Here is a 57,671-nt window from a genome sequence, read left to right as displayed (position 1 = left end):
ACAGCGAGGACGCGGGAGCGATCTTCAAGCGTCCCGGCGTCTACCGTTTCACGGTGACCGCCGCGCACACCGTCGGCGCCTCCGGTTCGATCGTGGTGAAGCCGGCCAAGGAAATCGGCGTCTACTTTTCGTATGATTTCAAGGTCCGCCCAGGACAGGCCGTGACCGGCACGGCGGTCGGGCGCACGCCGGGCTCCCCGGTGCTCGCTAGTCTCTACGGTGAAGAGCGCGGCGGGAAGCTGCGACTCCGGAGGGATCTGGAGCCGGTGACGGCCGACAACAACGGCGAAGGCATCATCCGCTGGGTAGCGACCAAAGATCTCGAATCCGGTACATACGTGTTGTTGGTGGAGCCGATCGCCGCAGGGGAGCATGAGTGCGACCTGCAGTGCGCCGTATTCAAAATCAAGAACTGAAGCTGAGGACAGCGCGCCGGACCGGGGACGTGCGGCCCGTACCGCACGGCGGCTCGGCGGCCCTGGATTGGACCGTGAAGTACGCGGCGCCACTGCTCGGCATAGTCGGAACTCTTCTGTTCGGCGCACTACGCCTCGCGTACGTCTTCTTCTACCTTCAACTCCACGCCACTCCGGAGGAAGTCGGTTACGGCTATCTCGAAATCCTCGGCGGCCAGCTGGCAGGCACCGCCGAGCTGACGATTCTGCTCACCATGGTGACGGTCATGGCCGCGCTTGTCATCGGCGCTCTGCGTCACGCGATTGCCGGCCGCCGGCGGGCCATGGCGTCACTGCCAGGACGCACGGCGTTGCTGCGCCTGACTCGCAGGTGCGCATTGGCGTCGCTTGCCGTGGTCCTGGCCTGTCTGCCGATGCTCGCCTGGGCCTTCGGCACGGAGGCCAAGCATGGCTACGCGGTCCGCAACATCCACCTCAAGATTGCCGGCCGACTGCCGGTCCTCGCGGTTCAAGCCGTGCCGGCCGACGTGACCTGGATAAAGCCGCGACCGCTCGGGGAACCCGGCCTGGCGAGCCGTCGCTGCCTTCTGTACCTCGGGCAGGCCGCGGGCACCACGGTGTTCTACGACGTCGCGTCCGAGGACAGCCTCCGCATCCCCACCGCCGAGATCCTGCTGACCATCCCCAAAGCCGGAAGTGTGCGATCGGAATGCTTCGCCGCGAGCTGACCCGCGCTGCGGGTGCCGTGGGCGGATCAGCCCTTCTGGAACGAGAGTGAGAATCTCCGGGCGGTCACGCGATTCAAGTGATAGAGAAACGCTTGCGGTGTACGACGGTTCCGCCTTCTTCATCCGTCGTTGTCGTGTGGGTCGCCCCTGGGGGCAAAGCTGTCCCTTCCGGAACAGCTTCACCTCGTGCCACAAGGTCTTCCTTGTACCGCCGTGCCTCATCCGTTTCATGGGGGTCTGTGGTGTCAGGCTCTGATGCCCGGCCTGACGTTCTTTGCTGTCCGCTTTGTCCGTCGGAGCTCATCCTCAATCTTTACCCCCGGTGAGCTCACTCGAACAAGCGGCGGACCAGGAGTAGATCCTCTTCACCCTCGACGATCTCGTGCGTGTAACGGCGCCGGGAGCGAGTTGCCGGTGTGGCCACGCGGTCACGACGGAAGAGGTCCTCCACGAATGCGATCCCCGACCACCTCGCCGCATTGCTCGACCTCTCTTCGGCGGCTACGCCGAACCTATTGGCCGTGGCGGGAAGCTCGAACGACAACGGGCGGTCGAGCCCGAACGTCTGGCCGTCTTCCGTATGCATGACGGGCCCGGCGGCTTCCTGTCCCGCTTCCGCACCCGCACCGCTCACGATTCCACGCTCGCCGTCCACTGCTTCGGAGAGAACCCCGACGTCCTGAGGCGAAAGAATGCCGTGCCTCAGGAAGGCCCGGCGAAGGGAATCACCGTACCTTCCGCCGTTCGACTCCCGATCCCGGAGGATCACGTGGGCGGCCACCGACGCGAAGTAGGCGGGAACGATCGGCGCGCTCCGCACGCCGCCGACCAGCAGCCGGCCCGCTTCCTGGGCAGCCTTGAGCAAGGCGTCGGGGCCACTGGAATCCTGGTCCCCGTAGATGCCGCCGAGCGCCCGCAGGTACGCGCCGGTGAAGATTCTCGAGAATGAATGCGGGCTGCGGGAGATCACCGAGGCCGGAGCCGAAGTCGGTAGGAACATGGGGTCCTGATAGAAGAACTTGTTCGAGGCGTTGCGCATGCAATCCGCGTCCACGCTGCCGGGTGACCGCTGGCGAAGGGCCCAGCCCAGTTGCTCTGCCAGCCGAGAGAGCTGGGACGAACGCGACAGGTCACCGCCCGTCTCGACGATCACTGCTTTTCGCAGGGACGGCAACAGCAGGTTCGACAGGACGGAGCTGATGTCTCCGAAGGATTCGTGAAAGGCTGCCACCTCGGCGCTCTGGACGTTCCAGAGTTGAGGGCGAATGGCGTCCAGTACGGCGTGACCGGTTTCGTGGCAGATCACATCCGGGCTTTCTCCGGAGTACACGGTAACGCCGTTGAGGGTGTGGTGGTGGAACCGAAGGCCTTGGCGGTCGTAGTAGGCGTTCAGATCATCGCCGTCGTCCAGGATCGCCCGGAGGCTTCGCCCGACCTGGCGATGCCATGTCGTCGAAGGCGGCATCAGCGGGCCCCAGAAGTCCGCAGCGCGGCGCAGGGACTCCGCCAGGTTCCAGTAACGAAACTCGGGAGTGCCAGGTTGGCCGCTATGGGCCGGCGCTTGCTCGACGATGTCGACCGGCAGTGGCGCGCGCCCCAGTTCCGGCCTCGGGCGCAAGACCGGCGGGCGCCGCAGCGGCGGCGTGCCCGGATCCGTCTCCCACGTCAGAACGTCGTCGGTTCCCCATGTCGGCGCATCGCTGCGTTCCGGACGGACTTGTAGTTGGTGCACGGTCGCTCCCGGCTGGTCGATACCCATTCTCACGGAGAGTATGCAGATGACCGCCATACGGAGTTAGCAGTTCGGGGGTTTCCACGAAAGTGCCACCACTCAGCGGACACCGCCGAGTGAAAACGCCGTCACGCGCCGCCGTTTATCGCGCCGGTCCGCAGGGCGCCTTCCTTGACCTTCCATTCGGCGAGAAGGGCGTCGTAGCCGCCGTCGTCGATGAGGGAGTACAGCGCGGCCTGCACCGCGGACGTCAGCTCCTTGCGGTCCTTGGCGATGCCGATGCCGTACGGGATCGCCTCGATCTGTGGGCCGGAAAGCTCCAGATTCGGCATCTTCTCGACGTCCAGCGCCGCGATCGGGAAGTCGTTGAGGGCCGCGTCCGCCCGGCCCTCGCTCACGTCGGCGGACGGTTTGTTCGATGGCACCACGGTCAGGGCTCTGCGGCCGCAGGCGCGTTTCTGGGCGGTGGCCATCTCGACGAAGACGGTTTCCGGCTGCGCCGCGACGCGACGGCCGCACAGACCGGGCATGCCGCCGATGTCGCCGGCTCCCTTCGGTACGACGATGGACGTGCCGGCGTTGAGATAGTTGACGAAGTCGGCCTTCTTCTGCCGCTCGGCCCGGTCGAACATCGACGAGATGGACATGTCGATGTCGTGCTTCTCGACCTGGCCGAGCAGATCACCGAACGACACGGTCCTCCACTGGATCGTCAGGCCGAGTTTCCCCGCGAGGGCCTCGGCGATGTCGACGTCGAGGCCGTCGTAGTCGTTGCCGTTCTTGAAGGTCATCGGCTCGAAGGTCGGGTCGGTTCCGGCGACGAGCGTGCCCGCTTCGCGAATCTCCGGCGGAAGGGCGGCCCGTGCCTCGGCCAGCCGGTCGATCGGCCGCCCGGACGTGTCGTCGTCGCTACTGCACCCGACTGCCGAACCCATGGTCACCACGGCGGCCATGAGCAGGGAAAGAACTCGCATGACGCCTCCCGTGCGAACCTCGCCAACGCCCCATCGGCGGCCCGATCCGAGTTCTTAGCCGGATTGGTCCCGGGAGGCCACCGGTGGCGGTTAGCGTGCCGAACAGGGAGGCATCCGTGCGGTTCACCATCCGGCGTCAGATCGTGGTCCTGGCGGTTGCCGGTTTCATCCTGGTCATCGTGGCCGGAGCGATCGGCTATCAGGGCGTCTCCGCCATCGCCGACCAGCAGATCGCTGCCCGGAACGCGGCGGCGGCACGGCAGGCGGCGCAGTCGGCCGACGTGGCGCGGGCGCTGTTCCGGGGCAATGTGCTGGCGACGCTGGTCACCAACAACGCGACAGAACGTCAGGCCGCGCTCGATCAGCTCGGGGTCAACGTCGCTCAGGCCCGGATCGGTATCGACGACGTGATCCGGTACATGCCGGAGATGCGCGCGAAGGCCGACGCGGTCCTCGCCGTGCTGAACGACCTGATCGCCTCGGGACAGCGCATGGTGACGCTCGCCAGCCGGGTCGCCTCCGATCCGACCCGGAAGGCGGCTCTGGCCGCGCGGCCGGCGTACGACGCGGTCGATGCGAAGGCCGCGGAGGCCCTGAGCGACCTGAACGCCGCGATCACCGGGCAGGTCCAGCAGTCGTACGATCAGGCGTCGTCGGTGGCCACGCAGGCGAAGCGCCTCACGCTGATCGTCGGCATCCTGGCGGCGCTGGTGCTGGGCGGGGCGGCTCTCGTGCTGGCGCGCCGGATCGCGGCACGGATGGACCGGAGCCTGGCCTCGGCCAGCTCGATCGCGGCGTACGACCTGACCGTGGACGCGTCGCTGTCCGGCAGCGACGAGCTGTCCGAGCTGGGCCGGAGCCTGAACGCGATCGTCGCATCGCTGCGTACCGCGATGAACGACATCACCGGCAACGCCAACGCGGTCGCCGCCGCCTCGGAGGAACTGACCGCGACGAGCCGCCAGTTGTCCGAGGGCGCCGGTACGGCGTCGTCGGAGGCGTCGCGCGCCAGTCAGGACATCGGCCAGGTGACGAGCAGTGTCGGCGACACCACGTCGGCGGCGCGTGGGTTGGAGTCGTCGATCGACGAGATCACCACAGCGGTCGCCGAGGCGGACACGGTCACCAAGGAGGCGGTGGTGCTGGCCGAGACCACCAACGACACGATCGAGCGGCTGCGCACCTCGAGCGAGGAGGTGTCGGCGGTGGTCAGCATCATCACCGGGATCGCCGAGCAGACGAACCTTCTCGCGCTGAACGCGACGATCGAGGCCGCCCGGGCCGGCGAGCAGGGCAAGGGGTTCGCCGTGGTGGCCGGTGAGGTGAAGGATCTGTCCCAGGAGACGGCGTCGGCGACCGGCGACATCACCGAGAAGGTGGCGGCGATGCAGCGTGACACCGCCGGCGCGTTCGAGGCGATCAGCCGGATCAGCGAGGTGATCGGGCGTATCGACGAGTTGCAGCGTTCGATCTCTATGGCGCTGGAACGTCAGACGCAGTCGACCGGCCAGATCGTGGCGAGCGTGGCGACTGCCGTCCGGTCGGCGGAGGGGGTGACGGACTCGATCAACCGGGTGGCCGGGACCACGACGCTGACGCACGAGGCGGCCACCCAGACCGAGGCGGCGGCCACCGAACTGGCGCAGCTGTCACACCGGTTACGGCTGGTCGCGGAGCAGTTCCGGCACTGATGGGCGAACCGGAACCGGGCGTGGTTCGGGGCGGAAACGGCCGCGCTGCCATGCCGCGACGAGGGCGGCCGTCCCCACGGCGGTGCACAGCAGCAGGGCCGGCAGGGAAGCCTCCGGGCCGAAGGGGCCGCCGCTGAGCCACTGCGGCGCGTCGGGCCGCGCGACGCTGCGCGCGATCGTGTCGGTGAAGGCGCCGCCGGAGACGGCCGCGCCGAACACGTACCCCTGGGTGAAGTTCCAGGCCATGTGGAAACCGATCGAGACCCAGATGCGCCCGGTGAGGGCGTAGAACGCGGCGAGCATGATGCCGGCCTCGATCGCGATGCAGAGGGTGGTGGCGATGGTGGCGTCCGGATTGGCGAGATGACCGGCGCCGAAGGCCACGGCCGAGACGACGACGGCCACCCACGGCCCGAACGCCCGCCACACCAGCCGGAACATCACCGCCCGGAGGATCAGCTCCTCGACGACGCCGGCCTGCACGGCGGCGCCGGCGGCCTCCCAGGGCGGCGCGGCGCCGAGGTACGTGATGTCGTACAGGCCGGTGACGGCCAGGACCGCCATGACGATCGCCATCAGCAGGACGCCGATCACGACACCGACGGCGGTTCCGGCCAGGGCCGGGCCGGGTGCGATCTCACCGGCCGGGCGGTTCTCGCCGAGCCGTACCGCCACGGCGTACGCGGCGAGCGCCAGCAGCGCGCCGATCGCCGGGAGCGCGAACCGGCCGGCGCCCTCGGAGGGGAACAGCGAGCCGGCGGCGTCGGTCCACAGGCCGTACGCCAGGGCGACGACGAAGATGAGCCCGACCATCCAGCCCAGGGCGCGCAGCGGGCGCCACCGGCCCGGGTGCAGCACGCGTCGTTCACCGAGGGCCGGCGGGAAGAACAGTCCGGAGACCGTACGGCTGCTGTCGATCTGCTTCGTCACGGGCGGAGCGTACGATCCGCGCCCACCGCACCCCCCAGCGGACCGCTCGGTGTCCACATAGGGGTGACCGGGCTGGTTTCGCATCGCCTGGGGGCGGGCACCGGACGGTGCGGGAAGATCTGAGGAGACCGGGGTGCACGGAGGTCCGCACGGCGTGACCGCCACGGCGTGGCGGCGCGCGCGCCACCGTATCGGCTGGCTGGACCACCTGGTCCGGGCGGCGGTGCTCTACGACAGGGCGGACGGCGGCCGGCTCGCCGCCGCGGTCACCTACTACGCGTTCTTCGCGACGTTCGCGCTGGCCATGCTCGCGTACGCGGTGTTCGGGTTCGTCCTGGACGATCCGGCGGTCGAGCAGGTGGTGCAGCACTACCTGGCGGAGAACCTGCCGACGCTCGACGTGGCGTCGCTGCGTACGTCCCGCAGCACTGTCGGGGTGATCGCCTTCCTCGGCCTGCCGATCACCGGATGGTTCTGGGTGGACGCCATGCGGTCCTCCATCCGCAAGGTGTGGGGGCTCGTCGAGTATCCGGGCGCCTTCCTGACACGCCTGCTGATCGATCTGTCGGTGCTGATCGGGCTGGGCCTGCTGCTGGTGGCGTCGCTCGCCACGGCATTCGTCACCGTCGCCGTGGCCAATCGCCTGGCCGCCGCGACGGACGACGCCGCGGGCCGGTGGATGCTGACGGCTGTCGGCTTCGCCGTGGGCGTCGGGATGAACACCGTGCTGTCGACCGCCGTGCTCACCGGCCTGCCACGGCTGCGCATGCCGCTGCGCCGCGTCGTGGGACCGGCGCTGGTCGTCGCCGCGGGGCTGGAGCTGCTCAAGACCCTCGGCCGGCTGTACGTCCAGGGCGTCGAGACCAACCCTACGTATCAGGTGGTCGCCGGAACGGTCGGGCTGCTCGTCTCGCTCAGCATCGTCAACCAGCTCGTACTGTTCGCCGCCGCGCTCACCGCGACCAGCGCCGTCGGCGAGGTCACCGACCTGGCCGCACGGTCCGGAACACGGGAGCCCGCCGACGATCACGGGGGCGACTGCGCCGCCAACGGGACAGGGTTTCCATAAGGCCGGTATCAGTGGTTCTTTGAATAATTGACACGCATGAATGCCCGGTGGGACGGTGCGTACGCCAGAGACATCGCCGTACCGGGGCCGCCGCCCCGCAGTCAGGGGAGCCTTCGTGCGTTTTCGTCGAGCATTGTCACTCGGGGCCGCCACGCTCGCGGCCGTCGCCGGCGTTCTGACCGGCCCGGCACCGGTGCGGGCGGCCGCCCCGGCGCCGGCCCCGGCCGCAGTCGCCGTGACGCTGGCCAACACCATCGCGCTGAACAACTGCTCGGCCTCGCTCGTCCGGTTCCCCACCTCGGTCAGCACCGACAGCGCGATGATGCTCACCAACGGGCACTGCTACGAGGGCGGCACGATCGCCGCGGGCCGGGTCATCCAGAACGCGGCCAGCAGCCGTACCGGCACCCTGCTCAACAGCTCCGGCGGCTCGGTGGTCCGAGTGCGCGCCAACCGGGTGATCTACGCGACGATGACCGGCACCGACGTCGCCCTCTACCGGCTGAACACCACGTACGCGGCGCTGTCCTCGTCGTACCGGGCGGTTCCGCTGACCATCTCGGCCGCGCATCCGGCGGCCGGGACGTCGATGGGGATCCCGTCCGGTTACTGGAAGCGGGTGTGGAACTGCTCGATCGACGGGTTCGTCACCACGCTGCGCGAGGCTACGTGGACGTGGAAGGACTCGATCCGGTACGACGCCGCCTGCGACACCATCGGCGGAACGTCCGGGTCGCCGATCGTCAGCACCGCCACCGGCGAGCTGATCGGCATCAACAACACCGGGAACGAGGACGGCGGGCGCTGCACGCTCAACAACCCGTGTGAGGTCAGCGCGAGCGGCGTGGTCACGGTGCTGCCGAACCGCAGCTACGGCCAGCAGACGTACTGGTTCACCACCTGCCTGAACGGCAGCCGGACCATCGACCTGACCGTCTCGGGCTGCCTGCTCCCCAAGCCGTAACGCGACAACGGCGACAGCGATCGGACCCGTCCTCGTCCGCGAGGGCGGGCCTTCCGCACCAGCGGTACCAACCTCACCCTGACCGTCCGCGACCCCTCCGGGCGCGACCGGGTCCGGTACGGCTGGGGCCTCTGGCTCGCCGGCTGCATCCGGTCCGTCCGGCACCACGAAACCCTGACTGATGTGAGCACCGGTCAGGGTTTCGGTTCATCGCACGGATCACCTCTCGCCGGGCGGGGGCAGATCGATGCCGGCCGCCCGCATCATGTCGATGATCGAGACCGGCTCCCGCTGCGGCGCATCCTCTTCGCCGCGCTCGCGGATTGCGGGGCCCTCGGCGGATCGATCACGGGCGCCCGTGAGCCGGCCCTCCTCGAACGTCAGCTCGAACACTTCGGCGTAAGTCCAGGCCAGTGGCGTAACGATCGTCTGACCGGAGAGGTCCGGCGGCTGATCGCGGCCCAGCAGCAGGGTGCCGGTGAACGGCACGCCGGCCCGCAGAGCCGGATAGTCGACCCACCCGTGCGGCGAGGGCTGCGGGCGCACCCCGAAGAAGGCCGGCGGCTCCGCAGCCGGGAAGAGCCGCAGCTCGTCCAGCATCAGCGTGGTGCCGGCCACCCGGTATCCACAGAGGAAGCCGTGCCAGCAGTAGCTCACGTCCATCGCCGGCTGGTAACCGTGCTCCCGCGGGTCGAACAGGCCGGTGCCGTGGACCCTGGTCACGTCGAAGGCCCGCCCGAGATAGGTGAGCGTGTGGAGTGCCTGCTTCGTCATGGGCCGATTCTGTACACAGTCGTCCAGTGGGCCTCCGTGAGCCGACGGCAGGGGACGGGCCGCTGCCGGACGGCCCTACAGGGTCGGCGGGACGGTAGGCGCCCGCTGGTCTTCGGTCAGGGTGACGGGCTCGTCCTGGGCCGCCCGGTAGAGGGGAGGCTCCACCACGACCCGCACGGTCGGGGTGGCGGGCCAGTCCCGCTCGAGCGACCCCCGCTCGCTCCCGAACCGCCAGCCCCGTGCGGTCAGGGCGAACAGTCTCCGTCCCCGTCGGCCGGCCGGGGGCGCAGCCGGTCGTCGAGATCGACGGTGAACTGCCGGGGTCCGTAGTCCAGCACCGCCCGCCCGTCCGGGCCGAGCCCGAGGCCGGGCACCGTCCGGTCGGCGATCTCCTCCGGCCGCAGGCCACGGGTGGCGGCGACCGCGGCCAGGTGGGCCCGGGCCTGCCATCGCAGTCGTTCGGTCCGGGCGTGGCGGCTGAGCCGCTCCAGGTGGGTGAGAGCCTGATCGGTGCCGATCGCGGCCAGCACGTCCATCCCGCCGCGCACCCACACGCTGGACCTCCACTCGGTGAACCGGGCGGTCAGCCTGGTCACGGTGGCGTCGTCACCGAACGCGGCGAGCGCGGGCAGGGCGAGATTGGTCTTCGGCGGGTGGCCGGCCGCCTGCCACTGCTCCAGGATCGTCCAGGCGAACGCGGCCAGGTCGCCGGCGTCGCCGAGCCGGCGGACCTCGGCGATCTCCGGACGCGGGACCGCTGTCGTGGAGAGTGCGAGCAGCTCACACAGGCGGCGCACCGCGGCCTGCGGAAGTGCCGTCCCGCCCTCGCGGAGCCGGACCGCCGGCAGCAGGGGGATCACCAGCCACTCGGGCAGCACCGGCGCCCCCGGCGGCGGCCCGGTGAGCACCGGCGGCACCGGAGCCGACGGCCCCGCCGGAGGGGGCGCCGTCGTGGCCCGCCCACCGGCGATCGACTCGGCCAGAGCACGGCCGGCGGGATCGAGGACGGCCAGCGTGCCGGGATGGTTGAGCACGTGGTTGCGCAGCAACCCGACGGCGACGGCGACGCCGGCGGCGGCCTTCGCCGTCAGCACCCGCGTTGTCAGGGCCGGGTCCCGTTGGGCCGTCGCCAGCAGCGCTGCCCGGAAATACCGTCTGTCGAGCCGGTCGACGACGAGGCTCAACGCGTCCGGGGACGGGATCGAAGCGAGCGCTGTCACCGCCCGCTTCTCGTCGTCGGTGCTGTCCAGGACCGGCAGCGGATCGGCCGGGCCCTTGTCGTCCGGGCCGTCGTCGCCCGGGCCGGCCCGGTCCAGGAGGGCCGCCCAGCCGGCACCGAGGCCGGCGCCATCGGTGTCGACCAGCGCCTGGGCGGTGGCCCGGACCGGCGCGGGCAGGTGCGGCAGCAGGGCGGGCCGGGGCAGCACGAGCCCTCCGAAGAGGTCCCGGGACAGGGAACCGTCGCGTTCGGCGAGCAGCCGCAACGCCCGCAGCGGGAAGCGGGTCAGCGCGCCGGACTTGAGCAGCAGCCCCGGCCGGACCCGCGGCCCGTCCAGGGTCTCCCGCAGCAGAGCCCGGAAAGCCGCGTCGTCCGGAACCACCGCCAGCAGGCCGATCCCGTCCGCACGGACCCGGTCCCGGTGGACCGGCTCCGTCTCGCGCAGCCCGAAGAGGTCGCGGTAGAACCGGTCCGCAAGGAACGCCGCGGCTGCCGGGCCGACGCCGTCGAGGACGGTGCCCACCTCGCCGACGGCCTCGTTGCTGAATTGGTGCGGCCGAGCGACCCCCGAGAGCTGCTCCAGGTGCCGGGTGGTGCTCGCCGCGAGCAGCAGCATCCCGGTCATGTGGCGGTGGTCGGCACGGGACCACCGCGGGCCGCCGGACTCGTCGGCCAGCCAGCCCGCGGCGGCGGCGATGTCCTCGTCCACCCAGTCGAGCCGGGCCGGCAGCAGAAAGGACGTCAGGATCCGCTGGGCCGGGGTGGTCCGGACGCGGGCGAGGGCCGCCTCGGCGCGCTGACACTCCTCGCCGGACGCCGCCGCCAGCCAGGGCCGCACCGCACGGGCGAGGGTGACCACGTGAGTGAGGTCGTCACCGCGCCACAGCCGCTCGAAACTGACCGCCGTGGCCGGCGGCGCCGACCAGAACGCGCCCCCGACGTGGAGGCGGCAGGCCTCCAGCACCACCTCGGCGGCGAACGCGGCGCCGCGCCCGGCCGCCCAGAGCTCGGCGAGCAGCGCCCCGGAGCCGGTGTGCGGGTCGGCGGCGATGAGACCGGCGGCCGCCATGCCGGTCGGCTCCCACTCGTCCTCCGGTGTCCGCAGGTGCCGCTGGCCGGCCGCCAGCAGCGCAGGGTCGTGGACCACCTCGCGGCCCAGCCGGCGCTGGATCCGTCGCGCCACCCCCGCCGAAGCCAGATGGCCGATCAGCCGCCCCGCAGGGTCGGAACCGGCCGCCGGGGCCGGCACCGCGAGCCCACCTCGCCTGGGAAGCAGACCCTGCTGCCAGGACGCCGGCAGCACCCAGCTGTCCTCGTCGGGCAGAACGAACCGCCGCATGACACCCCCCGATCGATCAATGCCCGAAGGCTAAGCCAGGGGTACGACATCGCGGGCCACCGCTCCGGAGACGAGGGCCCCGCGTTGGACATCATCGGACACTCGCCGGAACCGTGATCGTCACATCGACGCTGGCCCCCGCGTTGTGCCGGGGTGCGGCGGAGGTGAAGCACCCGCCCGGCCGGGGCCGCCGGACGGTACCTTTCCGGCGGCAGGTCACCCCGCCCGGCAGGCGCGGGAACACGGGCGGCCACCGTACGTACCGGACCTGCCGGCCGTCGCTCGATCTCGTTCGTGGAGGGGGTCCGACCTTGGCGTGGTTCCGCCGTGGTGACCGGCAAGAGCCGCCGGTGTCACCGGTGATTCCGCATGTGTACCTCGATCCGCCGCCGCCGCCCGTGCCGGACCCGGCCGCCCGGGTGCCGGACCTGATGGAGGCGTTCGCGCTGGCTGTCGTCGCGCTCGATCTCGAGGACCGGATCGGCGGCCGGACACCGCCGTCGCTCGGGGAGGCCGACCGGCATGCGGCGGAACTCCAAGGCCTGGTTCCGCAGGATCCGGGAATCCATGGGCCCCAACTGGGTCTGATGCTGGCCGTGCTGGGCGCCCGCCGGCTGGTCGAGGAACGGCCGGCGGAGGCGCGCCAGGCGGCCGAGGCCGGCCTGGCGCTGTTGCTGCGTTTCACCGATCAGCCGCACCGGGTGCAGGCCGCGCTGGTCTTCGCGCTGTGCGTCAAGGCGCAGATCGACCGGCGCGAGGGCGACGAGGAGGCGGCACGCCGTGCCGAGGACCGAGCCGAAATGATCACCGAGGTGGCCGGACTGCCGACCGCCCGGCCCGTGGCGCCCCCCGCACATCTCCGGGAACCGCACACCGGCGGGGATCTGATGGAGCGTGGCACCGAGCTGATCCTCGCCGGCCGGTACGCGGAGGCGGAGGAGATGCTGGAACGCGCGGTCACCGGCCCGGCCGCGGCGCCCGCCGAAGCCGGCCGGGCCCAGCGCCTGCTGCTCCGTGCCCGGTGGCGGCTGTTCCTGGATCTGTATGAGGACGACCTTCCGGCGGCGCTCGTCGTCGGCCGCCGGGCGCTGGACACCGGGCGCACGCTGTTGTCCGGCGCCGCCTCCGGGAACGAGGAGATCGCCGCCGAGGTCGTGGTGACCGCCACCGACCTGGCCGAGGCGTGCTTCGCCGCCGGGCTGACCGACGAGGGCCTGGTCACGCTCGCCGAGGCCGACCGCTGGTCCCGGGACGCCACCGATCCGCGCCTGCTGCGGGCCAGGAGCACGGTGCTGCACAATCGGGCCGCGGCCCGCCTGACGGACCTGTCCGGCCCCGGACCGGGTTCGGCGGTCGGCCGCACGATACTGCAGCACATGCTGGCCGAGACGGGTGAGGCGGTGCGGCTGCGACGTGCCGTGCGGGATCCTGCCGACGGTGTGTCGATCTACGAGCTGGCCAACTCGCTGCGACTGCGGGGGCAGACATACGCCATGTTGCGCGACTATCCGCCGGCCGCGGACGCGGCCGGCGAGGCGTTCGCACAGAGCGAGCTGCTGTCGCCGGGACCCGCAGTGGACCGGCTCCGGGCCGAACTCAACGCACTGGTACACCACCTGAAGCGGGTCGCCCCGGCGGTACTGGCCGAGCAACGGCTGACCGGACGGCTGCCGCTGTGGCTGTGACATAGGCTCGGGGGCCGTTGTGCCGACCGAGGAGCCGGGCTTGCCTTCTGACCCTGACACGCCGGCCGATCTGGGGCAGGTCCTGGGGAGGCTGCGCCGGCGCCAGGCCCGGCGCACCGGCCGCAAACAACTGTCCTACCGCGACATCGCCGAGCGGGCCGGCTGGTCGCACGGGGTGGTCGGCGAGTACTTCACCGGCCGGGTCCTGCCGCCCGCGGACCGCTTCGACACGCTGATCCGGATCCTCGGCGCGACCGGCGCCGAGACCGTGATGCTGACGAAGGTCCGCGACCGGCTGGAGGACCGGCGGCGGCGGCCGGTGCCGGCCCGGCGGCCCGCACCGCTGGAGCTGCCGTCCCCGCAGCGATCGTTCGTGGCCCGCACCCGCGAGTTGTCCCGGCTGGACGAGGTCGCGGCCGGCGGGCGGCCGGTGGTGATCAGCGGGATGGCCGGGGTGGGCAAGACGAGCCTGGCGCTGCACTGGGCGCACCGGGCGGCGGACCGTTTCCCGGACGGCCGGATCCACCTCGATCTGCGTGGCTTCCATCCAGGCCGGGCCGTGACGGCCGATGAGGCGCTGCGGCACCTGCTGCGGGTGCTCGGGGTGCCCGCCGGTGAGGTGCCGTCCGCGCCGGAGACCGCGGCCTGGATGTACCGGCGCACCCTGCACGGGCGGCAGGTGCTGGTCGTGCTGGACAACGTCGCCGACGCCGAGCAGGTTCGCGGACTGCTGCCGCCGCCCGGCTGCCTTGCGGTGCTGACCAGCCGCCGGCAGTTGACCGGTCTGGTGACGGCGGAGGACGCCGTCCCGCTGCCCCTGGACCCGCTCGGCGCGCGGGAATCGCTGGACCTGCTGGCCGGACGGCTCGGCGGCGACCGGATCGCGGCGGAACCCGCCGCGGCGTCCCGGATCGTCACCGCATGCGGCCGGCTGCCGCTGGCTCTGGCTCTGGTGGCCGCGCGGGGCGTCGTACACCCGACGTTCTCGCTTGCCGACATCGCGGCGCAACTCGACCACGGCGCCGGTGGACTGGACGCCGACGTGCGGGCGGCGTTCTCCTGGTCGTACCGGTCGCTGCCGGAGCCGGCCCGGCGGATGTTCCGGTTGCTGGCCGCGCATCCCGGACCGGATGTCACCGGCGCGGACGCTGCGGCACTCGCCGGTACGGCGCCGGCCGACGCCCGCCGGGCCCTGGCCGAACTGGGCGCGGCGCACCTGCTGTCCGAGCACCGGCCGGGACGGTACGCCTGTCACGACCTGGTGCGCGCCTATGCTGTGGAGCTGGCCGCGGACACCGACCTCACGGCGGCGCGGAACCGGCTGATCGCCCGTCATGTACAGGTCGTGCACGCGGCGGCGATCACCCTCAACCCGTTCCGGACGGCGATGGAGCTGCCGTTGCCGGACGATTCCGGTGCTGTCGAGCCGTTGCGCGACGAGGCGGGCGCCCTGGCGTGGTTCGCTAGCGAGCAGGGGGTGCTGCGTGCTGTCTTCGAGCTCGCCGCCCGTACCGCGAAGGACCGTGAAGTGTGGCAGTTGGCCTGGGGAATGGGGGAGTTCCTGGACCGGGGCGGCGACTGGCCCGAGTGGGTGGCGGTGCACTCGGTGGCCCTGGAAGCGGCCCGGCGGCTGGGTCATGCGGCGGCGCAGGCGTTCTCGCACCGGGTGCTCGCCAACGGGTACCTGCAGCTCCAGCGGCCACAGGACGCGCCGGCCCATCTGGAGCGTGCGTACGAGCTGTACCACGGGCTGGGCGACATCGGCCGGGCAGCGAACTGCCGGTACCTGCTGGCGTGGGCGTGCGAACAGCAGAACCGGCCGGCCGACGGCGTCGGGCACGGTGTACGGGCGATCGAGCTGGCCCGGCAGGCCGGCGATCCGGTGGTGCTGGGCTTCTCCCTCAACATGGCCGGTCACCTGTGGACGCGGCTCGGCGAGTACGAGAAGGCGCTGGCGTGTGGCACGGAGGCGGTGGAGATCCAGCGGGGGATCGCCCATGGGCCGGGACTGGCGGCGACGCTCGACACGCTGGGCGTGGCACATCACGGGCTGGGCCGGTACGCGGAGGCGGCGGACTGTTACCGGGAGTCAGTGACGCTGCACACCGAGCTGGGATATCGGTACGAGGAGGCCGACGTCGCGGTTCGGCTCGGAACGACCTGCCAAGCGATGGGGGATGTCGCGACGGCGCGGGCGATGTGGCTGCGTGCCCTCGCCGTCCTCGAGGAGTTGCGGCACCCTGACGCGGACGATCTCCGGGACCTCCTGGCCGCGCTTCCCTGACCCGCACCCCACGGCCGCCTGTACGTCCAGGGTGTCGAGACCAACCCCACGTATCAGGTGGTCGCCGGAACGGTCGGGCTGCTCGTCTCGCTCAGCATCGTCAACCAGCTCATCCGGTTCGCCGCCACGCTCACCGCGACCAGCGCCATCGGCGACGTCACCGACCTGGCCGTACGGGCCGGAACCCGGGAACCGGCCGTCCTGGACGGCGACGACAGGACGGCCGGTGGTGATTCCCGGCGGAGGGGGTGCGGCAGGATGGTGGCATGGGGGACGGCAGCCTGGTGGCGCGGCGGCAGGAGGAACTGCGGCTGCGGGTCGGTGAGCACCTGGACCCGGGGGAGACGTTCCGCGCGGCGCTGTGGGTGGCCCGGGAGTCCGGTCTGCCGACGATCGCCCGGATCAGCCGGTGGCCGGGAGCGCCGGAGGGGCTGCTCGGTCTCGGTGGGGCGAGTGTGGCGGTGAGTCCCGCCCGGGTGCCGGACGGCATGGCGGGTGAGCTGCACCGGCATCTCCCGGAGCCGGAGACGGCGGCGGCTCTGGCACTGACCGGCACCCGCCTGGTGCTGCTCGGTGCGGTCGACGTGCCGCCGGAGGCCCGCCCGGTTGCGCTGCGCGACCGTCTGCGGCTGGCCGGCCGCCGGATCCTGGGCCGGGCCGAGCCCGCGCCGCTGCCGCCGTTGACGCCACTCTGGCAGTGCCCGCGGACCACCCTGGCCGAGGTCGCCGTCAGCGATCCCGAAGGCGCGCTCGCCCTGGGCTTCGTGGACGGATCCCGCCTCTCCGTGGTCGCGCCCGCGATGCAGGCGGTGCCGTTCGCGGACGCCGCCCGTCGATCCTGACCGAGGGTTTGACTAGGCGCCGCGAGGGCATCGAGGAGATCCGTGCAGAGCGATTTCCTGATCGGCGGGCGGTACCGGCTCCGCGAGCGGCTCGGACATGGTGGCATGTCGGTCGTCTGGCGTGCCGACGACGACGTCCTGGGCCGGGAGGTGGCCGTCAAGGTCCTCTCCGAGCGGCTGGCCGCCGATCCGGCCGTGCGGCATCAGATCCTCGCGGAGGCGCGGACCGCGGCCGGCCTACGGCATCCGGCGATCGTCGAGGTGTACGACTACGGCGAGACGACCCTCCAGGGCAGGGTGCTGCCGTACGTGGTGATGGAGCTGGTCGACGGCCGTACGATGACTGACCTGCTCAGCGGCAAGCGCATCCCCTGGCGCCTGGCCGTGCTGGTCTGCGCCCAGGTGGCGGCAGCCCTGACCGCGGCGCACGCCCGCGGCATCGTGCACCGGGACGTCAAGCCGGGCAACGTCATGGTCACCTCCTCGGGGGTACGGCTCGTCGACTTCGGGATTTCCGCGGCGGCCGGTGAGGCGGACGGCGCCGACGGCATGCTCCTGGGCACGCCGGCGTACCTGGCGCCGGAACGCATCGTCGGCGGCCCGGTACGCCCGGCGACCGACGTGTACGCCCTCGGTCTCCTGCTCTACCTGTGCCTCGCCGGGCGCCTGCCGTGGCAGGCCTCCACCGCCACCCAGATGCTCAAGGCGCACTACTACGCCGACCCGGCGCCGCTGCCCACCGTCGCCGGCCTGCCGTCCGAGGTGACCCTCCTGGTCACGCGCTGCCTGGCGAAGAAGCCGGAGGACCGGCCGGCGGCCGCGGAGATCGCCGGGGCGCTCGGGCGGATCGCGGGCCTCCCACCGGCCACCCTGATGGAGACCGCGGCCGCCACCGAAGCGGGGACCTCGTCGGCCGCCGCGACCGAGGCGGTCTCCGTGCCGCGGCGGTGGCGTGACCGTGCCACCGTCTTGGCCGCGGCGGGCACCGCCCGGGTTCCTGGCGGGCGCAGGACCCTGGCCGCTGCCGCAGCCGTCCTGATCGCCGCAGGTGCGGCCGCATCACTGGGTGGCGAGCCCGGCACGCCGGCGCCGGCGGCCGCCGACTCGTCGCAGCGTGTCTGCACGGTCGGGGTGTCGCCCGGTCCGGTCGGGACTGCGGACGGCTGCCGCCCGGAGACGACCACACCGGCTCCCACCGGGGACGCGCCCGTGGTGGTACGGCCGGTCACGTCCCCGGTCGCGCGGCGCATTGTCACCGCGGCGGCGCCCGCGAAGATCCCGCCGGCGGCGACCGGTGCCCGTCCCGCGGCCGAGAACGAGGCGAAGGCCGTGGGCAAGGCGAAAGGCGCGGGCAAGGGGAAGGCCAAGGACAAGGACAAGGCGAAGGGGAAGGCCAAAGGCTGAGCCGCCGCGCTCAGGCGCGACGATGTCGGCTACCGGCGGCGGCTCGCCGACTGGCCGCGCGGATCGGGGACGGTGCCGCGCGAGGCGAGTTCCAGCACCTCTTCCGTGGACAGCGGGCTCCTCGGGTGGTGGCTGAGGCAGAGCGGGGACGTCATCTTGACGAACGTCGCGCCTTCGAGCGTGGCATAGAACTGTCCTGCTCTGAGGCGGGCGATGTCCGAGATGTCGCTGCCCTTCGCTCTCGCCATGTCCTGTGCCGCCGCGATCTGTGCCGGGCTGTTGAGCAGGCCGAAGAACTGGGTGGCGGCGTTTCCGGGGATGCGGTTGTGCAGTGCTTTGGGCGCCTGGGTGGCGAATACCAGGCCGAGTCCGTACTTCCGGGCCTGTGACGCCAGAGCCAGGGTGCTGTGGGTGCATGGCGTCATGGCGCCGGAAGGGGCGAGCGTCTGGGCCTCGTCCATGACGAACAGCCCACCGAGCGGCCGGTCGCCGGCGGGATGACGTTTGATCCACGAGAAGAGGGCGATCTGGAGCTGGTTGACGAAATTCTGCCGCTGCTGGTCATCGGGCAGTCCGACGAAGCTGATCACCGAGACCCGGGCGCGACGTCCGGCCGACGGAGTGAGCAGCTCACCGGGATCGACCGGGGAGCCGCGGCCGCCGAACATGGGGTCGTTGACCATGGCTGCTTTGAGGAGCTGCGCCATGTTGCCCGCCAGTCGGGTGGCGTCGTCGAGCAGGCTGACCCCGTCCGGGAGTTCGTTCAGCAGCTCGATGAGCCCGGCAAGGGCGTTGCCGCCGCTCCGTGCGTAACTCGTCACCGCCTCCCGGAGCACCGCCCGGCCGAGTACCGCCTTGTCCGTCTTGCCATCGACCCGGGCGTGGGGTGCGAGCGCTGCGACGGCGGCATCGACCCCGGCGGTGAAGGCGTCCGAGTCGTCGAGGATTCCCGCGAAGTCAGGAAGTGGCTGGAAGCTGAGAGGGCGGCCGCTGTCGCGGTTCGGCGTCCAGACGACGACCTCCGTGGACCGGAGATATTCCTCTGCCAGGGCGGCGTCACCCGGTTGCCAGGATTCCGGCTGATCCGGCCAGGGCCGGCCGAGACGAGCGAGATCGTTGTTGGGATCGAGCACGATGGCGGAGACCCCGCGCAGTGCGCATTGCTCGATGAGCCGGCGGATCAGCACGGTCTTTCCCGATCCGGATCCGGCGAAGATGGCGATGTGGCGCCGGAGAGCCTCCAACTCGATGGCGAGCGTACGGCCGTCGTCGAGGGCGTCGCCCAACGGTACGGTCAGCTCATCGATGTCCCGGCCATCGGCCTCCCTGCCACCGGCCACCGGTACGGCCGCGGTGATGTCCAGGGCGGCCTGGAACAGGCTGATCGCATCGCTCGGGCGCCTGTCACGGAACCAGGGCAGCAACGGCTCCGAGCCGTATTCGGCGATGAGCCCGGACAACGCGACGAGGCGCTTGACGTCGTCGGTGGTCAGGGACAGGACCTCGCCGCCGGCATCCAGGAAATCCTTGATGACCTCTTGGGTACGGGTGCCCTTCGACCACGGGTTCACCTCGAGGTCGCGCAGCAGGAACAACCGCCGCTTGGCGACTCCCTTGGTGAGGCCCGCCGCCGTCACCGCGTTGCGGATGCGATTGAGGACCGCGATGGGATGTGTGACTCCGATCGCGCGGAAGGCCCAGTGCTCCTCGTTCTCGGCGTCGACGTCGTCGGCGTTCTCGTTGCTCAGACTCTGGCGCAGCCTGGCGTGCAGCGCGGGCTTGCCACCGGCTTGGGGATCGATGCTGAAGGTCTCGCCGACCACGCCCCGTTCCGCGATCCAGGCGGTCAACCCGGCCGCCAGCAGGGCCGGCACCGTATCGTCCTCGGAGCCCTGATCGAGCGCGGGCTGCGGGTCAGCATGGTGCAGCAGGTCGGCGTAGCGCTCGTCGATCCGGCCCAGGTCCGCCGATGCCGGGGATTCCGGCGGCAGCGCACGCGTGCCCGGCCGGTCGGTGACCGCCACCGGCGTCCGCCCGAATCGGGACAACTCCGTCAGCACTCCGTCGGACAGGCAGGACCGTACGTGAGCGTCGATGGTGCGGAGCAGCTCCCGGGGGGTGAACTGGACGGCTTCGGCGAAGGCGGACGGCAGCACGGGCCAGCTCGGGTACGGCGGGGTGAACCCCACTTCGCCGAACAGCGGCGCGAACCGTTTCTCCACGAGTTCCCGGCCGAGTTCGGGGCTGGCGATGCGCCGGAGCGGCTCCGCCTCACGGAACCTGTCCTGGACCGTGTCGGTCGCCTCGGTGGTGATGTCCGTCCAGGTCTTGGGCAGGCAGGTCACCACGGACAGGGATCGGCGAGTGGTCTCGCGCAGTGACATCAGACCGCCGGCCACCTGTTCGAGCAGCAATGCCTGCTGCCAGTCGGTCACCCGGTCGCCCTTGGTGTTCGTCGCTTTCGTGGACTGCGCGATCAGCAGGTCGATCTGGTCCACCGCGATCACGGTCGGTCCGGTCAGGGCGAGGAGCCGGGAGATGTCCCGGATCACCTCCTGAGCCGAGCGCTTGCCGCGCCGCATGCCCCACGCGGCCCGTTCGCCGGGTTCCTCCTCGTCGTTGGAGCAGAGGAACGCGTAGCCGATGTCCTGCAGCTGCAGTGACTCGGAGGCTTGAAGCGCCAGTGCCCGCGCGGTGTCCTGGCATTCGACACCGATCTGCCGGTTGTGCTTGCGGATGAGGTCGGCGAAGGCGTCCAGAGCCGGGCGGGTCAGCTCCGTCTCGCCGATGACAGCGCGCCGGATCGCCCGCTGCGCGCCGATGGTGTCGACCAGTCGCCGCAGAAACGTCGTGAGCTGGTTGCCGCCGCCGGCGACCGGCCGGGCGAAGCCGTCCAGCACCGACAGGGCCGTACTGCGCCAGAAGGCGCTCGTCTCGAGCAGGCTGATCAGGAAGAAATAGCCGCCTTCAGCCTGCACCTTCTCGCGGACCGCACCGAGAAGATGCGTCTTGCCGGTACCGCGCTGCCCCAGGATCGTCACCCCGATCGGGCTGGACTCGACGCTCCGCTGGGCCTCGTGCACACCGTCGAGCACGGTCTGAATGACGGCGTGTTGCAGGCCTTCGACATGGAACGGCGCGGGTTGCCAGACGTCGTCGGGGGTGGGCGCCCAGTTGAAGCGCAGCGCGGCCAGAGCGCGGCGTTCCTCGTCGTTCATCAGGCACGGATCGCGAGGAGGTGCATGTCCTGGTTGCCGATCCGGACCGCCGCGGCTCGCTGGCCGGGCGTCAGCACCTTCTGGTTGGACTCCGGGATCAGGTGGACGTCCGGTGCCTTGTCGAGGCGCAGAAGGGCGGCGTCGACGGTACCGGCGTCGACGGCCACCGCCTCCCGGAGGTCTTCCAGCATCACGTAGGCGCCGGGACCGTCCGCCAGCCCGTCATAGGCCTTGCGGATGCGGGCCTCGACGTCCGCGACCGGCGTCGGCAACGGTGCGGCGGCCGAGGTGAAGAACTCCGCCGCGGACAGCTCGTTGCGGTCGAGGTAGGCGCGAATCACGCCGAGGAGCAGATAGAGAGTGCCGCCGAGAGCGCCGCCCCGAGGGGGAACCTCGGCATCCAATTCCTGGATGGCCCGTGCCCATCCCTTTTCGGTCAGGTCGAGGACCATCGGCTTACCGGTCACCGTGATCATATTGCGCGATACGAGATCATCACGTTTGACCCGGTCGAGGCTGATCTTGATCTGGTCGGTGAGAAAGGTACGTGGCAACGCGCTCGCCTTGATCATCAATGCGAGAAGTGTCGCTCGCTGAGCGGCAGTGAGTTCCTTCTCCGGCATGCTGATGCCTCTCTCCGGCGCTGCTCCGCTCGTCCGGCGGTTGCCCGCGTCGATGGCGGAGGGTTGATCAGGTGCGAGTCCGTGCGGCTGTGGGGCCCGGGCCGATTCTGCCGATGCGGCGGGAGAGGCGCAAGGTCCACCAAAGGCGGCGCAATAATCCGACAGTTACGCATGTTGATCTATAAAGGCGCAGGCCGGATCGGATCGGCGTGATCTCCACGGACATTTTCCGTATTGCTCGGCGGGTGTGCCATTGCCTTTCGTGAGGTGGCAGGGAAGCATGACCCTCCGGCGGGGAACCTGGATGTCGCGGGTCTTCTCGTCCTTTCGTGTGCACTCGCACGACTCGATGGGGGTTGATGGTGATGTCGTCCGAGGTCGTGCGATATCAGGTGGACGACAAGACCGTCGCCCAATTCGAGTTCGAGCCACCGGCCGGTTTCCACCCTGCCGGGGTGGGGGACGTCGCGGGATGGGTACGGGACGCGGCCGCACCCTCGATCGAGGCTGCCCGGGCTGTGCTGGACCAGGTGCGGCAACTGGCGCCGGACACCGTTCAGGTCAAATTCGGTATCAAGGTCACCGGTACCGCCAACTGGATCGTCGCCAAGGCCGCGAGTGAGGCCAACTTCGAGATCACGTTGACGTGGCAGCCAGAGGGCGCCGCTCCTCCGGGCCCGCTCGCCGGCGGATGAGACCACGATGGGTACGAGCGGGATTCCGGCGGAGTCCTGGGCGGTGGCTCTGCACGGCGGGCCCCGGGACGAGTCCCCGCTGGGCGCGGGCGTGGTGGTGGCGGACACTCTCGTCCTCGCCTGCGAACACGTAGCTTTCCACCAGGGCGAACTGAGGGAACTGTGGGTGGCCTTCCCGAGGGCCTTCCACGTGGCGCCGGGAACACGGCGCCGGGTCCGGGCCTGTTCCTACAACGGCCGGGCGGAGGGACTGCTCGACCTCGTTCTGCTGGAACTGGATGAACCGGTGCCGCCGGGTGTCGTGCCGGCTCGCCTCCGGCGGCCGACGGGGCCGGATCTGGTCAACCGGGATTGGCGGGCCTACGGGTTCCCGCGACAGAGCGACGGGGGCCGGTACGCCGCCGGCGTCATCAGTGGCGAAGGCGGGTACGGGCGGATCCATCTGGACGCCGGCGCCGGCGCCGGCGTCACCCAGGGATTCAGCGGAGCCGCGCTCTGGTCCTCCGACTACGACGCGGTCGTGGGTGTCGTCGTCTCCGCGGACGCCACGTCGGGCTCCGGCCTCGCGCTCACCCTCGCCTACGCCGACGAGCACCTGCCGGGGATGAAGCTGTCCGCCCTCGACGCCTGGCGCGTCGGGGACGCCGACGAGCTGACGCACGCGGCCTGGGGCTGGACCTTGGCGACGGACGGGGAGGCCCGTCGTCACTGGCTGCCCCGGGCCCGGGGCGTCGCCTCCGGTACGGAGACCGGCTCCCGGTTCCGCGGCCGGTCAGCCGCCCTCCGCCGGATCCGCGCGTTTCTCGACCAGCCGGAGGCGGCCGGCCGGCCCATGGTGGTCACCGGATCGCCCGGCGTCGGCAAGTCGGCTGTCCTGGGGCGGGTGGTGACCACGTCCGATGCCGAGATCACCGCGGCGCTGCCCGCTGACGACCACTACGACCGCGTCACCGTCGGTTCGGTGGCCTGCGCCGTGCACATGAAGGGCAAGACCGCTCTGGAGGCGGCCCGGGAGATCGCCCGTGGTGTGGGCGTCGGCCTGCCCGAGGCCACGGTCGACCTGCTGCCCGCCCTGAGGCACCGCCTCGCTGTCCGGCCGACCCGCTTCAACCTCGTGGTGGACGCCCTGGACGAGGCGGCCGCGCCGGCCGAGACGCGGGAGTTGGTCGGCAAGGTCCTGGTTCCGCTGGCACGCACCTGCGCCGATCTGGGCGCCCAGATAGTGGTCGGTACCCGGCGGGCGGACGGCTCCGGCGACCTCCTCGGCGCCTTCGGTGTGGACGCGGAGACGATCGACCTGGACTCCCCGGAGTACTTCTCGCCGGAGGACCTGGCTGACTACGCGCAAGCCACCCTGCAGTTCACCGAGGCCGGCCCGGGTGGCTTCACCCCGTACCGTGACCCGGCCGTCGCCGGGCCGGTCGCCGCACGCATCGCCGCCCTCGCCGACCGGAACTTCCTCATCGCGGGGCTGGTCGCACGGACCCGGGCCCTGCGGGATCTGACGCCGGCCGACCCGCGCCATGTCGCCTTCACCCCTACCGTCGGCGACGCGTTGCACGAGTTCGTCAGCGGGTTGCCCGGCGCCGGCGCCGCTCCGGCCCGGCTGATGCTCACCGCGCTCGCCTACGCGGAGACACCCGGGCTGCCGCTGCCCCTGTGGCATGCGGCCGTCACCGCGCTCGGCGGCGCCGTGACCGAGGCCCAGCTCGGAGACTTCGCCCGGACCTCGGCGGCGAACTTCCTGGTGGAGAGCGGAGATCCGGCCAGCCCCGTCTATCGACTGTTCCATCAGGCGCTCAACGACGCGTTACGGAGCGGGCGTCACGAGACCGGCCAGATGGTCTCCGACGAGCGCCGGCTGGCACAGACGTGGATCGCGTGCGGGCGCAAGGACGGATGGGGTTCGGCGGCGGCTTACCTGTTGCGTTCGCTGCCAGGCCACGCCGCACGAGCCGGCATGGTCGACGATCTGCTCAACGACGACGACTACCTGCTGCATGCGCACCTGGACCGGTTGCTGCCGGTCGCCGGGCTCAGCCGGACCGCGCCGGGGCAGGCCCGCCGCAGGCTGCTCCAGCGCACCACGCAGGCGTTCGGCGCCGGCCCGGCCGAGCGTGCCGCGCTGTTCTCGGTGGTCGACCGGCTCGACGAGCTGGGAGCCGGGGTCAGCGTGGTGGCAGCGCCCTACGAGGCGCGCTGGGCGCACACCCCGCCACGGCTGGAGAGAGCGGTCCTGGACGGCCACTCGCTCGCTGTCCACGATGTCTGCGCCATCGCCGTCGACGGCCGGCACCTGCTGGCGTCGGCGGGGGAGGAGGGCACGGTACGGCTGTGGGACCCGCTGACCAACCGGACGGTACGGGTGATCGCCTGCCACGACGACTGCATCCGCAGCGTGTGCGCCGTCACGGCACGTGACCGGACCTGGCTCGCGACCGCCAGTCACGACGGCACGATCGGCATCTGGGACCCCGTTTCCGGAATACGCGTGACGAGTTTCGCCGGGCACGGGGACTGGGTCCGTAACCTGTGCGCGATTCCCATGCCCGGCGGAGATCTGCTGGTGTCCGCCAGTGACGACCGGACCGTACGGATATGGGACGTGGTCGGCGGTGTCCCGGTCCGGACCCTGACCGGTCACCGCGGCTGGGTGACCGCGGTGACCCACGTGCCGGTCGGTCCGTACGGCCTGGTCGCCTCCACCGGCGCCGATGGCACCATCCGGCTGTGGGATCCGCTGACCGGCGCCGGCCGCGGTGTCTTCCGGCCCGAGGCCGGATGGCAGACCACGCTCTACAGCGTGTGGGACGGTGCGCAGGTCCTGGTCGCATCGGGCGGCTACGACGGCGTGGTGAGGTTGTGGAATCCCCTGACCGGGGAGATGGCGGCCGCGATGCCGAGCGACGGCGGTCCGATCACCGACCTGTGCACCGTGCACGGGCGAGCCGGTGACCTGCTCGCGGCGACCAGCGAAGACGGCACGGTCCGGCTGTGGGAGATCGCCACCTGTGCCGAGCGGCCAGGATTCCACGGGCACGCGAGCTGGATCCGCGCGGTCTGTGAGCTGCCGATGCCGGGACAGCACCTGCTCGCCACGGCGGGGGAGGACGGCACCGTACGCCTCTGGGACCCGGCCGAGGAACTGCCGCAGACGGTTGCCGCCAGCGCCACGCCGGGCCCGGCCGCTGACGTCTGCGCCGTCCGGCTCGGCGGCGAGGATCTGGTCGTCTCCGCCTCCAGTGACGGTGTGGTGCGCCTTTACGACCTGCTGACCGGGGAGACGCGCGGCGGGATGTCCACCCACGCGGGCGCGGTGAACGCTGTGGAGATCGTCGAGGACGACGAATTCCTCTATCTGGCGGTCGCCTGCCGTACCGCCACCGTCGAACTCTGGGACCTCACCGACGGTGAGCTGATCCGCGAGTTCCGGCAGCATCCCGACCAGGCCAAGGCGATAGCGGTCCTGCCGGGACCGGATGGGCTGCTGGTCGCCTCCGCCGGTGAGGACGAGACCATCCGCCTGTGGAATCCGCGCGACGCTGTGGTCCACGGCGGGTTCGTCGGACATCGCGATTGGGTCATGTCGCTGGCCGTGGTGAGCCGGCCGGACGGTCCCGCGCTGGTCTCCGGGGACAACAGCGGTGTGGTGCGGTTCTGGCGTGGCGACGGAACCGTGGTGTGGGAACAGCACGGTCACCAGGGCGCTGTGCACGCCCTGTGCGGGGCCGTGATGGACGGGCGGACGGTGCCGGTGTCGGCCGGGGCAGACCGGACCATCCGCCTGTGGGATCCGGTCGATGGACGGCTGATACGCGTGCTCACCGGCCATACCGCAGCCGTGATGGGGCTGGCGGTGCTCAATCTCGAGGGACAACAGGTTCTGGTCTCCGCCAGCCTCGACCGCACCCTCCGGCTCTGGAATCTCACGACCGGCCGCACCCATCGGGTCATACCGGTCCACCATCGAGCCACGGCCTGCCGCCGCGTCAAGGACCATCTGGTCGTGGGCTTGGAGCACGGAGTGCTGGCCCTGGTCCTGAAGACCCTGTGAGCCACCCGGATCGGGGGAGCACCGGGAGGCGTCCGCCGGGCTCCCCGGTCTGCGGGTGCCGGCGGCGGGGCGTGGCAACGCCGGTGGCCGAGCAGCGGTACCGGCGGGAACCGGTACCGCTGCTCGCGTTCGTGACGGTGTGCCGAGGGGTCAGTAGCCGTAGATCATCTTGTAGGCGACCTCGGGCAGGAACTGCCCCGCCGACGAGCCGCCGCCGACGCCGCAGTTGCCGTCGGACTCGCCCGGGGTCTTGAGCCACAGCAGCATCTCCGCGCCGCCGCCCAGCTGGGTCGGGGTGCCGATGCGGCGGCCGGCGGGGTTGCACCACTGGCCGTTCCCGCCGTTGCCGTTGCGGCTGGTGTCGACCACGAACGGCTTGGAGTAGCCGTACCGCCGCAGCTCGCCGGAAAGGCGGTTGCCGAAGTTGATGTTGTCGCCGGTGGTGAAGTAGTTGGACACGTTCAGCGCGAAACCGCGGGCCCCGGCGACGCCTGCCGCGTTGAGGCGCTGCGCCATCGTCGTGGCGTCGACCCAGCCGGGGTTGCCCGCGTCCAGGTAGACCCAGGTGTTCTGGGCCCGGGACCGGAACTGGCCGATGGCCCGCGAGAGCATCCCGAGGCGCTCGTTGATCTGGTTCTGGTTCATGCAGCTGAAGTCGCCCAGCGAGTCCGGCTCCAGGACCACCACGGCGGGGCGGCTGCCGATCGCGCCGGCGAACGAGGCGATCCACGCGTCGTAGGCGCCGACGCTGCCGGCGCCGCCGCCGGAGTGCCCGCCGCAGGCGTCGCGGCCGGGGATGTTGTACGCCACCAGCAGCGGCAGCTTGTCGACGGCGTCGGCGGCGCGGGTGTAGTTGCCGACCGCGCCGGCGATGTCGCCGCTCCAGTTGCCGAACCAGCTGGCCATCGGCTTCTGCGCGATCGCGCTGCGGATCGCGGCGGCCCGCCCGTCGCCGGGGTTGGCGGCGGCCCAGGACGCGGGGCTGGAGTTGGGGTTGACGTAGAAACCGCTGGTCTGGTTGATCGGATCGGCGTGCGCGGCCGGGGCGCCGAGCAGCACCGCGGGGACGGTGAGGGCGAGGGCGGCGAGCGCCCGGGTGAACAGCAGGCGTGGCATCGCGGGTCTCCTGAGCATCGGATGGGGGTCGGCGTCGGGGGTGCCGTCCGGAGCTGAGACTGGAAGCGCTTCCAGATTGGTCGATCAGTGTTTCTCGATTGATGCTCGGCGAGCCTGCGGTACATGTCAAGCCCACTCTGGGACCGCTCCCAGTCATCGACGCTGTCGACCGCTGTCGATACGATGCTGCGGACGAAAGGAACCGGCAGCCAGATGACAGCATCGACGCCCCGGCGGCAGCCCACCCTGGACGAGGTGGCCGAGCGGGCCGGGGTGTCGCGCTCGGCGGCGTCACGGGTGATCAACAAGGCGCCGCACGTCAGCCGCGCCACCCGCGACGCCGTGGAACGGGCCATCGAGGAGATGGGCTACCTGCCCAACCGCACCGCCCGGGCGCTGGCCACCCGGCAGACCGGCATCGTCGCGCTCGCCGTCTCCCACGACGACCCGCAGCTCTTCGCCGATCCGTTCTTCGCCCAGGTCATCGTCGGGGTGTCGGCGGCGCTCGAGGAGACCGACCGGCACCTGCTGCTGTGCCTGGCCAGCTCCGGCCGCGGCCGGTCCCGGCTGGCGAACCTGCTGCAGACCCGCGGCGTCGACGGGCTCATGCTGATGCCGCTGCACGGCGACGATCCGGTGACCCGCCTGGTCGCGCGGACCGGGGTCCCGGTCGTCTACGGTGGCCGGCCGTTGCACGTCCAGCCACAGTGGTACGTCGACTCCGACAACGTGGGCGGCGCGCGGCTGGCCACCGAGCACCTCGCCGGTCTCGGCCGGACCCGGATCGCCGCGATCACCGGGCAGATGTCCACCGACGTCGGGGAGGCCCGCTGGCGCGGGTACCGGGAGGCGATGATCATCGCCGGGCTCACCCCGCACGGCGTCGCCGAGGGGGATTTCACCGAGGCCGGTGGAGCGGCGGCGATGCGGAGCGTGCTGGCGTCCCATCCGGATGTCGACGCCGTGTTCGCCGCCAGCGACAAGATGGCCCTCGGCGCGATGCGGGTGCTGACCGGTGCCGGCCGGTCGGTGCCGGCCGACGTGGCGGTCGTCGGCTTCGACGACGTCGGCATCGCCGAGCAGACCGATCCGCCGTTGACCACGATCCACCAGCCGATCCAGGCCCTCGGCAAGGAGATGGCCCGGATGCTGCTCGCCGTGATCGCCGGCGAGGAGCCGGCCTCGCTGGTCCTGCCGACCCGCCTGGTGCGGCGGGGCTCCGCCTGATCGGTCCGCCAGACACCGAGGGGCCGGTGGCGTGCCACCGGCCCCTCGGTGCTCCTCCCCCTCCAGGGTGGTCAGGAACCCTCCAGATTGGTCAAGGGCCCTCCAGGGTGGTCAGGCGGACCGGCAGGTCAGTGCGGGCCAGGTCCAGTTGCCGCCGTGCTGGACGGTGAAGCCGAACGCGTTGCCGTTGCCGTTCGGGCGTCCCGTCATCACGTTGCTGGACTCCCACGTGGCGGCGACGTTCCAGGTGGCGATGATCCGCTGCGGTGAGGACACCGTGACCGTCACGATCCAGTTGTCACTGCCGGTGACGGTCACCTGGCCGTTGAAGCGGTCGTTCCACTTCTGGCCCTCGCTGTACGTGGCCGTGCAGCTGCCGCCGGGCTGACCGGTGGGGCTGCTCGACGGGCTCCCGGACGGTCCCGGGCCGGGCTGGCCGTTGTTCAGGGCGGCGAGCACGGCGTCGTACGCGGCCTTCTTCTGCCCGCTGCCGTTGAACAGCAGCGGTGTGCCGGAGGCCCGCCACGAGTCGCTGTCGCGCACACCCCACACCGTGATCCCGTTGCACCGGGTGACCGCCAGGCAGGCCTGGACGATCCCGCGGTACTGCTCGGCCTGGCTGGAGCCGGAGCCCTCGATGTCCAGCTCGGTGATCTGCACGTCCACGCCGAGGTCGGCGAAGTTCTGCAGGGTGGTGTGGTAGTTGCCGGGCACCGGGTTGCCGGAGTTGAAGTGCGCCTGGAAACCGACGCAGTCGATCGGCACGCCGCGCGCCTTGAAGTCCTGGACCATCCGGTAGACGGCCTGGGTTTTGGCGTGCGACCAGTTGTCGGTGTTGTAGTCGTTGTAGCAGAGTTTCGCGCCCGGGTCGGCGGTCCGGGCCGCCCGGAACGCCGCCTCGATCCAGTCGTTGCCGGTGCGCTGCAGGTTCGAGTCGCGCCGGGCGCCGGAGGAGCCGTCGGCGAACGCCTCGTTCACCACGTCCCAGGCGTAGATCTTGCCGCGGTAGTTGGTGGCGACCCGGGTGACGTGGTTCAGCATGGCGTTGCGCAGCGTGGAGCCGCTCATGTTCTGCATCCAGCCCGGCTGCTGGGAGTGCCAGGCCAGGGTGTGCCCGCGCACGCGCTTGCCGTTGCTGATCGCCCAGTTCACGATCCGGTCACCGGACGAGAAGCTGAACTGGTTCTGGTTGGGCTCGGTCGCGTCGAGCTTCATCTCGTTCTCGGCGGTGACCATGTCGAACTCGCGGTTCGCGATCGTCGTGTACTGGCTGTCGCTGAGCCGGCCGCCGGCGATCGCGGTACCGAAGTACCGGCCGGTCTGGGCGGCCGACGCGCCGAGCGTCGTCGCCGCGTTCGAGGTGCCCGGCCAGAGGACCACGGTCGAGGCGGCGAGCGCGACGGCCATGCCGGTGACGATGGCCGTCCGCAGGCGGCGCCGTGGAGCGGGGGTCATGGCGCGATCGGTCATCAGTTGGTCCGGCAGGTGATCGTCGGCCAGGTCCAGTTGCCGTTCGCCATGATGGTCACGCCGAAGTTGTTGCCGTTGCCGTTCGGCCGTGCGGTGACCGAGCCACTGTTCCCGCTGACCGCGGCGTTCCAGCTGTTCTGGATGGTCTGGCCGCCGTTGAGGTTGAGGCCGACGGTCCAGTTGCTGGCGCCGCTGACCGCGACGTTGAGGTTGAACCGGTCGCCGAAGCGCTCGCCGGCCGACACGGTGGCGGTGCAGTTGCCGGTGCCCGGGTTGGTGGGGCTGGTCGGGTTCGTCGGGCCGGCGCCCTCGCGGACGGTGATGTCGGAGCTGCCCTGACTCTGGTAACCCTCGGTCGCCATGATCTGGTAGCTGTGATTGGTGCCGAGGTTCAGCCCGGCCCGGGCCCACGCGTCGAAGTGGTTGGCCACCGTGATGGTGCCGGAGCTGCGCTTCTGCTGCCGCACGCTCCAGAACTGGTAGAACGTCTGGTTGCCGTCGATGGACGGGGCGTTGACCCGCTGGCTGCGCAGGATGTCGTACGTCCCGCCGTCGGTGGTGACGGTGCCGAGCCGCTGGGCGCCGCTGCTCGGGTTGTAACTGCCGAAGTTCTCCACGATGTAGTACTCGATGAGCGGGCTGCGGGTCCACCCGTACAGCGCGAGGTAGGTGTTGTTGTTGCCGGGGTTGTAGCTGCCCGAGTACGTGACCGTGCGGCGCGTCCCGGTGGCCCAGCCCTTGCCGCCGACCCAGTTGTTGGTGCTGCGGTCCCAGCTGCTGGTGTACCGGCCGTCGGCGCGCAGCGTCATGCTCGCGTTGCCGCTGTCCTTCCAGAACGAGAAGTAGTAGCCGTTGTGGGTCCCGGTGGTGTTCGACGAGACCGTCCGGTCGGCCTCGGCCCGCGCGACACCGGCCATCATGACGCCGGACACGGCGATCGCGGCGGCGCAGGCGGCGCCGGTCAGCAGCCGGACGCGGCTGCGCCGGCGCCGGGGCGTGGTGAGTTCTGTGGTCATGGTGGTGACTCCTCCTGAGGGAGGGCTGCCGGGGAAACAGCCCAGGGGGGTACGACGGACCGCCACGTCATGACGTCATCGAGGTCCGTCATTGCGAGATGGTTGCGCGCAGGGCTGTCCACTGTCAACAACTTTCGGAAACGTTACGGAAATAGCGACGGTCCCGATGGTTAGTGAATCGCTTCAACCTGGGAAAACGGGAGTCCTGTAACGATTGGGGTTAGCGGTTGCCGCGCGAGGCCCGTATCTGAGTTCCGTAAGTTTCGGAGTCCTGTGCCGGAAATTTACGGCTACTGATTGAGGTACGCCAGGACGGCCCGGACCCGGCGGTTGGCGTCCGCGTCCGGCGGCAGCTCCAGCTTGGTGAAGATGCTGCCGATGTGCTTCTCGACCGAGACCGGGGCCAGGAACAGGGCGGCGCAGATCGCCGAATTGGACAGCCCCTGCGCCATCAGCGCGAGCACCTCCCGCTCGCGGGCGGTCAGCGCGCCGGCGCCCTCCTTGCGGCTGGTCCGGGTCACCAGCTGGCTCACCACCTCGGGATCCATGGCGGTGCCGCCGGCGGCGACCCGTTCCACCGCGTCGAGGAAGTCGTCGAGCGCCGTGACCCGGTCCTTGAGCAGGTAGCCGGTGCCGCCGCGGCCGTCGGCCAGCAGCTCCTGGGCGTACGCGCGCTCCACGTACTGGGAGACGATGAGCACCTTGGCGCCCGGGTCCGCGGCCCGGATCCGCAGCGCCGCGCGCAGCCCCTCGTCACGGAAGTCCGGTGGCATCCGCACGTCCACGATGGACAGGTCCGGCCGGTGCTCGGCCACCGCGGCGATCAGTTCCGGCGCGCTGCCGACCGCGGCGACCACCTGGTGCCCGGTGTCGGTGAGCAGCCGGGACATGCCCTCCCGGAGCAGGAGCAGGTCCTCGGCGATGACGATGCGTCTCACAGGGGGATCTCCGCGTGCAGGGCGGTGGGGCCGCCGGACGGACTGGTCACGGTCAGTTCGCCGTCGAGCGCCTCGATCCGGCGGCGCAGGCCGTCCAGCCCGGAGCCGTGCGGGTCGGCGCCACCGTCCCCGTCGTCGGTGACGGTGACGGTCATCCGGTCCGCGGTCCCGGCGATGGTGACGGCGCACCGGCGGGCGCCGGCGTGCTTGGCCGCGTTCACCAGGCCCTCGGCGATCACGAAATAGGCGGCCGACTCCACCGCGGCGGGAAAGCGCAGGTCAGGGTCGGCGTGCACGTCGACCGGCAGCGGGCTGTCACCGGCCAGGGCCGCCACCGCGGCGTGCAGGCCACGGTCGGTGAGGATCGGCGGATGGATGCCGCGCACCAGCCGGCGCAGCTCGCCCAGCGCGTCGTCGAGCTGCCGCCGGGCCAGGTCGACGTCGGGCGTCACGGCGTGTGCGCGGCCCAGTTTGCGGGCCGCCAGCGCGAGCGTCATCCCGGCCGCGACGATCCTTGCCTGCGCGCCGTCGTGCAGGTCCCGTTCGATCCGGCGCAGCTCGGCGGCCTGCGCGTCGACCACGCGGCGCCGGGACGCGGTCAGCCGGGCGGCCTCGTCGACCAGGTGCCGGTGCCGGCCCGGGGCCAGCAGCCCGCGTGCCGCCCGGGCCTGCAGCCGGGCCAGCGCGCGGGTGATCCAGGCGGCCACCGGCAGCAGCGCCAGTCCCGCGGCGGCCAGCGCGAACCGGCCGGGCACGGTCTGCATGAGCAGGTTCATCGGGAACGGCGCGTGCGGGTTGGGCACCGCCCAGGCCCACAGCGGCGCGACGGCCGAGGCGGCGGTCACCACCGTGCCCACGACGGCCGGTATCCCGGACAGCAGGCCGAGCGGGAACAGCACGGTCAGCCAGACGAGGTCGCGCCAGGTGGCGGGCTGGACGACGACCCCGGCCACCCGGCGCCCGAGACTGTCCGCCCGGACCGGCACGTAGGGCGAGCCGATCGGCTCGCCCAGGACGAGGGCGGCCCGGGACCGTTCGAGGCCGGCCAGGCGGCGGGTCACCAGCACGGAGCCGAGGAACGCCGGCCCGCCGAGCTGGGTCAGCGACAGCAGTCCGGCCACGATCGTCGACGCCAGACTCCAGGCGAAGGCGGCCGGGCCGGCGAACAGGCCGATGACGAGGTACGTCAGGGCGCGGGCGGTGACGCGTGGCATCGCGGCGATCCTAACAGCCGGAGCGCGAATCCTATGGGTAGCCATCATGACGCCGGACGGCCCGCCGGACGAGACTGAGATCCGGTCGACGAGGGGGCTGAGCATGGGAAACACGGCTGCTGTCCGGATGGATGCGGTGACGAAGGTCTATGGCGGGCGCGGTGCGGCGGTCACCGCCCTGGACCGGGTCTCGTTCGCGATACCGGCGGAGACGTTCACCGCGGTGATGGGCCCGTCCGGGTCCGGCAAGAGCACGTTCCTGCACTGCGCCGCCGGGCTGGACCGGCCCACGTCGGGTTCGGTGTTCCTCGGCTCGGCCGGGTCCGACCTGGCCGCGCTGTCCGAGAACGATCTGACCCGGCTGCGGCGGGAGCGGATCGGCTTCGTGTTCCAGTCGTTCAATCTGCTGGCCGCCCTCGACGTACGGCAGAACGTCACCCTGCCGCTGCGGCTGGCCGGCCGCCGGGCGGAGCGCCGTCACGTGGACGACATCCTGCACCGGGTCGGGCTGGAGCGGCGCGACCGGCACCGGCCCGCGCAACTGTCCGGCGGCCAGCAGCAGCGGGTCGCCATCGCCCGGGCCCTGATCACCCGGCCGGAGGTGGTGTTCGCGGACGAGCCGACCGGCGCCCTGGACACCGTCACCGCGCGGGAGATCCTCACCCTGCTCCGGCAGACGGTGGACACCCTGGGCCAGACGGTGGTGATGGTGACCCACGACCCGGTCGCGGCGTCCTACGCCGACAACGTCGTCTTCCTCGCCGACGGCCGGATCTTCGAGAACGCGGGACGGCTCTCCGCCGACGAGGTCGCCGCCCGGATGACGATCCTGGGAGGGCGGTCCTGATGTTCCGGCTCGCACTGGCGACGCTCCGGGCCCGTAGGGGCTCGGCGATCGCCGGCTTCCTCGCCCTGTTCTGCGCCGCGCTGATCATCGCCGCGTGCGGTGTGCTGCTGGAGACCGGTGTCCGCGGGACGATCCCCGCGGAGCGGTACGCCGGTACGCCGGTGGTGGTCGCCGCCGACCAGCAGATCCGCTGGACCGAGACGAAGGTCAAGGACAAGGGCGACGGGGAGGTGAAGACCAAGACCAAGACGAAGGCCAAGGCGCTGAGCGAACGGTCCTGGCTGCCCACGTCCGTCGGCGACCGCCTGGCCCGGATCCCCGGCGCCCGGGTGGTCGAGGACCTGGTGTTCCCGGCCGGCCTGGCCGGTGCCGCCGGTCCGGCCGCCGGGCACGGCTGGTCGTCGGCCGCGCTCACCCCGTACGCCCTGGTGTCCGGCTCGGCGCCGCAAGCCGGGAACGACGTGGTGGTCGACGCCGGGCTGGCCGCCCGGGCCGGTCTGCGGGTCGGTGGCACCGTCGTCGTGCGGTCCACGTCCGCGCCGAAGACCTATCGGGTCGCCGGGATCGCCCGGCCCGAGGCGCCGGTGACGCAGCGGGCGGCGCTGTTCTTCGCGCCGGCCGAGGCCCGCCGCCTGGCCGGCCACGACGGCATGGTGGCGGCGTACGGCGTCTTCGATGTCAGCCCCGATCAGGTCGAGGCGGCGGTCGCCGGAACCGGGGCGGTGGTCTCGGCCGGCGCCGGGCGTGGCGCCGTCGAGTTCGCCGACGCCGCCTCGGCCCGGGTCAAGCTGACCAGCATGGGCGGCGCGCTGGCCGGCACCGCCCTGATCGTGGCGATGCTGGTGGTGGTCGGCACCTTCGCTCTCGCCGTGCAGCAGCGCCATCGGGAGCTGGCGATGCTGCGCGCGATCGGCGCCACACCCCGCCAGATCCGCACGATGATCAGCGGGGAGGCCCTGGTCCTCGGAGTGTTCGCGGCGATCCCCGGCGCGCTGCTGGGCATCCCGCTGGCGGGCGTGATCCGGGAGAGGTTCGTCGCGCTGGGGACGATCCCGGACATCCTGCGACCGGCGTACAGCCCGTTCCCGGTGATGGCCGCGATGGTGGCGACCGTCGGCGCCGCGTTCGTCGCGGCCCGGGTGACGGCCCGGCGCACCGCCCGGATCCGGCCCGCCGAGGCGCTGGCCGAGGCGGCGATCGAGCGGCGGGCGCTGGGGTCCGGCCGGACGCTGGCCGGCGCGGTCGCCGCGGTCCTGGCGACGGGCGTGACAGTGCTGCTGACGACGCTGCACACCGAACCCGCCGCGATGCCGGTCACCTACCTCTGCGTGCTGCTGTGGATGATCACGGTGTCGCTGTTCGGCCCGCGTCTGGCCGCCGGAGCCGTGGCGCTGCTGCGGGCGCCGCTGCGGGTGTTCCCGGTCGGCGGTTTCCTGGCGGCGCTCAACTCCGCCGCCAACACCCGCCGGGTGGCGTCGGTCGTGACGCCGCTGGCCCTGCTGATCGGCATGACCTCGACCATCCTGTTCGTGCCGGTGACGCTGAGCGGCGCCGCGGGCGAGGAGCTGAGCGCCGGTACGCGGGCCGGTCACCTGGTCGCCGCGAGCGACGGCGTGCCCACGCCGGTGGCGCGGGCGCTGCGCGGCACACCCGGCGTCACCGCGGTCACCGAGGTGCTGGAGACCACCGTCTGGGCGGGCCGGGACAAGCGGTCGGCGCGGGGCCTCAGCACGGCAGGCCTCACGCAGGCGATCGATCCGCTGGTGACGTCGGGATCGCTGGCGCGGTTCGGTCCCGGCACGATCGCGATGAGCGACCGGTCGGTGCAGGACCGGAAGGTCGGCGACCTGGTGCCGGTCACCCTGGGCGACGGCGTGCGGGCGGAGTTCCGGCTGGTGGCCGTCTACGGGCGCGGCCTCGGCTTCGGTGACGTGCTGCTCGCCCACGAGGACGTGGTGGGTCACGTCGACGACCCGCGGGCCCGGTCCGTGCTGGTCACGGGCACGGCGTCCGCGGACCGGCTGCGGGACGCCGTCCGCGATCACCCGGAGGTGACCGTGACCGGCCGGTCCGGGATCGAGGCGGCCCGGGCCGGCCGGGCGCAGGCGAACGCCGAGGTGAACCTGGTGTTCATGGGCCTGATCATCGCGTTCACCGCCATCGCGGTGGTGAACACCCTGGCGATGACGGTGACCGAGCGGATCCGGGAGTTCGCCCTGATGCGCCTGGCCGGCGCGACCCGGCGGCAGATCTTCGGCGTGCTGCACGGAGAACTCGGCGTGATCCTGGTGACCGCCGCGGTGCTGGGCACCGGCGCGGCGCTGCTGACCCTCGCCGGGTTCACCGCCGGGATGGTCGGCGCGGGCCTGCCGGCCCTCTCCGTCCCGGTGTACGCGGCGGTCCTTCTCGGCGCCCTCACGCTGGGCCTGGTGGCGACGGTGGTCCCCGGCCGGATGGTGCTGCGCCGGAACCCGGCCGAGGACATCAACGCGCGGGTGTGATCAGACGGTGGCGCCCAGGACGGCGGCGGCGGTCAGGCGTACCGACTCGAGGCGGTCGGAGATCCGGGTGGACTGGTGGGCGACGATCAGCTCGTCGGCCTGGGCCTCCTCGGCGAACGAGGTGAGGTACGCCCGGACCTCGTCCGGGGTGCCGACCGCCGCGTAGGTCAGCATCGACGCGAGCTGGCGGCCGTTCGGGGTGGCCAGGAACTCGTCGATCTCGTCGTCGGAGTATTCGACGGCCGGGCCGGCCGGGCGCGACAGCAGGCCGCGGACCAGGATCCGGCGGGTGATCGCGAACTGCTCCCGGGCCGACGCGGACGAGGCGGCGGCGATCACGTTCACCCCGGCGATCACGTACGGCTCGGCGAGCTGTTCGGACGGGGTGAACTCGTCGCGGTAGGCGGCGACCGCCTGGTGCAGCAGGCCGGGGGAGAAGTGCGAGGCGAAGGCGTAGGGCAGGCCGTACGCCGCGGCGAGCTTGGCGCCGAACATCGACGAGCCCAGGATGTACAGCGGCACGTTCGTCCCGGCGCCCGGGGTCGCCCGGACCCCCGGCACCCGGGACTCGTCGCCCAGGTATCCCTGCAGCTCCAGGACGTCCTGCGGGAAGCTCTCGGCGGACCGCGGGTCACGGCGCATCGCCCGCATGGTGACCTGGTCGCTGCCGGGGGCGCGGCCCAGGCCGAGGTCGATCCGGCCGGGGTACAGCGAGGCGAGGGTGCCGAACTGCTCGGCGATCGTCAGCGGGGCGTGGTTGGGCAGCATGATGCCGCCGGCGCCGAGCCGGATCGATGAGGTCTTGCCGGCGACGTGCCCGATCAGCAGGCTGGTCGCGCTGGAGGCGATCCGGGCCATGTTGTGGTGCTCGGCGTACCAGACCCGCTCGTAGCCGTGTCTCTCCGCGGCCTGTGCCAGGGCGACGGAGTTCTCGAAGGCCTGCGCGACGGTGCCGCCGGGCGTGATCGGCGCGAGGTCCAGGATCGAGAGGCGCGGCCGCGCCGGGAAGGTGCTCGTCATGGGAGTTCACAACATCCACCGGCCCGGGATCGTTCCGCCCGGTGCGGCAGAACACACCGCGACCGGCCGGCGGCTCTGCCGGTAACACCTTTTCCCGGTACGGATCTGACGTGATCTGAAAACGATTCCTTTGAATGTCGCGAAACATGCTGGCAATGTTCCAGTCCCGAGCTGTTAGCGCTCCCATCCCCCTTCCCCGACCTGCTCCATCGCCACCTGAAAAGCGGTGTGAGCGATAACGGAGGCACCCCCATGCCAACAGCAAGAAGACGGTTGCTGACGACCGTTCTCGCCGCCGCGCTGGCCGTCGCCGGCGCCCTCGTCCAGCCCGGCCCGGCGGTCGCCGAATCCAACGGCGGAACCCGCGTCATGCCGCTCGGCGACTCCATCACCGAGGGCACCCAGGTGCCCGGCGGCTACCGGATCGGCCTCTGGCAGCGGATGGCCGCCGGCGGATACCGGGTCGACTTCACCGGTTCCCAGTTCAACGGGCCGGGCCAGCTCGGCGACCACGACCACGAAGGCCATCCCGGCTGGCGGATCGATCAGATCTCCGCCAACGTCAACGGCTGGCTGGGCGCCCAGCGGCCCCGTACCGTGCTGCTGCACCTCGGTACCAACGACGTGCTGCAGAACTACAACGTGTCCGGCGCTCCGGGCCGGCTGTCGGCGCTGATCGACCGGATCACCGCCGCCGCCCCGTCGGCGGACGTCTTCGTGGCCACCCTCATCCCGCTCGCCAACGCCGGGCAGGAGGCCGCGGTCCGGACCTTCAACGCCGCCCTCCCCGGCATCGTGCAGAGCAAGGGCCCGCGGGTGCACCTCGTCGACATGCACGCCGCGCTCACCACCGCCGACCTGATCGACGGCATCCACCCGACCGCCACCGGCTACGACAAGATGGCCGCCACCTGGTACGCGGCGCTGCGCGCGGTGCCCGGCACGATCGGCGACCCGATCTCCGGCAGCGGCAATGCGCTGGTCGGCACGGCTTCCGGGCGCTGCCTGGACGTGCCCGGCTCCAGCACCACGAACGGCACCCAGCCGATCATCTGGGACTGCAGCGGCGCGGCGAACCAGCGCTGGTCCTACGACGGGCAGACGCTCCGGTCGCTGAACAAGTGCCTCGACTCGCCGACCGGCGCGGCGAACGGCGCGAAGGCGCAGCTGTGGGACTGCAGCGGCGCCACCAATCAGCGATGGGCGTACACCTCCGGCGGCACGATCCGCAACGCCCAGTCCGGGCTGTGCCTGGACGTCACCGGCACCGCGAACGGCACCGCGACCACCCTCCGGACCTGCACCGGCGGTCCCAGCCAGCTCTGGACGAGGCGATGATGAAGAGACTCGCGACGATGATCACCGCGATCCTGATCGCGGCCCTGCTTCCGGCCGGTGCGGCGACGCCCGCGCACGCCCTGGACAACGGGGTGGCCCGGACCCCACCGATGGGGTGGAACAGCTGGAACACGTTCGGCTGCAACATCAATGAGTCGCTGATCCGCGGCATGGCCGACGCGATGGTCAGCAGCGGCATGCGCGACCTCGGCTACCGGTACGTCGTCGTCGACGATTGCTGGATGAACCCGAACCGGGACTCCGCGGGCAACCTGCAGGGCGACCCCACCCGGTTCCCGAGCGGCATGAAGGCGCTCGGCGACTACCTGCACGCCCGGGATCTGAAGTTCGGCATCTACCAGGCGCCGCTGGACCGGACCTGCGCCCAGTACTTCGGCAGCTACCCCGGCGCCACCGGCAGCCAGGGTCACGAGGCGCAGGACGCCCGGCAGTTCGCCGCCTGGGGCGTCGACTTCCTCAAGTACGACTGGTGCTCACCGACCGGCTCGATCAACGACCAGGTCACCACGTTCGCCCGGATGCGCGATGCGCTGGCCGCCACCGGCCGCCCGATCGTCTACAGCATCAACTCCAACAGCATCCACGCCAAGACCGGGCCGCAGCGCGACTGGGGCGACGTGGCGAACATGTGGCGCACCACCGAGGACATCACCAACGCCTGGGACACCGGGCAGACCAACGGTTACCCGATGGGCATCAAGAACATCGTCGACGTCACCGTGCCGCTGGCCGGGTACGCCCGGCCCGGCGCCTTCAACGACCCGGACATGATGGAGGTCGGCCGGACCGGCCTGACCGACACCGAGCAGCGCAGCCACTTCGCGCTGTGGGCGATGATGGCCTCGCCGCTGATCGCCGGCAACGACCTGCGCTCGATGAGCACGGCCACCCAGACCATCCTGAAGAACCCGCGGCTCATCGCGATCAACCAGGACACCCTCGGGGTGCAGGCGACGCAGGTCTCGTACGACGGGACGCGCCGCGTGCTGGCCAAGCGGCTGGCCGGCGGTGACGTGGCGGTCGCCCTGTTCAACCAGGGCTCGTCCGCCACGACGATCAGCACCACCGCCGCCGCGATCGGGAAGTCCGGCTCGTCGTTCACCCTGCAGGACGCCTGGACCGGCGGCGCCACCGCGAGCACCGGAACCATCAGCGCGAGCGTGCCGGCGCACGGCACCGTCGTCTACCGGGTCAGCGGCGGCACCACCACGCCGCCGCCGCCCGCGAGCACGCTGGTCAGCGCCGCCTCCGGCCGGTGCCTCGACGTGCCGGACGGCAACACCGCCAACGGCACCCAGCCGATCATCTGGGACTGCAACGGCGGCGTGAACCAGCGCTGGGCCGTCAGCGGGCGGGCCCTGCAGGCGCTCGGCAAGTGCCTGGACGCCCCGATCGGCGCGACCGCCGGGTCGAAGGTCCAGCTCTGGGACTGCAACGGCGGAACCAACCAGCAGTGGACGATCAACACCGACGGAACCGTCCGCGGCGCCGCCTCCAACCTCTGCCTGGACGTCGATCGCAATCTCACCGCCAACGGCACGCCGGTTCTGCTGTGGACCTGCACCGCCGCGGCCAACCAGCGATGGAGCCGGGTCTGATGCTGAAGAGATCACTCGCCTCCGCCCTGACCGTCGTGCTCGGCGCGATGCTCGCCGCCGCCGTGGCCGCGCCGGCGTCCGCCGCGACGATCGACACCAGCGCCTCGTACGTGCTGGTCAACCGCACCAGCGGCAAGGCCCTGGACGTGTACAACCTGTCCACGGCCGACGGCGCGCGGATCACCCAGTGGACCCGTAACGACCAGGCGCAGCAGCAGTGGCAGTTCGTCGACTCCGGCGGCGGCTTCTACCGGCTCAGGTCGAAGCACTCCGGCAAGGTCCTGGACGTGTCCGGCCGGTCGACCGCCGACGGCGGTGCGATCGTGCAGTGGGCCGACACCAACGCCACCAACCAGCAGTTCAGCGTGCAGGACATCGACGGCTACATCCAGCTGATCAACCGCAACAGCGGCAAGGCCGTCGAGGTGCAGGGCGCGTCCACCGCCGACGGCGCGAACATCGTGCAGTACAGCGACTGGAACGGCGCCAACCAGCAGTGGCAGCTCGTGAAGCTGGGCGGGAGCACGCCCGGCGGCGGCACCTTCACCAACCCGGTGGTGTGGCAGGACTTCGCCGACGGCGACATCATCCGGGTCGGCGACGCCTACTACTACTCGGCCTCGACCATGCACTACTCGCCGGGCGCGCCGATCCTGCGCTCCTACGACCTGGTGAACTGGGAGTATGCCGGGCACTCGGTGCCGCGGCTGGACTTCGACTCGGCCGCCTACGACCTGACCGGGGGCCGGGCCTACGTCAAGGGCATCTGGGCGTCGGCGTTCAACTACCGGCCCAGCAACAGCACCTACTACTGGCTGGGCTGCACGGAGTTCAACCGCACCTACGTCTACACGGCGGCCGCCGTCGACGGGACCTGGAGCAAGAAGGCCCGGATCAACAACTGCTACTACGACGCCGGCCTGATGTTCGACAACGACACCCCGTACGTGGCGTACGGCAACGGCACGATCAGCGTCGCGCAGCTGTCGAACGACCTGACCTCGCAGGTCCGGTCGCAGACGGTCTACACCACGCCGTCGAGCATCGGCACCCTCGAAGGGGCGCGGATGTACAAGCGCGGCAACTACTACTACATCTGGCTGACCCGGCCCGCGAACGGCCAGTACGTCCTGCGGTCGACGAGCCCGTGGGGCCCGTACGAGCAACGCCAGGTCCTTCTCGATCTTCCCGGGCCGATCTCCGGAGGCGGGGTGCCGCACCAGGGCGGGCTCGTGCAGACGCAGGGCGGTGACTGGTGGTACATGGCGTTCACCGACGCCTACCCCGGCGGCCGGGTGCCGACGCTCGCGCCGATCACGTGGAGCAACGACTGGCCGGTGCTGACCACGGTGAACGGCCGCTGGGGCGCCACGTACCCGAAGCCGAACATCACCACCACGAAGACCGTCCGGCCGATGACCGGCCCGGACACCTTCACGAGTCCCGCCCTGGACCAGCGCTGGGAGTGGAACCACAACCCGGACACCAGCAGGTTCAGCACCGGCAACGGGCTGCGGCTGTCCACCGCGACCGTGACGAACGACCTGTACAGCGCCCGGAACACGCTCACCCACCGGATCCAGGGGCCGTCCTCGACCGCCACCATCGAACTCGACTACACCGGGATGGCCGACGGTGACCGGTCCGGCCTGGCCATGCTCCGCGACTCGTCGGCGTGGATCGGAATCCGCAAGGACAACGGCGTCACCCGGGTGTCGATGACCAACGGCCTGACCATGAACTCGTCGTGGGCCACCACCGGCACCGGCACGGAGGCAGCCGGCGCGACGGTCAGCGGCGGCCGGATCTGGTTGCGGGCCACCGCGGACATCCGGCCGGGCGCGGGGCGTACCGCCACCTTCTCCTACAGCACGAACGGCAGCACCTTCACCACGCTGGGGCCGGCGTTCACCCTCAACAACGCGTGGCAGTTCTTCATGGGTTACCGCTTCGGCATCTTCAACCACGCGACGCGGGCGCTCGGCGGCTCGGTCACGGTCCGCCGCTTCGACCTGACCACCCCTTGACGGTACGCGGCGCCGGTCACCGCCCGGCGCCGCCACCGGCGAGTTCGAGGATGTACGAGTCACCCCGGCGCTCGAAGCCCAGCCGCCCGTAATAGGGCGACCGCATCCCCGCCGGGGTGACGACCGTACGGCAGCCACGGTCGGCGAAGTAGCTGCTGCGCCGGAACACGAACTCGCCCGGGGTCAGATCCCGGTACCGCTCGGTGACGTAGTCGAGTTCCACCCGCGCCACCCCGTCAGCCGTCGCCTCGAAGATCACCACCCCGGCCACCTCGTCGACGTTCACCACCAGGAATGCCGCGGCCTCCCGCCGGTCCAGGCCGTCCCGGGTGAACCCGGGATTGAACCGCACGATGTCGTCGTGGTGGGTGCGCAGCAGGTGGGCCAGGAACCCGTCGTCGGTGCGCACCTCCACCACCTGGTACGCCTTGTCGTCGTGCCGGGTCGCCACGAGCCGTGCCAGGTACCAGATGTTGATCACCGCGAGCACGACGTTGAGCCCGACCATCGGCCAGACCGCCGCCGCCGTGTTGAACCCGATGAGCACCAGGCAGCCGAGCAGGTTGAGCACGCGCAGGCGCAGCAGGCGGCTCTGCAGCAGGGACCAGACGAGCAGCGCCGATCCGGCCCAGCCGATGATGTCGAGGAGTTCCACCTGCTCAGCCTAGATCCACAGGCGCGGGCCGGACGGGCCGGTTCCCCGGGACCTCCGCCCCTGACCCGGCCGGACGTTCGCCGGGCAGGCTGACCCTCATGCGGGAAGCGGCATTGCGGGACGGCGCGGACACGGCGGGCGATCCGCTGATCATTCAGGGCGGCATGGGTGTCGGGGTGTCCCACTGGCGGCTCGCCCGGGCGGTCGCCGCCGCCGGCCAGCTCGGCGTGGTCTCCGGGGTGGCCCTCGACGTGCTGCTCACCCGGCGCCTGCAACGCGGCGACCAGGACGGGCACATGCGGCGGGCGCTGGCGGCCTTCCCGGTTCCCGAGGTGGCGCGGGCGGTGCTGGACCGGTTCTTCGTCCCCGGCGGGCTGCCCGAGGGGAGACCGTTCCGGCCGCTGGCCCGCCCGGCGCTGCGGCTGCGCCGCCAGGACCGGCAGCTCGCCGTCGCCGCCGCGTTCGCCGAGGTGTTCCTCGCCAAGGAGGGACACGACGGCCCGGTCGGCATCAACCTCCTCGAGAAGATCCAGATGGCCAACCCCGCGATCCTGTACGGGGCCATGCTGGCCGGCGTGGACTACGTGCTGATGGGCGCGGGCCTGCCCACCGAGGTGCCGCGGCTGCTGGACCGGCTGGCCGAGCATCAGCCCGGGAGCCTGTCGGTGGCGGTGCACGGCGCTCCCGCCGAGGAGGAGCACCAGGCCGTGATCGATCCGGTCGACGTGATCGGCCCGGTCGGCGGGACGTTGCGCCGGCCGCGGCTGCTGGCGATCGTCTCGTCGGCCACCCTGGCGATCTACCTGGCCCGGGACCCGGTGACCCGCCCGGACGGTTTCGTGCTGGAGCGGCCGAACGCCGGCGGGCACAGCGCCCGGCCGCGCGGCAGGCTGGTCCTGGACGACGCCGGCGAACCGGTCTACGGCCCGCGGGACCATCTCGACGTCGCCAAGGTCGCCGCGCTGGGGCTGCCGTTCTGGCTGGCCGGCGGGCAGGCGAGCCCGGCGGCGCTGGGTGCGGCGCGGGCGGCCGGGGCGGCGGGCATCCAGGTCGGCACGGCGTTCGCCCTGTCCCGCGACTCCGGCATCGACGCCGTGTTGCGGCGGCAGCTGCTGGACCGGGCCGGCGACCGGACGCTGACCGTCCGCAACGACATCCGCGCCTCCCCGACCGGGTTCCCGTTCAAGCTGGCCGCGCTGCCCGGCACCACCGCCGACGAGCAGGTGTACGCCGACCGGCCGCGCCTGTGCGACCTCGGCTTCCTGCGTACCGTCTTCCGCCGCCCGGACGGCTCGGCCGGTTACCGCTGCCCCGCCGAGCCGGTCGCCGAGTACGTCCGCAAGGGCGGCGCGATCGAGGACACCGTCGGCAGTCGATGCCTGTGCAACGGCCTGGTCGCCACGATCGGGCTGCCGCAGCGGCGCGCCGACGGCTACACCGAGGCCCCGCTGGTCACCCTCGGCCAGGACCTGACGTTCCTGCCGCACCTGACCGCGTCCGGCGACGACTACAGCGCCGCCGACGTCGTCGGCTTCCTCCTCGGCCCACCGTGACCGCGCAGCCGCCGCAGCGGGGCGGGCGCCCACCAGTTCCACTCGCCGAGCAGGCTCATCATGGCCGGTAGCAGCAGGCCGCGGACGACGGTCACGTCGAGCAGCAGGGCCACGGCCATCGCGAAGCCGATCTCCTTGACCGCGATCAGGTCGCCCAGCAGGAAGCCGAGGAAGACCACGCCGATGCAGACCGCGGCGGCCGTGACGACCGGCCCGGACCTGGTGATGCCGGCCAGGACCGCGGCGTCGCCGGAACCGCCGGCCCGGTCCCGTTCCTCGGCGATCCGGGCGAGCAGGAACACCTCGTAGTCCATCGACAGCCCGAAGACGAACACGAACAGCAGCACCGGTGTGGTGACGTCGATCGCGCCCCACGACGTGAAGCCGAGCAGCGTGTCGCCGGCGCCCCACTGGAACACGACGACCAGGACGCCGAGGGTGGCGAGCAGGGTCAGCGCGTTCATCAGCAGCGCCTTGACGCCGATGACCACCGAGCCGGTCAGCACGAACAGCAGCGCCACCGTGGACAGCAGCACCACGAGCAGCGCGACCGGGAACCGCCCGGCGACCGAATCCCGGTAGTCGACCAGCTCCGCGGCGGCGCCGCCGGCGAGGGCGGGGAACGGCGGGTTCAGGGCGCGGATCGCGCGGACGGCGTCGCGGGACGGCGCGCCGGCGGTCGCGCCCTCCGGGGTGACGTCGATGACGGCAGCCGGTCCGGGGATGTCGGGGCGGGGCTGGACCCGTACCACACCCGGCAAGGTGTTGATCTTGTTGAGGTAGTCGCGGAACTCCTCGCTCGCCGGGTCGGCGCCCGCCACCACGACGATCGGGTCGGCCTGGCCGGCACTGAAGTCGCGCTGCACCGCCTCCTGCAGCCGGCGGGCCTCGGCGGAGGCGGGCAGCGCGCGGGCGTCGGAGTTCTCCAGGTTGACCCCGAGCAGGAACGGCAGCGACAGCGCCAGCAGCCCGGCGGACACGGCGAGCGCGACCGGCCCGGGTCTCCGCTGCGCGAACGCGGCGAGCCGGGGGAGCGGACCCGGCCGGGCCCGGCGCCGGGCGGGGATGCGGCGGTGGGCGACGGCGACGAGCGCGGGCACGGCGGTCAGCCCCGCCGCGGTGGCCAGCAGCACCGCGATCGCCCCGCCGAGCGCCATCGACCCGAGCAGCGGTTCGGCGAACGCCGACAGCCCGGACATCGTCACGGCGACGGCGAGGCCGGAGATCAGCACGGTACGGCCGGCGGTCGCCATGGTCCGGGCCAGCTGCTCCGCGACGCCGACGTCCGGGCCGGCGGCGCGTTCCTCCTGGAACCGGGCGATCACCAGCAGCGCGTAGTCGACGGCGAGCCCGATCCCGAGCAGCGTCACCACGTTCACGGTGAACTCGCCGACCCCGGTGACCATGGTCAGCCCGAACAGGCCGAGCAGGGTCACCGACACGGTGGCCAGCGCGGCCGCGAACGGGATCAGGCCCGCCACGACACCGCCGAGGATCGCCACCAGCACCACCAGCAGGACGGCGAGGGCGACCGACTCGCCGAACGCCGCGTCCGCGACGGCCTGGTCGGCGAACGCGCGTTCGGCCAGCTTCTCACCGCTGACCAGCACCTCCGGCGCGTCGATGCGGTGCAGCGCGGCGGCGACCGCGTCCTCGGTCCGCTCGCGTGCGGCGTCGTCCAGACCGCGGTCCAGCTCGACCCGGACGAGCGAGCTGCGGTTGCCGGCGCCGATCCGGCCGCCCGGCGCTCCGTACAGGTCCTCGACCCCGGCGACGCCGTCCATCCCGCGGATCTCACCGGTGACCGCGCTGACGGCGGCGACCAGCGCCGGGTCGTACACGTCGCGCCCACCGACGACGGCGACGATCATCGGGCCCTCCGGCTGCAACCGGTCCACCCACTCCTCGGCCCGCTGCGACTCGGCGTCCGGGCGCAGGCCGCCGGTGGTGGTGAGCCTGGCGTAGACCTGCCCGCCGAGGACCGCTCCGGCGGCCAGCAGGGCGAGCCAGGCGCCGAGCACCGGCCACCGCAAGCGGGCACAGGCACGGCCGAGGGCAGCCAACATCATCCGGACATGCAACCACGAACGCTGCCCGTCCATCGACACGGATCAGCCGGACGTACGGCCGATTGTGGCCGGATCGGCGGGCCGCCGGATCGCACCCTCCTTTTAGGATTCGGCAATGTCTCGCGGGGGAAAGCGCGCACTCGGTTGGCTCCTCACCCTGGTCACCGTGGTGGCGATGTCGTCGTTCGTCGGTTCGCCTGCCGCCACGGCGGTCGCGCTGCCGGCCGGTTTCCAGGAGCAGATCGTCTTCAGCGGCCTGAGCTCGCCGGTCGACCTGGAGTTCGCGCGGGACGGCCGCATCCTGGTCGCCGAGAAGGGCGGCCGGATCAAGGTCTTCGACGACCTCGCCGACACCACCCCGGCGGTGTTCGCCGACCTGTCGGCCAACGTGCACAACCAGTGGGACCGGGGCCTGCTCGGGATGGCCCTGGCGCCGGACTTCCCCGCCGACCCGTACGTCTACGTGCTCTACACCTACGACGCGCCGCCCGGCCGCACCGCCCCGGTGTGGAACGACGTCTGCGCCAACGCCAACGACGGGCGCTGCGTGGTCACCGGCCGCCTGTCCCGGCTGCGGGCCGACGGGAACACGATGACCGGCGCGGAGCAGGTGCTGCTGCACGACTGGTGCCAGCAGTTCCCCAGCCACTCGATCGGCGACATCGCCTTCGGCGCCGACGGCATGCTGTACGTGGCCGCCGGTGACGGCGCCAGCTTCAGCGCCGTCGACTACGGCCAGTTCCCGTCCGGCGCGCCCACCAACCCGTGCTCCGACCCGGCGAACGAGGGCGGCGCGCTGCGCTCCCAGGACATCCGCACCTCCGCCGACCCGGCCCAGCTGGACGGCACGCTGCTGCGGCTGGACCCGGCGACCGGCGCGGCCGCGGCCGGCAACCCGAACATCGGCGCCGCCGACCCGAACGTGCGCCGCATCGTCGCCAACGGGCTGCGCAACCCGTACCGGATCACCATGCGGCCGGGCACCAGCGAGACCTGGATCTCCGACACCGGGTGGAACACCTGGGAGGAGGTCAACCGGGTGACCGACCCGACCGCGGGCGTCACCAACTTCGGCTGGCCGTGCTGGGAGGGCAACGCCAGGCAGTCCGGGTACGACAGCGCCAACCTGCCGATCTGCGAGACCCTCTACACCGCGCCGGCGGGCGCGCACACCGCGCCGTTCGTCGCCTGGAACCACTCCAGCAAGCTGGTCGCGGGCGAGGCGTGCCCGACCGGCAGCTCGTCGTCGACGGGGGTGGCGTTCTACCCGGCGGCCGGCGGGTCGTACCCGGCCACGTACAACGGCGCGGTCTTCTTCGCCGACTACTCGCGCCGCTGCATCTGGGCGTCGCTGCCGTCCACCGCCGGCGGCCTGCCGAACCCGGCGAACCTGCAGACGTTCGTCTCGGACGCGGCGAGCCCGGTCGACCTGGAGGTCGGTCCCGGCGGCGAGCTGTACTACGCGGACCTGGGCGGCACCATCCGCCGGGTGCGGTACTTCCCCGGCAACCAGCCGCCGACGGCCGTCATCGACGCCACGCCGACGCAGGGCCCGGCGCCACTGACCGTGACGTTCAACGGCACCGGCTCCACCGATCCGGACCCGGCCGACGAGGGCCGCCTGCGCTACGCCTGGGACTTCACCGGCGACGGCACCACCGACTCCACCGCGGCGACCGCGTCGTTCACCTACACCACGGCCGGCTCGTACACCGCCCGGCTGACCGTCACCGACACGCTCAACGCCACCCACACCAGCACGATCGCCATCACCCCCGGCAACGAGGCGCCGACCGCGGTGATCGACACGCCGACCGTGGGCACCACCTGGAAGGTCGGCGACACCCTCGCCTTCACCGGGCACGCCACCGACCCGCAGCAGGGCCCGCTGGCCGCCTCCCGGCTGAACTGGGATCTGGTCATGCACCACTGCTCCGCCCCGGAGAACTGCCACGAGCACGCGATCCGCAGCTGGACCGGGGTGGCGTCCGGAACGTTCACGGCGCCCGACCACGAACATCCGTCCTATCTGGAGCTGAAGCTGGTCGCCACCGACCAGGAGGGCCTGACGCACACCGTGTCGCGCCGGCTCGACCCGGAGACGGTCGACCTGACCTTCGCCACCGTCCCGGCCGGGCTGCAGCTCACCGTCGGTTCCACGTCAGGGGTCACACCCTTCACGCGTACGGTCATCCAGGGCTCCGTCAACTCGGTGTCCGCGCCGTCGCCCCAGGGCGCGTCGACGTTCACCTCGTGGTCCGACGGCGGCGCGCCGACCCACGAGATCACCGCGCCCACCACCGCCACCACGTACACCGCGAACTACACGACCGCCCCGGTCACCCAGCGGATCGGCTACACCCAGGCCGGCGCCTCGCTGGACACCGGCGACGTGAACCACATGAACGGCTCCCGGTTCGTCACCGGCGCCGACCCGGCCACCGTCACCTCGATGTCGGTGTACATGCGGTCGGTGCAGGCGGCCCCGAACAACCAGTACCAGCTGGCGATCTACGCCGACGCGAACGGCTCGCCCGGCGCCCGGATCGCCACCAGCACGTCCGGCACGCTGACCGCGAACACCTGGAACTCCCGCCCGGTCACCGCGGCGCTCGCGGCGAACACGGCGTACTGGCTGATGTACAACACCAACGGCGACAACAACCTGAGTTACGACGCCGGCGCCGCGAACCAGGGCGCGTGGAGCGCGTCGACGCCGTTCGGCACCTGGCCGGCCACGTTCGGCACGTCCAGCCGGTGGAACGCGAAGTTCTCCATCTACGCCACCACCGGGGCGGACACCACCGCGCCGGCCGTCGTCGCCACCACCCCGGCCGGCGGCGCCACCGGGGTGTCCCCGGCCGCGCCGATCACCGTCCGGTTCAGCGAGGGCCTGGCAGCCGGCACCGTCACCGCCGCGAACCTGGAACTGCGCGGCCCCGGCGGCACGCTGGTGAACCGGGCCGTCACCTACGACGCGACCGAGCAGACGGCGACGATCACCCCGGCCGCGGCGCTGGCCGCGTCCACCGCGTACACGGTGACCGTGCGGACCGGCGTGACCGACGCGTCCGGCAACCCGCTCGCGGCGAACCACCAGTTCTCGTTCACCACCGCCGACCCGGCCGCCCCGCGCCTCGGGTACGACCAGATCGGTGGCACCCTGGACTCCGGCGCCACGAACTTCATGAACGGCTCCCGGTTCGTCAACGGCGCCTCCGCGCTCACCGTCAGCCGGCTCTCCGTCTATCTGCGGTCCGTGCAGGCGGCGCCGAACAACCAGTACCAGGTGGCGATCTACACCGATGCCAACGGCTCGCCCGGCACGCTCGTCGCGTCGAGCACGTCCGGCACGCTGACCGCGAACTCCTGGAACACCCGGCCGGTCACCGCCACGCTCGCGCCGAACACCGCCTACTGGCTGGTCTACAACACCAACGGCGACAACAACATGAGCTACGACACCGGTACGGCCAACCAGGGCGCCTGGAGCACCGCCACCCCGTTCGGGACCTGGCCGTCCACCTTCGGCACGGCCAGCCGCTGGACCGCCAAGTTCTCGATCTACGCCTCATGAAACCGGACAGCCGCCCCGCGGTTACTCCTTTCGGGTGATGGCCCGGGTGTGGCAGATTGGTGCGGCAGGCGGGCATCAAGCGGAGGTTCGGTACGACATGGTGCGTGTCATGAGGAAGCCGGGAACCGGCCTCGGGGTCGTGTCGGCGGTGACGATCGCGGCAGCGGTGCTGTCCCCGTCCACCCCGGCGCAGGCGGCCGCGCTGCCGGCCGCCGCCCGGCTCGCGAGCCAGGTCCCGTGCCAGGCCGGCCCGGTCACCGCGACCGACCGGGAGATCGCCGACCAGCTCCGCCCGTCGATGACCGGCCCGCGCCTCGGCTCGGCGATCAGCGGCGACAGCATCGCCTGCGCCCGCGCGATCATCGCCGCCGTGCAGGCCCGCGGGCTCGGCCCCCGCGCGGCCGTCATCGCGATGACCACCGCGATCGCCGAGAGCACCCTGCGCAACAGCACGGTCGCCACCGACCACGACAGCGTCGGCCTGTTCCAGCAGCGGCCCTCGCAGGGCTGGGGGCGGGTCGACCAGCTCGTGGACCCGAAGTACGCCACCGACGCCTTCCTCACCTCGATGCTGCGCTTCTACCCGGACAACCGGTGGATGACCGCCGACGTCGGCGCGGTCTGCCAGACCGTGCAGAGGTCGGCGTTCCCCGCGGCGTACGGCAGGGAGGCGCCCGACGCCGACCTGATCGTGTCCCGCCTGTGGTACCAGCAGCCCGCCCCCGCGCCGGCCGGCGCGACCCCGGCGACCCCGGCCCCGGCGCAGCCGAAACCGTCGGCGAGCACCGCGCCGTCCGGGCCGTACCAGAAGCCCCTGATCGTCGCCGCGACCCAGCTCGGCCTTCTCGACGGACAGCACGAGCTGGCGCTGGCCGACTGGAACGGCGACAAGCACCCCGACCTGATGGTGGTCAAGGGCGAGGGCACCGCCACCGGCAAGACCGAGGTCCGGATCATGGACGGGGCGACCGGTTTCTCCGCGCTCCTGGTGACCGCGACCACCGCCCTCGGCGCCACCGACGCCCGGCACACCTACGCGGTGACCGACTGGAACAGCGACGGCCGCCCCGACCTGATGGTGGTGCAGAAGTCCGGCACCACCAGCGGCCGCACCGAGGTGACGATCCTCGACGGGGCGTCCTCGTTCCGGCAGATCCTGCTGCGGAGCGACACCGCGGCGCCCGGCACCGACGACCGCTACCAGTTCGCCGCCACCGACTGGAACGGCGACGGCCGCCCCGACCTGCTGATCACGCAGACCTCCGGCACCGTCAGCAACCGGATGGAGATCCAGGTCCTGGACGGCGCCGCCACCTTCCGGAAACACCTGCTCCCGGTCACCGCCACCCGCGAACCCGTGAGCACCGCCCACCGGGTGCTGGTCGCCGACTTCAACGACGACCGCCGCCCCGACCCCGTGGTGATCCAGAAGGCGGGCACCGCCGACGGCCGCACCCAGGTCCGGGTCCTCGACGGCGCGAACCCGCAACGCTCCCTGCAGACCGCCGACACCGCGCCGGGCGCCACCGCCCACCTCGACATCCTGATCATCCAGTGGAACGGCGACAAGCGCCCCGACCTGATGATGGTCCAGAAGACCGGCACCGCGAGCGGCCGTTCCGAACTCGTCGTTCTCGGCGGCTGACGAAGTTGCCTCAGTCCCGGCGTCCCGATGCCGACATTCGGGATAGTGCGGGATCGGCCGCACTCTTCAGCGCCGGGAGTGTGTAATGCCGCGTCTTGCCGACCTCAGCGTGGGGCGAAGGCTGTCGTCGATCGTGGTCATCGGCCTGGCCGTGGCCGGGGCGGTGACGACCATGGGCGTACGGTCGCAGACCGACCTGACCAGCCAGGCGGAGACGCTGCGCGCCTACACCGCCACCAAGGCCGCGCTGAACCACCTGGACACCCGCGAGAGCGAGCTGAAGGTCGACGCCTACCGGGCCGCGCACGGCGACGACACCACCGGTGACGCCGCCGACGACGTGGTCTCGGCCGCCGAGGCCCTGGCCGCCGCCAGCGCGTACGACCTGCCCGGCGGGGTGGACGCGCAGATCGACGACGTGGCGTCGAGCGTCGAGGCGTTCAGCGACTTCGTGACCGGTTTCGTGGCCGGCGCGAAGAAGAACCCGGCCGGCGTTGACGCCCGCTACGCCGACATCGCCGCCCAGAACAGCATCGTCGACGACAAGCTGGAAGCCATCCACGAGCAGCTGGACGGCGAGATCGTGCTGCAGCAGACGGCGATGGCCGACACCCGCGACTCGGCCCGGTTCTGGATGCTGCTGACCTGCGTGCTCGGCATGATCTGCCTGGTGCTGCTGTCGGTTCCGCTGGTCCGGTCGATCCTGCGGCCGGTCCGCCGGGTCGCGCAGATGGCCGCCGCCCTGGCGAAGGGCGACCTGACCCAGCAGAGCGGGATCACCGCCCGCGACGAGATCGGCACCATGGCGACCGCCCTGGACAGCGCGGTCGCGACGCTGCGGACGGCGATGCAGGACATGGCAGCGAACGCGGACACCCTGGCCGGCGCGGCCACCGAACTGTCCGCGACCAGCTCGGAGATCGCCGGCGCCACCGAACGCACCAACACGCAGACCACGAACGCCTCCGCCGAGGCCGTCGAGATCTCCCGCAACGTGCAGACCCTCGCCGCCGGCGGCGAGGAGATGAACGTGTCGATCCGTGAGATCGCCGAGAACACCAGCCGGGCGGCACAGGTCGCCGGGCAGGCCGTCGCCGAGGCCACCATGGCGACGCGGAGCATCGAACGGCTCGGCGCCTCGTCCGCCGAGATCAGCAACGTGGTCCAGCTGATCACGTCGATCGCCGAGCAGACCAACCTGCTCGCCCTGAACGCGACCATCGAGGCGGCCCGCGCGGGGGAGTCCGGCAAGGGCTTCGCCGTGGTCGCCTCCGAGGTCAAGGAGCTGTCCCAGGAGACGGCCCGGGCCACCGAGGAGATCGGCAAGCTGGTCGCCGCGATCCAGACCGACACCGGCGGCGCCGTCGAGGTGATCAACCGGATCAGCGAGGTGATCGCCGCGATCAACGACTACCAGACCACCATCGCCAGCGCCGTGGAGGAGCAGACCGCCACCACCACGGAGATGTCGCGCAGCATCGCCGAGGTCGCCGCCGGCGCGGAGCGGATCGCCGACAGCATCGCCGAGGTGTCCCGGGCCGGCGACACCGCCGTCGACGGGGTCAACCAGACCAACCAGGCCAGCACCGAGGTCGCGAACACCGCCGAGCACCTGCGTGTCCTCGTGGGCTCGTTCCGTGTCTAGGGTGGCAACATGAAGGTTCTGTCCATCCAGTCGGCAGTGGCCCACGGCCACGTGGGTAACTCGGCCGCGGTGTTCCCGCTGCAGCGCATCGGCGTCGAGGTCGTCCCGGTGCACACGGTGAACTTCTCCAACCACACGGGCTACGGCGCCTGGCGGGGCCCGCTCATCCCGCCGCCGGACGTGGCGGAGGTGCTGCTCGGCGTCGAGGAGCGGGGCGTGTTCCCACAGATCGACGCGGTGCTGTCGGGTTACCAGGGCGGCGCGGGCATCGCCGACGTCATCATCGACGCGGTGCGCCGGGTGAAGGCCGCCAACCCTGACGCGGTGTACGCGTGCGACCCCGTCATGGGCAACGCCAAGTCCGGGTGCTTCGTCGCGCCGGAGATCCCGGTCCTGCTCCGGGACCGGGTGGTGCCGGTCGCCGACATCATCACCCCGAACCAGTTCGAGCTGGGCTTCCTGACCGGCACCGAGCCGGCGAGCCTGGAGTCGACGCTGGAGTCCGCCGACCTGGCCCGGGCGATGGGCCCGTCGACGGTGCTGGTCACCAGCGTGGAACGGCCGGACCGGGCGGAGGGCACGATCGAGATGCTGGTGGTGGACGCCGCCGGCGCCTGGATCGTCAGCACCCCGCACCTCCCGTTCAAGGCCAACGGCTCCGGTGACGTGACGGCCGCTCTGTTCACGGCGCACTACGTGGGGACGGGCAGCGCGGCGGTGGCCCTGGAACGGACGGCGTCCAGCGTCTTCGACCTGATCGAGACCACCTACAAGTCCGGTGAGCGGGAGCTTCAACTGATCCAGGCGCAGGAGTTCTACGCCGCGCCGCGGATGCAGTTCACGGCCGAACAGGTTCGCTGACGATCTCACCCCTGCCATATCGGCCACAGTGGATTAATCTGTGATGGTTCGCTGAGGCCGGGCGGGGGAGAGACGCATGAGCATGATCGGACATAGGCGTGGTGTCGTGATGGTGATCGCCACCGCGATGCTCGCGGCGGGCTGCGCCAAGGAGGACAAGGGCGGCGCCACCGAGAGCGGTGTGCCACTGATCAAGGCGGGGACGCTCACCACGTGCACCCACCTGCCGTACGCGCCGTTCCAGTCCAAGGACCAGAGCGGCAAGGTCGTCGGTTTCGACGTGGCGCTGATCGACCTGGTCGCCGCCAAGCTCGGCGTGACCCAGGAGATCGTCGACACCCCGTTCGAGGGCATCAAGTCCGGCGCCGACCTCAACTCCGGCAAGTGCGACGTCGCCGCCGCCGGCATGACCATCACCGAGGAGCGCAAGAAGGTCCTCGACTTCTCCGACCCGTACTTCGACGCCACCCAGGCGCTCGCCGTCACCACCGGCAAGACCGTCAAGACCCTGGAGGAACTCGCCGGCAAGCGCCTCGGCGTGCAGGGCGGCACCACCGGCGAGGACTACATCAAGAAGCAGGTCGCGGAGAAGAAACTCGACATCGAGGTGGTGTCGTACCGGGACCTCGCCGCCCTGCAGCAGGCGCTCGCCACCAACCAGGTCGAGGCCGCCGTCAACGACCTGCCGGTCTGGAACGAGTACATCAAGGCCAACCCCGGCAAGGTCGAGGTCGCGGCCGGCTTCGACACCGGCGAGCAGTACGGCTTCGCCGTCAAGAAGGGCAACGCCGCCCTGCTCACGACCGTCAACGAGGCGATCGCGGCGTCCCGCGCGGACGGCACGTACGACAAGATCTACTCGACCTGGATCGGCGCGAAGCCTTGAGCCCACGCCGCCGGCGGCAGGTCGCCCGCATCGTCGGCTACGTCCTGTTCGCCGGGGCGGTGCTGGCCGTGGTGGCCGCCGCCGACTGGGGACGGCTGGCCGACGCGTTCTTCCGGCTCGACATCGCCTCCGGGATGTTCCCGGAGGCGATCACCGTCGCGCTGCGCAACACCATCGCGTACACGCTGCTGGCGTTCGTCTTCGGCCTGACGCTGGGGCTCGCGCTCGCGCTGATGCGACTGTCGTCGATCCTGCCGTACCGCTGGTTCGCCGCCGCGTACATCGAACTGTTCCGGGGACTGCCGGCGCTGCTCGTCCTCTTCATGGTCGGGTACGGCGTACCCCTCGCCTTCCCGGACCGGGAGATCCCCGGCGGCGTCTACGGCTCGGTGACCGTCGGCCTCGGCCTGACCGCCGCCGCCTACATGGCCGAGACGATCCGCGCAGGCATCCAGGCCGTCCCCCGGGGTCAGCTCGAGGCGGCCCGCACGCTGGGCATGTCGCACACCCGCGCGATGATCTCGATCATCCTGCCGCAGGCGTTCCGGATCGTCATCCCGCCGCTCACCAACGAGATCATCCTGCTCACCAAGGACACCTCCCTGGTGTACGTCCTCGGCGTCACCGCCACGACCATCGAGCTGACCAAGTTCGCCGGCGACACCCTCAACACCCGGGTCAACCCGACCCCGCTCGTCGTCGCCGGCCTGCTCTACCTGGTGATCACCCTGCCGCTGTCCCAGCTGGTCCGCGGGCTGGAACGCCGGGCCGGAAGGGAGAGATGACCATGTCGACCATCGAGATCAGCGGCCTGCACAAGTCGTTCGGTGATCTGGAGGTGCTGCGCGGCATCGACCTGGCCGTCGAGCCCGGTGAGGTCGTCTGCGTCATCGGCCCCTCCGGGTCCGGCAAGTCCACCCTGCTGCGCTGCGTCAACCTGCTCGAGGAGCCCACCTCCGGCTCGATCCGGGTGGCGGGCGTCGAGGTCACCGACCCGGACTGCGACATCGACGCCGTACGCCGCGGCATCGGCATGGTCTTCCAGCAGTTCAACCTGTTCGGCCACCTCACCGTCCGGGAGAACGTCACGATCGCCCAGCGCCGGGTCCTCAAGCGCAGCCGTGCCGAGGCCGACCGGATCGCCACCACCAACCTCGAACGCGTCGGCCTCACCGAGAAGGCCGGCGCCTACCCCGCCCAGCTCTCCGGCGGCCAACAGCAGCGCGTCGCCATCGCCCGCGCCCTCGCCATGGACCCGCAGCTGATGCTCTTCGACGAGCCGACCAGCGCCCTCGACCCGGAACTCGTCGGCGAGGTCCTCGCGGTCATGCGCGGTCTCGCCGCCGAGGGGATGACGATGCTGGTGGTCACGCACGAGATGGCGTTCGCCCGCGAGGTCGCCTCCCGCGTCGTCTTCATGGACGCCGGCGTCATCGTCGAGCAGGGCCCACCCGAGGAGGTCTTCGGCCGCCCTCGCGAGGAGCGCACGCGTTCATTCCTGCACCGCGTGCTCGACCCCGCGCACGTCACCGAGTCCGAGATCTTCCGGGGTACGGAGTAAGCAGTGTGACGTGGGTCGCGGACCCTCGATTTGATGCCGTGGCGGGCGATGAGTAATGTTGTCCGGGCCGCCAGGGAGACGGGCGAGCGAATGGGACCGATCATCGGGCCCGGAGCGGCCGTCCTGGAGGATCCCACTTCAGTTTTCGGCTCTGTTGAATTCGGTTGCGAAACGCGGATTTGACACGGCGGAAACGGCGGGTAAAGTAGAGCGAGTGCCCCGGAGGAACGGGCCGCGGAATGCGG

At 71.5% G+C, this 57,671-nt stretch carries 40 protein-coding genes (1 of these 40 running past the window's edge); 25 read left to right on the top strand and 15 right to left on the bottom strand.

All coding sequences use genetic code 11. The annotated features are described in order from the left end of the window. Together ACZ3II_RS38140 and ACZ3II_RS38135 are read left to right on the top strand one after the other, a co-directional pair. Positions 1-416: the 3' portion of a hypothetical protein gene (locus ACZ3II_RS38140; RefSeq protein WP_465524701.1), read on the top strand. 400 nt of this gene lie to the left of the window's left edge; 416 of the gene's 816 nt are visible here — the last part of the coding sequence; the start codon falls outside the window, past its left edge; the stop codon is at positions 414-416. Beyond that, positions 377-1,144, top strand: coding sequence for a hypothetical protein (locus ACZ3II_RS38135; protein ID WP_465524699.1), 768 nt, complete (start codon positions 377-379; stop codon positions 1,142-1,144). The genes ACZ3II_RS38140 and ACZ3II_RS38135 overlap by 40 nt, the downstream gene beginning before the upstream one ends. A gap of 328 nt (positions 1,145-1,472) precedes the next feature. On the opposite strand, the gene ACZ3II_RS38130 is transcribed toward ACZ3II_RS38135, so the two are convergent. Together ACZ3II_RS38130 and ACZ3II_RS38125 are read right to left on the bottom strand one after the other, a co-directional pair. Continuing rightward, positions 1,473-2,903, bottom strand: a complete 1,431-nt coding sequence (locus ACZ3II_RS38130) for a gluzincin family metallopeptidase (protein WP_465524697.1) — start codon at positions 2,901-2,903, stop codon at positions 1,473-1,475. A 101-nt stretch (positions 2,904-3,004) separates the two neighbouring features. Beyond that, positions 3,005-3,850 carry a transporter substrate-binding domain-containing protein gene (locus tag ACZ3II_RS38125; protein ID WP_465524695.1) on the bottom strand — a complete coding sequence of 282 codons (846 nt, stop codon included), beginning with the start codon at positions 3,848-3,850 and terminating at the stop codon, positions 3,005-3,007. A gap of 116 nt (positions 3,851-3,966) precedes the next feature. Between ACZ3II_RS38125 and ACZ3II_RS38120 the strand changes: the two genes are divergently transcribed. Further along, positions 3,967-5,541: a methyl-accepting chemotaxis protein gene (locus ACZ3II_RS38120; protein ID WP_465524693.1), complete on the top strand. Its 1,575-nt coding sequence runs from the start codon at positions 3,967-3,969 to the stop codon at positions 5,539-5,541. Here ACZ3II_RS38120 and ACZ3II_RS38115 read toward each other — a convergent pair. Next, positions 5,509-6,471: a lysostaphin resistance A-like protein gene (locus tag ACZ3II_RS38115; protein WP_465524691.1), complete on the bottom strand. Its 963-nt coding sequence runs from the start codon at positions 6,469-6,471 to the stop codon at positions 5,509-5,511. The two genes, ACZ3II_RS38120 and ACZ3II_RS38115, sit on opposite strands and share 33 nt — an antisense overlap. 133 nt (positions 6,472-6,604) lie before the next feature. On the opposite strand from ACZ3II_RS38115, the gene ACZ3II_RS38110 reads away from it, so the two are divergent. Both ACZ3II_RS38110 and ACZ3II_RS38105 read left to right on the top strand, forming a co-directional pair. Continuing rightward, positions 6,605-7,540 carry a YihY/virulence factor BrkB family protein gene (locus ACZ3II_RS38110; protein WP_465524689.1) on the top strand — a complete coding sequence of 312 codons (936 nt, stop codon included), beginning with the start codon at positions 6,605-6,607 and terminating at the stop codon, positions 7,538-7,540. A 115-nt stretch (positions 7,541-7,655) separates the two neighbouring features. Next, positions 7,656-8,504 carry a S1 family peptidase gene (locus ACZ3II_RS38105; RefSeq protein WP_465524687.1) on the top strand — a complete coding sequence of 283 codons (849 nt, stop codon included), beginning with the start codon at positions 7,656-7,658 and terminating at the stop codon, positions 8,502-8,504. Between the two features lie 219 nt (positions 8,505-8,723). On the opposite strand, the gene ACZ3II_RS38100 is transcribed toward ACZ3II_RS38105, so the two are convergent. Together ACZ3II_RS38100 and ACZ3II_RS38095 are read right to left on the bottom strand one after the other, a co-directional pair. Continuing rightward, positions 8,724-9,278, bottom strand: coding sequence for a hypothetical protein (locus tag ACZ3II_RS38100; protein WP_465524685.1), 555 nt, complete (start codon positions 9,276-9,278; stop codon positions 8,724-8,726). Between the two features lie 245 nt (positions 9,279-9,523). Then, the gene (locus tag ACZ3II_RS38095; RefSeq protein WP_465524683.1) at positions 9,524-11,836 is read right to left on the bottom strand and encodes a hypothetical protein; all 2,313 of its coding nucleotides are present in this window, start codon (positions 11,834-11,836) and stop codon (positions 9,524-9,526) included. 359 nt (positions 11,837-12,195) lie between these two features. Here ACZ3II_RS38095 and ACZ3II_RS38090 point away from each other — a divergent pair, with 359 nt between their 5' ends. From ACZ3II_RS38090 to ACZ3II_RS38075, 4 genes are all read left to right on the top strand, one after another. After that, positions 12,196-13,521 (top strand): hypothetical protein, encoded by a 1,326-nt coding sequence (locus ACZ3II_RS38090; RefSeq protein WP_465524681.1) that lies wholly within the window; start codon positions 12,196-12,198, stop codon positions 13,519-13,521. Positions 13,522-13,561: 40 nt separating this feature from the next. Then, positions 13,562-15,805: a tetratricopeptide repeat protein gene (locus ACZ3II_RS38085; protein ID WP_465524679.1), complete on the top strand. Its 2,244-nt coding sequence runs from the start codon at positions 13,562-13,564 to the stop codon at positions 15,803-15,805. Positions 15,806-16,071: 266 nt separating this feature from the next. Beyond that, positions 16,072-16,647 (top strand): hypothetical protein, encoded by a 576-nt coding sequence (locus ACZ3II_RS38080; protein WP_465524677.1) that lies wholly within the window; start codon positions 16,072-16,074, stop codon positions 16,645-16,647. Positions 16,648-16,689: 42 nt separating this feature from the next. Then, the gene (locus ACZ3II_RS38075) at positions 16,690-18,051 is read left to right on the top strand and encodes a serine/threonine-protein kinase (protein WP_465524675.1); all 1,362 of its coding nucleotides are present in this window, start codon (positions 16,690-16,692) and stop codon (positions 18,049-18,051) included. Positions 18,052-18,080: 29 nt separating this feature from the next. Here the strand turns inward: ACZ3II_RS38075 and ACZ3II_RS38070 are convergent, their stop codons facing one another. Both ACZ3II_RS38070 and ACZ3II_RS38065 read right to left on the bottom strand, forming a co-directional pair. Then, complete coding sequence (locus ACZ3II_RS38070) at positions 18,081-21,269, bottom strand: ATP-binding protein (protein ID WP_465524673.1); 3,189 nt, start codon at positions 21,267-21,269, stop codon at positions 18,081-18,083. After that, positions 21,269-21,892, bottom strand: coding sequence for a hypothetical protein (locus ACZ3II_RS38065; RefSeq protein ID WP_465524671.1), 624 nt, complete (start codon positions 21,890-21,892; stop codon positions 21,269-21,271). The genes ACZ3II_RS38070 and ACZ3II_RS38065 overlap by 1 nt, the downstream gene beginning before the upstream one ends. 365 nt (positions 21,893-22,257) lie before the next feature. On the opposite strand from ACZ3II_RS38065, the gene ACZ3II_RS38060 reads away from it, so the two are divergent. Together ACZ3II_RS38060 and ACZ3II_RS38055 are read left to right on the top strand one after the other, a co-directional pair. After that, a complete protein-coding gene (locus ACZ3II_RS38060) occupies positions 22,258-22,587 on the top strand; it encodes a CU044_2847 family protein (protein ID WP_465524669.1) in 330 nt (109 codons plus the stop codon). Positions 22,588-22,594: 7 nt separating this feature from the next. Then, positions 22,595-26,641, top strand: a complete 4,047-nt coding sequence (locus tag ACZ3II_RS38055) for a hypothetical protein (protein ID WP_465524667.1) — start codon at positions 22,595-22,597, stop codon at positions 26,639-26,641. 150 nt (positions 26,642-26,791) lie between these two features. Here the strand turns inward: ACZ3II_RS38055 and ACZ3II_RS38050 are convergent, their stop codons facing one another. After that, complete coding sequence (locus ACZ3II_RS38050) at positions 26,792-27,757, bottom strand: glycoside hydrolase family 6 protein (RefSeq protein WP_465524665.1); 966 nt, start codon at positions 27,755-27,757, stop codon at positions 26,792-26,794. A gap of 213 nt (positions 27,758-27,970) precedes the next feature. On the opposite strand from ACZ3II_RS38050, the gene ACZ3II_RS38045 reads away from it, so the two are divergent. Further along, positions 27,971-28,984 (top strand): LacI family DNA-binding transcriptional regulator, encoded by a 1,014-nt coding sequence (locus ACZ3II_RS38045; RefSeq protein ID WP_465524663.1) that lies wholly within the window; start codon positions 27,971-27,973, stop codon positions 28,982-28,984. A 111-nt stretch (positions 28,985-29,095) separates the two neighbouring features. Here the strand turns inward: ACZ3II_RS38045 and ACZ3II_RS38040 are convergent, their stop codons facing one another. The 4 genes from ACZ3II_RS38040 to ACZ3II_RS38025 form a co-directional block, all read right to left on the bottom strand. Continuing rightward, positions 29,096-30,454 (bottom strand): glycoside hydrolase family 10 protein, encoded by a 1,359-nt coding sequence (locus ACZ3II_RS38040; protein WP_465524661.1) that lies wholly within the window; start codon positions 30,452-30,454, stop codon positions 29,096-29,098. Then, positions 30,454-31,470, bottom strand: coding sequence for a glycoside hydrolase family 11 protein (locus tag ACZ3II_RS38035; protein WP_465524659.1), 1,017 nt, complete (start codon positions 31,468-31,470; stop codon positions 30,454-30,456). The genes ACZ3II_RS38040 and ACZ3II_RS38035 overlap by 1 nt, the downstream gene beginning before the upstream one ends. Before the next feature lie 290 nt (positions 31,471-31,760). Further along, positions 31,761-32,408: a response regulator transcription factor gene (locus ACZ3II_RS38030; protein ID WP_465524657.1), complete on the bottom strand. Its 648-nt coding sequence runs from the start codon at positions 32,406-32,408 to the stop codon at positions 31,761-31,763. After that, positions 32,405-33,622, bottom strand: coding sequence for a sensor histidine kinase (locus ACZ3II_RS38025; protein WP_465524655.1), 1,218 nt, complete (start codon positions 33,620-33,622; stop codon positions 32,405-32,407). Before ACZ3II_RS38025 ends, ACZ3II_RS38030 begins: the two co-directional genes overlap by 4 nt. 127 nt (positions 33,623-33,749) lie before the next feature. Between ACZ3II_RS38025 and ACZ3II_RS38020 the strand changes: the two genes are divergently transcribed. Beyond that, the gene (locus ACZ3II_RS38020) at positions 33,750-34,469 is read left to right on the top strand and encodes an ABC transporter ATP-binding protein (protein WP_465524857.1); all 720 of its coding nucleotides are present in this window, start codon (positions 33,750-33,752) and stop codon (positions 34,467-34,469) included. Next, positions 34,469-36,970 carry an FtsX-like permease family protein gene (locus tag ACZ3II_RS38015; protein ID WP_465524653.1) on the top strand — a complete coding sequence of 834 codons (2,502 nt, stop codon included), beginning with the start codon at positions 34,469-34,471 and terminating at the stop codon, positions 36,968-36,970. Before ACZ3II_RS38020 ends, ACZ3II_RS38015 begins: the two co-directional genes overlap by 1 nt. Here the strand turns inward: ACZ3II_RS38015 and ACZ3II_RS38010 are convergent, their stop codons facing one another. Beyond that, positions 36,971-37,990, bottom strand: coding sequence for an LLM class flavin-dependent oxidoreductase (locus tag ACZ3II_RS38010; protein WP_465524651.1), 1,020 nt, complete (start codon positions 37,988-37,990; stop codon positions 36,971-36,973). A gap of 252 nt (positions 37,991-38,242) precedes the next feature. On the opposite strand from ACZ3II_RS38010, the gene ACZ3II_RS38005 reads away from it, so the two are divergent. From ACZ3II_RS38005 to ACZ3II_RS37995, 3 genes are read left to right on the top strand one after another with little or no spacing between them, the layout of a single operon-like run. Next, positions 38,243-39,328: a ricin-type beta-trefoil lectin domain protein gene (locus ACZ3II_RS38005; protein WP_465524649.1), complete on the top strand. Its 1,086-nt coding sequence runs from the start codon at positions 38,243-38,245 to the stop codon at positions 39,326-39,328. Further along, positions 39,328-40,947 carry a glycoside hydrolase family 27 protein gene (locus tag ACZ3II_RS38000; RefSeq protein WP_465524855.1) on the top strand — a complete coding sequence of 540 codons (1,620 nt, stop codon included), beginning with the start codon at positions 39,328-39,330 and terminating at the stop codon, positions 40,945-40,947. Before ACZ3II_RS38005 ends, ACZ3II_RS38000 begins: the two co-directional genes overlap by 1 nt. After that, complete coding sequence (locus ACZ3II_RS37995; protein WP_465524647.1) at positions 40,947-42,974, top strand: RICIN domain-containing protein; 2,028 nt, start codon at positions 40,947-40,949, stop codon at positions 42,972-42,974. Before ACZ3II_RS38000 ends, ACZ3II_RS37995 begins: the two co-directional genes overlap by 1 nt. A 16-nt stretch (positions 42,975-42,990) precedes the next feature. Here ACZ3II_RS37995 and ACZ3II_RS37990 read toward each other — a convergent pair whose 3' ends face one another. After that, entirely contained in the window at positions 42,991-43,629 is a 639-nt protein-coding gene (locus ACZ3II_RS37990) for a hypothetical protein (RefSeq protein ID WP_465524645.1), read from the bottom strand. A gap of 98 nt (positions 43,630-43,727) precedes the next feature. Here ACZ3II_RS37990 and ACZ3II_RS37985 point away from each other — a divergent pair, with 98 nt between their 5' ends. Further along, positions 43,728-45,182, top strand: a complete 1,455-nt coding sequence (locus ACZ3II_RS37985; protein ID WP_465524643.1) for a nitronate monooxygenase — start codon at positions 43,728-43,730, stop codon at positions 45,180-45,182. Here ACZ3II_RS37985 and ACZ3II_RS37980 read toward each other — a convergent pair. After that, positions 45,137-47,251, bottom strand: coding sequence for an MMPL family transporter (locus ACZ3II_RS37980; protein ID WP_465524641.1), 2,115 nt, complete (start codon positions 47,249-47,251; stop codon positions 45,137-45,139). The genes ACZ3II_RS37985 and ACZ3II_RS37980 overlap by 46 nt on opposite strands. 115 nt (positions 47,252-47,366) lie before the next feature. Here ACZ3II_RS37980 and ACZ3II_RS37975 point away from each other — a divergent pair, with 115 nt between their 5' ends. From ACZ3II_RS37975 to ACZ3II_RS37945, 7 genes are all read left to right on the top strand, one after another. Further along, positions 47,367-50,828 carry a PQQ-dependent sugar dehydrogenase gene (locus ACZ3II_RS37975; RefSeq protein WP_465524639.1) on the top strand — a complete coding sequence of 1,154 codons (3,462 nt, stop codon included), beginning with the start codon at positions 47,367-47,369 and terminating at the stop codon, positions 50,826-50,828. A gap of 109 nt (positions 50,829-50,937) precedes the next feature. Further along, positions 50,938-52,473 carry an FG-GAP repeat domain-containing protein gene (locus ACZ3II_RS37970; RefSeq protein ID WP_465524637.1) on the top strand — a complete coding sequence of 512 codons (1,536 nt, stop codon included), beginning with the start codon at positions 50,938-50,940 and terminating at the stop codon, positions 52,471-52,473. Positions 52,474-52,558: 85 nt separating this feature from the next. Further along, on the top strand, positions 52,559-54,118 hold the full coding sequence (locus ACZ3II_RS37965) for a methyl-accepting chemotaxis protein (protein ID WP_465524635.1): 1,560 nt from the start codon (positions 52,559-52,561) through the stop codon (positions 54,116-54,118). 9 nt (positions 54,119-54,127) lie between these two features. After that, positions 54,128-54,979, top strand: a complete 852-nt coding sequence (pdxY, locus tag ACZ3II_RS37960) for a pyridoxal kinase PdxY (protein ID WP_465524633.1) — start codon at positions 54,128-54,130, stop codon at positions 54,977-54,979. Positions 54,980-55,055: 76 nt separating this feature from the next. Further along, positions 55,056-55,865, top strand: coding sequence for a basic amino acid ABC transporter substrate-binding protein (locus ACZ3II_RS37955; protein WP_465524631.1), 810 nt, complete (start codon positions 55,056-55,058; stop codon positions 55,863-55,865). After that, positions 55,862-56,650, top strand: coding sequence for an amino acid ABC transporter permease (locus ACZ3II_RS37950; protein ID WP_465524629.1), 789 nt, complete (start codon positions 55,862-55,864; stop codon positions 56,648-56,650). The genes ACZ3II_RS37955 and ACZ3II_RS37950 overlap by 4 nt, the downstream gene beginning before the upstream one ends. A 2-nt stretch (positions 56,651-56,652) precedes the next feature. Next, a complete protein-coding gene (locus ACZ3II_RS37945) occupies positions 56,653-57,426 on the top strand; it encodes an amino acid ABC transporter ATP-binding protein (RefSeq protein WP_465524627.1) in 774 nt (257 codons plus the stop codon). Positions 57,427-57,671: the final 245 nt, after the last annotated feature.

The organism is Actinoplanes sp. NPDC019969 (genome assembly GCF_055562375.1).
The sequence above is the reverse complement of the archived record's forward strand: the minus strand, read 5'-3'. Positions and strand labels throughout refer to the sequence as shown.

What these genes read in the sequence shown, in the direction of transcription:
- ACZ3II_RS38130 (WP_465524697.1), bottom strand. Translation starts at nt 2,903, where the DNA reads ATGGGTATCGACCAGCCGGGAGCGACCGTGCACCAACTACAAGTCCGT.
- ACZ3II_RS38125 (WP_465524695.1), bottom strand. Translation starts at nt 3,850, where the DNA reads ATGCGAGTTCTTTCCCTGCTCATGGCCGCCGTGGTGACCATGGGTTCG.
- ACZ3II_RS38100 (WP_465524685.1), bottom strand. Translation starts at nt 9,278, where the DNA reads ATGACGAAGCAGGCACTCCACACGCTCACCTATCTCGGGCGGGCCTTC.
- ACZ3II_RS38095 (WP_465524683.1), bottom strand. Translation starts at nt 11,836, where the DNA reads ATGCGGCGGTTCGTTCTGCCCGACGAGGACAGCTGGGTGCTGCCGGCG.
- ACZ3II_RS38080 (WP_465524677.1), top strand. Translation starts at nt 16,072, where the DNA reads ATGGGGGACGGCAGCCTGGTGGCGCGGCGGCAGGAGGAACTGCGGCTG.
- ACZ3II_RS38070 (WP_465524673.1), bottom strand. Translation starts at nt 21,269, where the DNA reads ATGAACGACGAGGAACGCCGCGCTCTGGCCGCGCTGCGCTTCAACTGG.
- ACZ3II_RS38065 (WP_465524671.1), bottom strand. Translation starts at nt 21,892, where the DNA reads ATGCCGGAGAAGGAACTCACTGCCGCTCAGCGAGCGACACTTCTCGCA.
- ACZ3II_RS38060 (WP_465524669.1), top strand. Translation starts at nt 22,258, where the DNA reads ATGTCGTCCGAGGTCGTGCGATATCAGGTGGACGACAAGACCGTCGCC.
- ACZ3II_RS38055 (WP_465524667.1), top strand. Translation starts at nt 22,595, where the DNA reads ATGGGTACGAGCGGGATTCCGGCGGAGTCCTGGGCGGTGGCTCTGCAC.
- ACZ3II_RS38050 (WP_465524665.1), bottom strand. Translation starts at nt 27,757, where the DNA reads ATGCCACGCCTGCTGTTCACCCGGGCGCTCGCCGCCCTCGCCCTCACC.
- ACZ3II_RS38045 (WP_465524663.1), top strand. Translation starts at nt 27,971, where the DNA reads ATGACAGCATCGACGCCCCGGCGGCAGCCCACCCTGGACGAGGTGGCC.
- ACZ3II_RS38040 (WP_465524661.1), bottom strand. Translation starts at nt 30,454, where the DNA reads ATGACCGATCGCGCCATGACCCCCGCTCCACGGCGCCGCCTGCGGACG.
- ACZ3II_RS38035 (WP_465524659.1), bottom strand. Translation starts at nt 31,470, where the DNA reads ATGACCACAGAACTCACCACGCCCCGGCGCCGGCGCAGCCGCGTCCGG.
- ACZ3II_RS38025 (WP_465524655.1), bottom strand. Translation starts at nt 33,622, where the DNA reads ATGCCACGCGTCACCGCCCGCGCCCTGACGTACCTCGTCATCGGCCTG.
- ACZ3II_RS38020 (WP_465524857.1), top strand. Translation starts at nt 33,750, where the DNA reads ATGGATGCGGTGACGAAGGTCTATGGCGGGCGCGGTGCGGCGGTCACC.
- ACZ3II_RS38015 (WP_465524653.1), top strand. Translation starts at nt 34,469, where the DNA reads ATGTTCCGGCTCGCACTGGCGACGCTCCGGGCCCGTAGGGGCTCGGCG.
- ACZ3II_RS38010 (WP_465524651.1), bottom strand. Translation starts at nt 37,990, where the DNA reads ATGACGAGCACCTTCCCGGCGCGGCCGCGCCTCTCGATCCTGGACCTC.
- ACZ3II_RS38005 (WP_465524649.1), top strand. Translation starts at nt 38,243, where the DNA reads ATGCCAACAGCAAGAAGACGGTTGCTGACGACCGTTCTCGCCGCCGCG.
- ACZ3II_RS38000 (WP_465524855.1), top strand. Translation starts at nt 39,328, where the DNA reads ATGAAGAGACTCGCGACGATGATCACCGCGATCCTGATCGCGGCCCTG.
- ACZ3II_RS37995 (WP_465524647.1), top strand. Translation starts at nt 40,947, where the DNA reads ATGCTGAAGAGATCACTCGCCTCCGCCCTGACCGTCGTGCTCGGCGCG.
- ACZ3II_RS37985 (WP_465524643.1), top strand. Translation starts at nt 43,728, where the DNA reads ATGCGGGAAGCGGCATTGCGGGACGGCGCGGACACGGCGGGCGATCCG.
- ACZ3II_RS37980 (WP_465524641.1), bottom strand. Translation starts at nt 47,251, where the DNA reads ATGATGTTGGCTGCCCTCGGCCGTGCCTGTGCCCGCTTGCGGTGGCCG.
- ACZ3II_RS37975 (WP_465524639.1), top strand. Translation starts at nt 47,367, where the DNA reads ATGTCTCGCGGGGGAAAGCGCGCACTCGGTTGGCTCCTCACCCTGGTC.
- ACZ3II_RS37970 (WP_465524637.1), top strand. Translation starts at nt 50,938, where the DNA reads ATGAGGAAGCCGGGAACCGGCCTCGGGGTCGTGTCGGCGGTGACGATC.
- ACZ3II_RS37965 (WP_465524635.1), top strand. Translation starts at nt 52,559, where the DNA reads ATGCCGCGTCTTGCCGACCTCAGCGTGGGGCGAAGGCTGTCGTCGATC.
- pdxY (WP_465524633.1), top strand. Translation starts at nt 54,128, where the DNA reads ATGAAGGTTCTGTCCATCCAGTCGGCAGTGGCCCACGGCCACGTGGGT.
- ACZ3II_RS37955 (WP_465524631.1), top strand. Translation starts at nt 55,056, where the DNA reads ATGAGCATGATCGGACATAGGCGTGGTGTCGTGATGGTGATCGCCACC.
- ACZ3II_RS37945 (WP_465524627.1), top strand. Translation starts at nt 56,653, where the DNA reads ATGTCGACCATCGAGATCAGCGGCCTGCACAAGTCGTTCGGTGATCTG.